This is a genomic window from Microbispora sp. CL1-1, from assembly GCF_012034195.1.
GTDB lineage: Bacteria > Actinomycetota > Actinomycetes > Streptosporangiales > Streptosporangiaceae > Microbispora.
The window spans coordinates 1-55,200 of sequence record NZ_JAATEK010000042.1 but is presented as its reverse complement, the minus strand read 5'-3'; the positions used below and the strand labels follow the sequence as shown (position 1 = coordinate 55,200).

General features: G+C 70.7%; 56 protein-coding genes, 2 tRNA genes and 1 pseudogene (1 of these 59 only partly in view). 37 read left to right on the top strand and 22 right to left on the bottom strand.

The genetic code is table 11. The annotated features are described in order from the left end of the window. A protein-coding gene (locus HCK04_RS33295; RefSeq protein ID WP_142651336.1) for a LysR family transcriptional regulator crosses the window boundary here: on the top strand, positions 1-197 show its final stretch. The gene continues 748 nt to the left of window position 1, outside the view; the window shows 197 of its 945 coding nt (coding positions 749-945); its start codon lies off the left edge, out of view; the stop codon is at positions 195-197. 30 nt (positions 198-227) lie between these two features. Continuing rightward, positions 228-1,415 carry an FAD-dependent monooxygenase gene (locus HCK04_RS33290; protein WP_142651335.1) on the top strand — a complete coding sequence of 396 codons (1,188 nt, stop codon included), beginning with the start codon at positions 228-230 and terminating at the stop codon, positions 1,413-1,415. Here HCK04_RS33290 and HCK04_RS33285 read toward each other — a convergent pair. Genes HCK04_RS33285 through HCK04_RS33275 form a run of 3 tightly spaced genes read right to left on the bottom strand, consistent with a single transcriptional unit; the run spans position 1,408 to position 4,356 of the window. Then, on the bottom strand, positions 1,408-1,761 hold the full coding sequence (locus HCK04_RS33285) for a hypothetical protein (protein WP_142651334.1): 354 nt from the start codon (positions 1,759-1,761) through the stop codon (positions 1,408-1,410). The genes HCK04_RS33290 and HCK04_RS33285 overlap by 8 nt on opposite strands. Positions 1,762-1,796: 35 nt before the next feature. After that, positions 1,797-3,647 (bottom strand): HAMP domain-containing sensor histidine kinase, encoded by a 1,851-nt coding sequence (locus tag HCK04_RS33280; RefSeq protein WP_142651333.1) that lies wholly within the window; start codon positions 3,645-3,647, stop codon positions 1,797-1,799. Then, complete coding sequence (locus HCK04_RS33275; RefSeq protein WP_142651332.1) at positions 3,637-4,356, bottom strand: response regulator transcription factor; 720 nt, start codon at positions 4,354-4,356, stop codon at positions 3,637-3,639. The genes HCK04_RS33280 and HCK04_RS33275 overlap by 11 nt, the downstream gene beginning before the upstream one ends. Before the next feature lie 103 nt (positions 4,357-4,459). On the opposite strand from HCK04_RS33275, the gene HCK04_RS33270 reads away from it, so the two are divergent. Continuing rightward, complete coding sequence (locus HCK04_RS33270) at positions 4,460-5,074, top strand: hypothetical protein (protein WP_142651331.1); 615 nt, start codon at positions 4,460-4,462, stop codon at positions 5,072-5,074. Positions 5,075-5,119: 45 nt separating this feature from the next. On the opposite strand, the gene HCK04_RS33265 is transcribed toward HCK04_RS33270, so the two are convergent. Further along, on the bottom strand, positions 5,120-5,578 hold the full coding sequence (locus HCK04_RS33265) for a hypothetical protein (protein WP_205831017.1): 459 nt from the start codon (positions 5,576-5,578) through the stop codon (positions 5,120-5,122). Between the two features lie 121 nt (positions 5,579-5,699). Here HCK04_RS33265 and HCK04_RS44435 point away from each other — a divergent pair, with 121 nt between their 5' ends. Further along, positions 5,700-7,529 (top strand): PxKF domain-containing protein, encoded by a 1,830-nt coding sequence (locus tag HCK04_RS44435; RefSeq protein WP_142651330.1) that lies wholly within the window; start codon positions 5,700-5,702, stop codon positions 7,527-7,529. A gap of 72 nt (positions 7,530-7,601) precedes the next feature. On the opposite strand, the gene HCK04_RS33255 is transcribed toward HCK04_RS44435, so the two are convergent. The 5 genes from HCK04_RS33255 to HCK04_RS33235 form a co-directional block, all read right to left on the bottom strand. Then, positions 7,602-8,312 (bottom strand): HAD family hydrolase, encoded by a 711-nt coding sequence (locus HCK04_RS33255; protein ID WP_142651329.1) that lies wholly within the window; start codon positions 8,310-8,312, stop codon positions 7,602-7,604. Between the two features lie 113 nt (positions 8,313-8,425). Next, entirely contained in the window at positions 8,426-8,923 is a 498-nt protein-coding gene (locus HCK04_RS33250) for a helix-turn-helix domain-containing protein (RefSeq protein ID WP_142651328.1), read from the bottom strand. A gap of 15 nt (positions 8,924-8,938) precedes the next feature. Then, the gene (locus HCK04_RS33245; RefSeq protein WP_142651327.1) at positions 8,939-9,529 is read right to left on the bottom strand and encodes an NAD(P)-dependent oxidoreductase; all 591 of its coding nucleotides are present in this window, start codon (positions 9,527-9,529) and stop codon (positions 8,939-8,941) included. Between the two features lie 15 nt (positions 9,530-9,544). Next, a complete protein-coding gene (locus tag HCK04_RS33240; RefSeq protein WP_142651326.1) occupies positions 9,545-10,654 on the bottom strand; it encodes an alkene reductase in 1,110 nt (369 codons plus the stop codon). Between the two features lie 40 nt (positions 10,655-10,694). Continuing rightward, the gene (locus HCK04_RS33235; RefSeq protein WP_142651325.1) at positions 10,695-11,420 is read right to left on the bottom strand and encodes a DsbA family protein; all 726 of its coding nucleotides are present in this window, start codon (positions 11,418-11,420) and stop codon (positions 10,695-10,697) included. A gap of 125 nt (positions 11,421-11,545) precedes the next feature. Between HCK04_RS33235 and HCK04_RS33230 the strand changes: the two genes are divergently transcribed. Next, complete coding sequence (locus HCK04_RS33230) at positions 11,546-11,986, top strand: helix-turn-helix domain-containing protein (RefSeq protein WP_142622504.1); 441 nt, start codon at positions 11,546-11,548, stop codon at positions 11,984-11,986. Between the two features lie 45 nt (positions 11,987-12,031). Here the strand turns inward: HCK04_RS33230 and HCK04_RS33225 are convergent, their stop codons facing one another. Further along, the gene (locus HCK04_RS33225) at positions 12,032-13,471 is read right to left on the bottom strand and encodes a PLP-dependent aminotransferase family protein (RefSeq protein WP_142651324.1); all 1,440 of its coding nucleotides are present in this window, start codon (positions 13,469-13,471) and stop codon (positions 12,032-12,034) included. Positions 13,472-13,548: 77 nt separating this feature from the next. Here HCK04_RS33225 and HCK04_RS33220 point away from each other — a divergent pair, with 77 nt between their 5' ends. Beyond that, positions 13,549-14,298, top strand: coding sequence for an isocitrate lyase/phosphoenolpyruvate mutase family protein (locus HCK04_RS33220; protein ID WP_142651323.1), 750 nt, complete (start codon positions 13,549-13,551; stop codon positions 14,296-14,298). Here HCK04_RS33220 and HCK04_RS33215 read toward each other — a convergent pair. Genes HCK04_RS33215 through HCK04_RS33205 form a run of 3 tightly spaced genes read right to left on the bottom strand, consistent with a single transcriptional unit; the run spans position 14,295 to position 16,456 of the window. After that, on the bottom strand, positions 14,295-14,420 hold the full coding sequence (locus HCK04_RS33215) for a hypothetical protein (protein WP_205831016.1): 126 nt from the start codon (positions 14,418-14,420) through the stop codon (positions 14,295-14,297). The genes HCK04_RS33220 and HCK04_RS33215 overlap by 4 nt on opposite strands. A 3-nt stretch (positions 14,421-14,423) precedes the next feature. Further along, positions 14,424-15,269, bottom strand: a complete 846-nt coding sequence (locus HCK04_RS33210; RefSeq protein ID WP_142651322.1) for a class I SAM-dependent methyltransferase — start codon at positions 15,267-15,269, stop codon at positions 14,424-14,426. A gap of 35 nt (positions 15,270-15,304) precedes the next feature. After that, positions 15,305-16,456, bottom strand: coding sequence for an FAD-dependent monooxygenase (locus HCK04_RS33205; protein WP_142651321.1), 1,152 nt, complete (start codon positions 16,454-16,456; stop codon positions 15,305-15,307). Positions 16,457-16,637: 181 nt separating this feature from the next. Here HCK04_RS33205 and HCK04_RS33200 point away from each other — a divergent pair, with 181 nt between their 5' ends. Further along, the gene (locus tag HCK04_RS33200; protein WP_142651320.1) at positions 16,638-17,225 is read left to right on the top strand and encodes a TetR/AcrR family transcriptional regulator; all 588 of its coding nucleotides are present in this window, start codon (positions 16,638-16,640) and stop codon (positions 17,223-17,225) included. Between the two features lie 396 nt (positions 17,226-17,621). Then, entirely contained in the window at positions 17,622-18,875 is a 1,254-nt protein-coding gene (locus HCK04_RS33195) for a serine hydrolase domain-containing protein (protein WP_168066482.1), read from the top strand. Positions 18,876-19,209: 334 nt separating this feature from the next. Here HCK04_RS33195 and HCK04_RS33190 read toward each other — a convergent pair whose 3' ends face one another. Continuing rightward, positions 19,210-19,473: a hypothetical protein gene (locus tag HCK04_RS33190; protein WP_142651318.1), complete on the bottom strand. Its 264-nt coding sequence runs from the start codon at positions 19,471-19,473 to the stop codon at positions 19,210-19,212. Between the two features lie 53 nt (positions 19,474-19,526). On the opposite strand from HCK04_RS33190, the gene HCK04_RS33185 reads away from it, so the two are divergent. The 7 genes from HCK04_RS33185 (at position 19,527) to HCK04_RS33155 (ending at position 25,726) form a co-directional block, all read left to right on the top strand. After that, positions 19,527-19,694 carry a hypothetical protein gene (locus HCK04_RS33185; RefSeq protein ID WP_168066480.1) on the top strand — a complete coding sequence of 56 codons (168 nt, stop codon included), beginning with the start codon at positions 19,527-19,529 and terminating at the stop codon, positions 19,692-19,694. Positions 19,695-19,911: 217 nt separating this feature from the next. Further along, entirely contained in the window at positions 19,912-20,277 is a 366-nt protein-coding gene (locus HCK04_RS33180) for a DUF2809 domain-containing protein (protein ID WP_142651317.1), read from the top strand. Positions 20,278-20,319: 42 nt separating this feature from the next. Next, a complete protein-coding gene (locus tag HCK04_RS33175; RefSeq protein ID WP_185949079.1) occupies positions 20,320-20,637 on the top strand; it encodes a hypothetical protein in 318 nt (105 codons plus the stop codon). Positions 20,638-20,682: 45 nt separating this feature from the next. After that, entirely contained in the window at positions 20,683-21,333 is a 651-nt protein-coding gene (gene pnuC, locus HCK04_RS33170) for a nicotinamide riboside transporter PnuC (RefSeq protein ID WP_142651348.1), read from the top strand. Next, positions 21,330-22,442 (top strand): AAA family ATPase, encoded by a 1,113-nt coding sequence (locus HCK04_RS33165; protein WP_142651316.1) that lies wholly within the window; start codon positions 21,330-21,332, stop codon positions 22,440-22,442. The genes pnuC and HCK04_RS33165 overlap by 4 nt, the downstream gene beginning before the upstream one ends. A 121-nt stretch (positions 22,443-22,563) precedes the next feature. Further along, on the top strand, positions 22,564-23,499 hold the full coding sequence (gene bla / locus HCK04_RS33160; protein ID WP_142651315.1) for a class A beta-lactamase: 936 nt from the start codon (positions 22,564-22,566) through the stop codon (positions 23,497-23,499). A 73-nt stretch (positions 23,500-23,572) separates the two neighbouring features. Beyond that, positions 23,573-25,726 carry a transglycosylase domain-containing protein gene (locus HCK04_RS33155; RefSeq protein WP_260617502.1) on the top strand — a complete coding sequence of 718 codons (2,154 nt, stop codon included), beginning with the start codon at positions 23,573-23,575 and terminating at the stop codon, positions 25,724-25,726. 19 nt (positions 25,727-25,745) lie between these two features. On the opposite strand, the gene HCK04_RS33150 is transcribed toward HCK04_RS33155, so the two are convergent. Beyond that, positions 25,746-26,081 (bottom strand): STAS domain-containing protein, encoded by a 336-nt coding sequence (locus tag HCK04_RS33150; RefSeq protein ID WP_168066478.1) that lies wholly within the window; start codon positions 26,079-26,081, stop codon positions 25,746-25,748. A gap of 204 nt (positions 26,082-26,285) precedes the next feature. Here HCK04_RS33150 and HCK04_RS33145 point away from each other — a divergent pair, with 204 nt between their 5' ends. Further along, positions 26,286-26,813 (top strand): NlpC/P60 family protein, encoded by a 528-nt coding sequence (locus HCK04_RS33145; RefSeq protein WP_142651313.1) that lies wholly within the window; start codon positions 26,286-26,288, stop codon positions 26,811-26,813. A gap of 19 nt (positions 26,814-26,832) precedes the next feature. Continuing rightward, positions 26,833-30,234, top strand: a complete 3,402-nt coding sequence (locus tag HCK04_RS33140) for a BTAD domain-containing putative transcriptional regulator (protein ID WP_142651312.1) — start codon at positions 26,833-26,835, stop codon at positions 30,232-30,234. On the opposite strand, the gene HCK04_RS33135 is transcribed toward HCK04_RS33140, so the two are convergent. Then, positions 30,170-30,787, bottom strand: a complete 618-nt coding sequence (locus tag HCK04_RS33135) for a hemerythrin domain-containing protein (RefSeq protein WP_142651311.1) — start codon at positions 30,785-30,787, stop codon at positions 30,170-30,172. The two genes, HCK04_RS33140 and HCK04_RS33135, sit on opposite strands and share 65 nt — an antisense overlap. Positions 30,788-30,893: 106 nt before the next feature. Between HCK04_RS33135 and HCK04_RS33130 the strand changes: the two genes are divergently transcribed. From HCK04_RS33130 to HCK04_RS33085, 10 genes are all read left to right on the top strand, one after another. Then, entirely contained in the window at positions 30,894-31,103 is a 210-nt protein-coding gene (locus HCK04_RS33130; protein ID WP_142651310.1) for a transposase, read from the top strand. A 69-nt stretch (positions 31,104-31,172) separates the two neighbouring features. Beyond that, entirely contained in the window at positions 31,173-31,619 is a 447-nt protein-coding gene (locus HCK04_RS33125; RefSeq protein ID WP_142651309.1) for a hypothetical protein, read from the top strand. 94 nt (positions 31,620-31,713) lie between these two features. Next, positions 31,714-31,786: transfer RNA gene (locus tag HCK04_RS33120), tRNA-Thr, on the top strand. 178 nt (positions 31,787-31,964) lie between these two features. Further along, positions 31,965-32,038 (top strand) — tRNA-Met (locus HCK04_RS33115). 79 nt (positions 32,039-32,117) lie between these two features. Further along, complete coding sequence (gene rpmG, locus HCK04_RS33110) at positions 32,118-32,282, top strand: 50S ribosomal protein L33 (protein WP_030510782.1); 165 nt, start codon at positions 32,118-32,120, stop codon at positions 32,280-32,282. Positions 32,283-32,430: 148 nt separating this feature from the next. After that, the gene (locus HCK04_RS33105) at positions 32,431-32,880 is read left to right on the top strand and encodes a MaoC family dehydratase N-terminal domain-containing protein (RefSeq protein WP_142651308.1); all 450 of its coding nucleotides are present in this window, start codon (positions 32,431-32,433) and stop codon (positions 32,878-32,880) included. Positions 32,881-32,882: 2 nt separating this feature from the next. Beyond that, entirely contained in the window at positions 32,883-33,311 is a 429-nt protein-coding gene (locus tag HCK04_RS33100) for a MaoC family dehydratase (RefSeq protein WP_142651307.1), read from the top strand. Between the two features lie 57 nt (positions 33,312-33,368). After that, on the top strand, positions 33,369-33,722 hold the full coding sequence (locus tag HCK04_RS33095; protein WP_142651306.1) for a hypothetical protein: 354 nt from the start codon (positions 33,369-33,371) through the stop codon (positions 33,720-33,722). A gap of 40 nt (positions 33,723-33,762) precedes the next feature. Next, complete coding sequence (locus tag HCK04_RS33090; protein ID WP_142651305.1) at positions 33,763-34,812, top strand: UDP-N-acetylmuramate dehydrogenase; 1,050 nt, start codon at positions 33,763-33,765, stop codon at positions 34,810-34,812. Between the two features lie 212 nt (positions 34,813-35,024). Then, positions 35,025-35,594: a TMEM165/GDT1 family protein gene (locus tag HCK04_RS33085; protein WP_142651304.1), complete on the top strand. Its 570-nt coding sequence runs from the start codon at positions 35,025-35,027 to the stop codon at positions 35,592-35,594. A gap of 41 nt (positions 35,595-35,635) precedes the next feature. Here the strand turns inward: HCK04_RS33085 and HCK04_RS43895 are convergent, their stop codons facing one another. After that, positions 35,636-38,500, bottom strand: coding sequence for a helix-turn-helix transcriptional regulator (locus HCK04_RS43895; RefSeq protein ID WP_277351594.1), 2,865 nt, complete (start codon positions 38,498-38,500; stop codon positions 35,636-35,638). A 193-nt stretch (positions 38,501-38,693) separates the two neighbouring features. Continuing rightward, positions 38,694-38,861 (bottom strand): hypothetical protein, encoded by a 168-nt coding sequence (locus tag HCK04_RS33075; RefSeq protein ID WP_168066475.1) that lies wholly within the window; start codon positions 38,859-38,861, stop codon positions 38,694-38,696. 207 nt (positions 38,862-39,068) lie between these two features. Here HCK04_RS33075 and deoC point away from each other — a divergent pair, with 207 nt between their 5' ends. From deoC to HCK04_RS33060, 3 genes are all read left to right on the top strand, one after another. After that, positions 39,069-40,007: a deoxyribose-phosphate aldolase gene (gene deoC / locus HCK04_RS33070; RefSeq protein ID WP_142651302.1), complete on the top strand. Its 939-nt coding sequence runs from the start codon at positions 39,069-39,071 to the stop codon at positions 40,005-40,007. Between the two features lie 15 nt (positions 40,008-40,022). Beyond that, entirely contained in the window at positions 40,023-41,450 is a 1,428-nt protein-coding gene (locus HCK04_RS33065; RefSeq protein ID WP_142651301.1) for an aldehyde dehydrogenase family protein, read from the top strand. A gap of 221 nt (positions 41,451-41,671) precedes the next feature. Beyond that, positions 41,672-42,547 carry an aldehyde dehydrogenase family protein gene (locus tag HCK04_RS33060; RefSeq protein ID WP_142651300.1) on the top strand — a complete coding sequence of 292 codons (876 nt, stop codon included), beginning with the start codon at positions 41,672-41,674 and terminating at the stop codon, positions 42,545-42,547. A 109-nt stretch (positions 42,548-42,656) separates the two neighbouring features. Here HCK04_RS33060 and rho read toward each other — a convergent pair. Continuing rightward, positions 42,657-43,736, bottom strand: a pseudogene (rho, locus tag HCK04_RS33055) (transcription termination factor Rho); the annotation flags it as partial. A gap of 332 nt (positions 43,737-44,068) precedes the next feature. Beyond that, positions 44,069-44,647 carry a hypothetical protein gene (locus HCK04_RS33050; RefSeq protein WP_142651298.1) on the bottom strand — a complete coding sequence of 193 codons (579 nt, stop codon included), beginning with the start codon at positions 44,645-44,647 and terminating at the stop codon, positions 44,069-44,071. Between the two features lie 204 nt (positions 44,648-44,851). Between HCK04_RS33050 and HCK04_RS33045 the strand changes: the two genes are divergently transcribed. The 6 genes from HCK04_RS33045 to lipB all read left to right on the top strand — a co-directional run bounded on the left by HCK04_RS33045 (position 44,852) and on the right by lipB (position 49,852). Then, positions 44,852-45,904, top strand: coding sequence for an iron-siderophore ABC transporter substrate-binding protein (locus tag HCK04_RS33045; protein WP_142651297.1), 1,053 nt, complete (start codon positions 44,852-44,854; stop codon positions 45,902-45,904). A 31-nt stretch (positions 45,905-45,935) separates the two neighbouring features. Next, positions 45,936-46,985: an iron ABC transporter permease gene (locus HCK04_RS33040; protein ID WP_142651296.1), complete on the top strand. Its 1,050-nt coding sequence runs from the start codon at positions 45,936-45,938 to the stop codon at positions 46,983-46,985. After that, the gene (locus tag HCK04_RS33035; protein ID WP_142651295.1) at positions 46,982-48,028 is read left to right on the top strand and encodes an iron chelate uptake ABC transporter family permease subunit; all 1,047 of its coding nucleotides are present in this window, start codon (positions 46,982-46,984) and stop codon (positions 48,026-48,028) included. The genes HCK04_RS33040 and HCK04_RS33035 overlap by 4 nt, the downstream gene beginning before the upstream one ends. 10 nt (positions 48,029-48,038) lie before the next feature. Next, entirely contained in the window at positions 48,039-48,848 is an 810-nt protein-coding gene (locus HCK04_RS33030) for an ABC transporter ATP-binding protein (RefSeq protein ID WP_142651294.1), read from the top strand. 103 nt (positions 48,849-48,951) lie between these two features. After that, on the top strand, positions 48,952-49,161 hold the full coding sequence (locus HCK04_RS33025; protein WP_142651293.1) for a PspC domain-containing protein: 210 nt from the start codon (positions 48,952-48,954) through the stop codon (positions 49,159-49,161). A 52-nt stretch (positions 49,162-49,213) separates the two neighbouring features. Next, positions 49,214-49,852 carry a lipoyl(octanoyl) transferase LipB gene (gene lipB / locus HCK04_RS33020; protein ID WP_142651292.1) on the top strand — a complete coding sequence of 213 codons (639 nt, stop codon included), beginning with the start codon at positions 49,214-49,216 and terminating at the stop codon, positions 49,850-49,852. Between the two features lie 4 nt (positions 49,853-49,856). On the opposite strand, the gene HCK04_RS33015 is transcribed toward lipB, so the two are convergent. Both HCK04_RS33015 and HCK04_RS33010 read right to left on the bottom strand, forming a co-directional pair. Continuing rightward, on the bottom strand, positions 49,857-51,404 hold the full coding sequence (locus HCK04_RS33015) for an amino acid permease (protein ID WP_142651291.1): 1,548 nt from the start codon (positions 51,402-51,404) through the stop codon (positions 49,857-49,859). Positions 51,405-51,416: 12 nt separating this feature from the next. Further along, positions 51,417-52,337: a choline/ethanolamine kinase family protein gene (locus HCK04_RS33010; protein WP_142651290.1), complete on the bottom strand. Its 921-nt coding sequence runs from the start codon at positions 52,335-52,337 to the stop codon at positions 51,417-51,419. Positions 52,338-52,409: 72 nt separating this feature from the next. Here HCK04_RS33010 and HCK04_RS33005 point away from each other — a divergent pair, with 72 nt between their 5' ends. Continuing rightward, complete coding sequence (locus HCK04_RS33005; RefSeq protein ID WP_142651289.1) at positions 52,410-54,923, top strand: FAD-dependent oxidoreductase; 2,514 nt, start codon at positions 52,410-52,412, stop codon at positions 54,921-54,923. The last annotated feature ends 277 nt before the right edge of the window (positions 54,924-55,200 follow it).

Here is a 55,200-nt window from a genome sequence, read left to right as displayed (position 1 = left end):
CCGGCCTGCACCCCGGGCTGACCACCATCCCGCTGCGCGACGTCGAGCCGAGCCAGGTCGTCCTCGCCACCCGGGCCGGCGACCGCAATCGCCTGGTCACCGCCTTCCGCAAGCACGCCGAGGCCCGGCTGCGCACGCACCAGAGCCACCCCGCACGGACGTCGGGGGTCAGGCGGTCGTCAGCGGATGGTCGGTGAGTCGTCAGCGGGGTTTCCGAAGGTAGAGCCATGACGAAACAGCACACCTCGGTCCTCATCTCCGGCGCCAGCATCGCGGGCCCCGCCCTCGCCTACTGGCTGGCCCGCTCCGGCGCCCAGGTCACCGTTGTGGAGAAGGCCCCAGCCCTCCGCAGCGGCGGCCAGGCCATCGACTTCAAGGGCGAGACCCACATGGAGCTCCTCCGCCGCATGGGCATCCTGGAGGAGATCCAGCGCCGCCAGACCGGGGGCACCGACCAGACGGTCATCGACTCGTACGGCAAGCGGATCACGGTCATGCCAGGCTGGTTCACCGGTGGCGACCTGGAGATTCTCCGCGGCGACCTGGCGGAGATCCTCTACGAGCGCACTCGTGACACCTGCCAGTACATCTTCGGCGACTCGATCACCTCGCTCACCGAGACCGCCTCGGGCGTCCAGGTGACGTTCGAAAAGGGCGCGCCCCGGACCTTCGACGTGGTCGTCGGCGCGGACGGCATCCACTCCAACGTGCGCCGCCTGGCGTTCGGCCCGGAGTCGAACTACGTGAAGCACATGGGTCACTACTACGCGCTGGTGGACATGGAGCGTGTCGTGGACGAGCCGGTGATGTACAACGAGCCGGGCAGGCTCGTCTCCATCGGCGGCCCCAAGGCGCCCGTCTTCTTCTGCTTCGCCTCGCCTCAGCTGACCTACGACCGCTACTCGGCGGCGGAGCAGAAGCAGATCCTGATCGACGCCTACCGCGATGGGGGCTGGCGGGTGCCCGAGATCCTGGCCAAGCTGGCCCGTTCGAAGGACGTGTACGTCGACGCCATCGCCCAGGTCGCGATCGAGCGCTTCTCGAAGGGCAGGATCGTGCTGCTCGGCGACGCCGCCGCGGCCAACACTCTCGGTGGCGTCGGCACCGGCCTGGCCCTGGTCGGCGCCTACGTGCTGGCGGGCGAGCTGAGCCAGGCCGACCACCGTACGGCCTTCGAGCGCTACGAGAAGACCATGCGCCCGTTCATCAAGGCCGCCGACGGCAACAACGCCGGGCCCTTCCTGGCACCGCGCACCCGCAAGGGTCTGTGGCTGCGCAACCAGTTGTTCAAGCGGAGCTTCCTGCTCAGGTCGATGGCCAAGATGGGGGAGAAGATGGCGGGCGGCCACTTCGAGCTGCCCGACTACGCCTCCCTGAGCCGGTCGGCGTCCACCGACGCGAGCCGCTCTAGGTGAGCCGGCAGAGTGTCCCGCACAGCGGACAGAAGGCGAGCTTGGCCGTAGACGTCGCCTCCAGGCCGCAGTCGGGGCAGCTGCCTTGCTCGAGATTCGCCGCATTCGGCCCGAAGTCACCGTCGTAGTAGTCCCGGTCCGGCCAGGCGACTGCCTCGATGAAGGGCTGAGCCGATGACGAGTCTCCGCCTGGTGACCGGGAGACTTCGGCAAGGACCAGCGTAGAGGGCATGGTGGTGCCTTGTTCCGCGTGAGCGGGCAGCACACGACGGAGTACGTCCACCAGTTCAGGAAGGCTCAGACGAAGCAGCTCCCGCGCCAGAGCGTCACGCTCATCATCGGTGGTCACAGGTGCCACGTTAGTCAAAGCCGGGCGGACTTCGGTCAAGCGGGGAGCCGGAGGGTGAAGGTGGAACCTTCGCCGACGACGCTGGTGGCGCTGAGCGACCCGCCGTGGGCCTCGGCGAGCTTGCGGGCGATGGGCAGGCCGAGCCCGCTGCCCCCGCTCCGCCTGCTGCGCGACTTCTCCACCCGCCAGAACCTCTCGAAGACCAGCGGGAGGTCGCCGGGGGCGATCCCGCTGCCGGTGTCGGCGACGTCGATCACCACGTCGCCGCCGTCATGGCGGGCGAGCAGGCTCACGGTGCCGCCGGGCGGGGTGTGCCGTACGGCGTTGGAGACGAGGTTGCCCACCATCTGGCGCAGTCGTACGGGATCGGCGACCAGATGGAGGCGGCCGTCGGCCTTCGTCAGCAGGGTGACGCCGGCGGCCTCCGCGCCGCCCCGGTGGGCGGTCGCGACCTGGGTGAGCAGGTCGGCCACGTCGACCGGCTCGGTGTGCATTCTCAGCTCGCCCGCGTCGGCCACCGCCAGGTCCTGGAGGTCGTCGATGACGCGCTGGAGCAGGAGGGCCTCCTCCAGCAGCGACGCCACGAGCTCCGGATCGGGGTCGGCGAGCCCGTCCTGGGCGGCCTCCAGCCAGCCGCGGATGTTGCTCAGCGGCGTCCGCAGCTCGTGGGCGACGTCGCCGACCATCGCCTTGCGCAGCTCCTCCAGTCGTTCGCGCCGCTCGGCCATGGCGTTGAAGGCCGCGGCGAGCCTGCCGATCTCGTCCTTCCCTTTGACCTCCACGCGGGCGGCGCGCCCTTCCTCCATCTGCCGTACGGCGTCGGTGAGCGCCCGCAGGGGGCGGCTCAGCCGGGTGCCGGCCATGACGCTGGCGGTGACGGTGATCAGCAGCACGAGGGCGGCGACGCCGGCGATGCGGGCCTGGTTCTCCGGCGACAGGTCGAAGACGGTGGACGTGTCGCCGCCTCGGCTGCTGAGGAAGAGCAGCGCGGGCGGGGCGACGTACGGCGTGAGCTGCTCGCGGCGGCTGCCGGCGACGCATTCCGGGACGACGCCGCCGCGCGGGCCGTCGTCCGCCGCCTGGGCGGGCACGGCTCCGGGCACCCGCGTCCAGCTGAAGTCGAGGTTGAGCCGCACGTTCGACTCGTGCCGCCGCTCCAGGCAACTGTCGACGAGCTTCTGCAGCGCCGTGAGGGCCTTGGCCTCGGTGGCGGTCGGCCGGTCGAGGACGGTGCTCGGGCACCGGGTATCGGAGTACGGCCGCGCGCCCCGGGTGTCGAGCACCGGTCGTCCGCTCGGGCTGTAGGCGATCGTGGCGACGGTGCCGAAGGCGTCGCGCAGGCAGGCGGCACGCCGTTCGGCGGCGACGCGCAGGGCGTCGCGTTCCTTGCGCGGCAGCAGGAAGGGGCCAACGGCGCGCGGGTCGATGTGGTCGGTCACGGCCGCCATGGCCTCGCCCTGCGATGCGTCCGAGTACCCGGTGGTCAGGGACGAACCGGACGCGGCCGCGAGGGCCGTGTCCATGTGCAGCGGGTCGATCGACGCGGTCGGCCGCGCGGGCAGGGTCGCGGGCGGCCCGGTGTCGGAGTCCACGAGCGGCACGCGCTGCTCGGTGGTGATCGTGACGCGGCGGCCGGTCTCGCGCGCCAACTGTTGCACGATCTTCCCCGCGCCGTCCCAGCCGGGGTGGGCGGCCGCGTAGCCGAGCAGGGTGTCGTACGTGCGGGCGTCGTCGGTGAGCGCCTGTCCCTGTTCCTGCCTGATCGCCACGGTGGTGCTCCGCGCGGTCAGCCAGGCCGTGGCCGCGATCGAGCAGACCGACACCAGCACGGAGACCGCGAGCACCCGCACCAGCAGGCTGCGGTGCAGCGGCACGTCAGTCCGCATCGCGCGCGTCCCGCCGGTCGTCGGCGAGCTTGTAGCCCACCCCATAGACGGTGAGGAGCCGTACGGGACGGCGCGGCGTGGGCTCGATCTTCCGGCGGAGGTTCATGATGTGGACGTCCACGGTGCGCGAGGTGATGTAGCGGTCGAACCCGTGCAGCCGGGTGAGGATCTGCTCGCGGGTGAACACCCGTCCCGGCTCGCTGACGAGCAGCTCCAGCACCGCGAACTCGCCGGGGGTGCACTCGACGGGCACGCCGTCCACGCTGACCTCGTGGCGGTCGGGGTCGACGACCAGGGCCCCGGCCCTCAGCACCGGCGCGGGCGGCCGGGCCGGGACGGCGACGGCACGGGCGCGCCTGAGCAGCGTGCGGACGCGCGCCATCAGCTCGCGCGGACTGTACGGCTTGGTCATGTAGTCGTCCGCGCCGAGGTCCAGGCCGAGCAGCAGGTCGTCCTCGGTGGAACGGGCGGTCAGCATCAGCACCGGGAGGTCCGACTCGGCGCGCAGGATGCGGCAGACGTCCAGTCCGTCGACCTTGGGCATCATCACGTCGAGCACCAGCAGGTCGGGGGCCCGCCGGCGTACCGCATCCAGGGCCGCGCGGCCGTCATGGACGGCGTCGACCTCGTGGCCCTCCCGCTCCAGATAGCGGCGGATGAGCTCGGCCTGCTTGACGTCGTCCTCTGCTATCAGGACATATGCACCCACAGTTGGCGATAGTAGGTGGGCCCGAGGACCGCCTCGCCCCTGCTCATCTGCCGGCCAAAGGTTCCTGACAGGTTCCTGACATTGCTCGGCCATTGTCTCCGGCATGAGCAACCGAACCGAGCGGCGCATGTCCGCACGACACGTCACCGCGATCTCCTTCGCCGCCCTGGCCTGCGGCGTCCTCACCGCCTGCGGTACCGCCGAGGCTGCGGGGGCCCCCGGCACCCCCGCTCCCGTCTCCGCCGGTCACGCGTCGGCCGCCCGGCCGGTCGCGGCGCAGACCGTGTCCAAGCCCAAGCCCGCCCACACCACGAAGTCCCGCGCGCAGCTGCGCCTGAACAGCTCCGCCGCCGAGGTGCGCAAGTTCCGCGAGGCGTACGCCCGGTGCCTGACCAAGCACGGGATGCCGAGCAAGGGCACCTGGTCCAAGGCGGCCGAGAAGTCCGCGCGGGCCGCCTGCGAGCGCCTGCGGCCGCTGCTGCCGCCGGAGCTCGACCCGGCCAAGAACCCGCACTACGCCAAGAGCGTCCGCATCGAGGCCAAGTGCCTGCAGGACCACGGCTTCGACGTCCACCTCGTCAAGGCGCCCGCCCCCGCCAAGATCGGCTGGCGGTACGCGAGCGTCCCCGGCGACGACGTCGACATCGCCAAGATCCAGGACACCTGCCGCGTGAAGGCGTTCGGCGGCGGCCGCGCGCTCCAGCCCGCCCCGCAGTAATCCCCTCGGGGCGGCGGGCGCCGCACAGCGTCCGCCGCCCCACGTTCACGGATGGACGTACCGCAGCCTGAGGGTGTCGACGTGGCCCGACCAGCGCAACGTCAGGTGCCAGCAGCCCGCTTTCGGCAGGTCGACGCCCGACGGGCCGGGCCCGCCGGGCACCTCGCGTACGACGGGAGCACCCGAGCCGTCCAGGCGCGCCTCGATCCGCAGGGGATCCCCGTCCTGGGACACCCGCGACACCCAGAGGATCTTGTTGCCGCGGTTCTCCTCCGGCGGCGACAGCAACCGATCGCCGAACACCACGGCCACGATGTCGCCCCGGTCCCCCAGGACGTACGGCATCGCCTGGTCGGGCGGGTGGAATCCCGTGCGGGCCCAGGTGGGCAGCGGAGCCGGTGACAACCGGTCGGGACACCCGCCGGACGGCTGCCCGGCACACCCCGCGAGCAGGGAACAGGCCAGGGCCAAGGTCAGCATCGGCGTCAGCGTGGTGCGAAGCATGGACGACTCCTCAGGGGGCGTACGTGGTCGTTACCTCTACACCGCTAACCCCTCCGCAGGTTCCGGCCCACAGGCGTCCCGTTCGTGAAGATTCATCTTCCTTCAGCCGATCTTCGGCGTCGTGCCCGATTCCGTCGCTCCGCCTTCCACGAGCGACCCCGCGTTCAACGACTTCGAGCAGGGGACGATCGCCTCGGCGACCGGGGAGAAGCGCGACGGCGCGAGCGACGTCGCGACGCGGATCCGCCTGAAGGCGCCGGTCGCCGTCGATCGCTCCTGGCAGGCGCTGAAGTTCGACGGCGGCCCCAAGGGCGCCGACGTCTCGGTGACGATCTTCGCCTACGACGCCGACGGCACCTTCCTGCCGCCGTCGTCCGGCTGGAAGAGCCTGGCCTCGCCGTATGTCTACATGATCCCCTCAGGCACCGCGAAGATCTCGTACGTCCTCAGCCACGACGCCGCCGGCTCGGTGCGGCCGATCGACATGAGCGAGCGAAGCGTCTGGGTCACGCTCAGCACGGTCGTGCTGGACCCCCGGGACGACTACAAGGTGAACGCCTCGACCATCACGCCGCAGTTCACCATCCCCGGGATGCACGACGAGCAGGGCGGCAACGTCGTCGACGGCAAGCTGTGGATCGGCGCCGCCGGCGACGACAGCCACACGGTCGCGAACGGCCACGTGTACGTCTACGACATCGACTACGCCGCGAAGACGGCCACCCTCGTCCACACGTTCACGCACAACTTCGGCCACCTCAACTCGTTCTCCTACGACGAGGCGAGCGGCGACCTGATCTTCGGCAACGGATCCAGCAGCTACACCCAGGCGCCGGCGTTCTACGTCGTCAAGGCGTCGAACATCGACCTCGACGGCACGAACACGCTCGACGGCGTGCACGCCACCGCCTTCGACGTCCCCGATGACTTCGGCGCCAAGTGCAACGTGATCTGGACCGACCAGCCCGGCGTCGCGGTGATGCTGACCGACGACGGCACCACCGTACGCACGATCAAGCCGGCCACCGGCACCGAGCACGGCACGTACGGCGTCTACGCCCCGGCCGCCGGCGGGGAGTACAACGGCACCTGGGACCTCCTGGCGACCTATCACATCAACAGCGCGTACGACGTCGTCCAGAGCGCGGCCTGGGTGCGTGGTCACCTCGTGATCGGCCTGGGCCACGGACCCATGTCGATCGCGGTCATCGACCTGCAGGACGACGGCCACATGGACTACGAGGTCTACCGCAACTCCGCGCAGTCCCAGTATTTCGAAGCGGTCTTCTACGACCCGGACAACCGCTACTTCGGGGGCGTCAACGCCAACACCGGAGTGGGCTACTTCTGGGACGACACCAACTTCTCGTTCACGGCGACGCCTCCGGCGCCGGTCGTGACCGGGGTGTCGGTCACTCCCTCGGTCGTCACCGTCTCCAGGGGTGAGAAGCGCTCCTTCACCGCCACGGTGACCGGCGACGGCCACCCGGCGCAGAGCGTGACGTGGAGCGTGAGCGGCAACGCGAGCACCGGCACGACCATCGACGGCGAGGGGCTGCTGACGGTCGCGTCCGACGAGAAGGCGCGGACTCTGACGGTCACCGCCACCTCGACCGCCGACGCCTCCCGGGCCGCCACCGCCACCGTCACCGTCCCGGCGCCCGGGACGTTCGGCGGGTTCAGGCCCCCGGTCAAGGCGGACGGCGTCACCGTCGTCAACGCCGGCCGGACCATCCCGATCAAGTGGACGATCGGCGGCGAGATGGACGGTGAGCCGGCGGTCGCGTCGGCCACGTTCGACGCGCCGGGTGCCGAGTATCACTGGATCAGCACGCTCGGTTCCTACCACCTCAACGTCGATACGCCGCGGTCGTGGGCAGGGAGCCGGCGCACCTTCACGGTGACGTTGGCCGACGGCAGCGTCCATCGTGCCGAGTTCGAGATGAAGTGATCGTGGCGGACTGAGCGTTCTCCGCTCACGTTCTCCGCTCACTGGGGCCGGCGGTGCCCGTCACCGCCGGCGCTACCCGGCGCTCCATGAGGATCGTCCCGGCGTCAGCAACCGGGAAAGCTGGCCGAGATCGGTGATCCGCACCAGCTCGGAGCGCCCGCCGACGCCGTCCCGGTCAAGCCAGACCGCGGCGAGCCCGGCGGCCATCGCACCGCCCGCGTCGATGTCGGGCTCGTTGCCGACGTACAGCACCTCGCCCGGGGGCAGCTCCAGCGCGTCGCACGCCGCGTGAAAGGCGGCGGCCTGGGGTTTGGACACGCCGAGTTCGGCGGCGCACAGGACGGTCTCGAAATGGTCCCGCACGCCGAGGATGCGCAACTTGCGTTCCTGGTAGTCCAGCCTGGAGTTCGACAGCACGGCTTGACGGAATTCGGTGGCGAGCTCGTGCAAGGTCGCGAGGCTGTCGGGGAAGAGCGCCCAGCAGGCTTCGAAGTGGGCCACGTAGCGATCGAACCAGGCGTCCGCTTCGGAGTCGTCCATGTCCACGCCGAGAAAGCCCCGGACACGCGCGCGGCGCTGTCCCTGGAAGTCGGTCTCCTGCGCGATGAATCTCGCCCAGTGCAGCTCTGTCTGGGCCTTCCAGTGACGAAGGGCGTCGTCGACGGAGGGGAACAGCGCGGCGAGCCCTTCGGCGGCCAGATGGTCGCGGAGGCCGGCGCGGTCGGCGCCGGCGTAGTCGAACAGAGTGTCGTCGATGTCCCAGAGCACGGCACGGATCGGCATGCGGAGACGCTAACGCGTCCGGCGGATGCCGGGCATGGGCCATTTCCGCAGGGGATTTCCGGGCCACTCCGCCGGCGTTCCGCCTGGAGTGCCGAACAGCGCCTGACGCACGATCAGCCTCTCTGCGGGTCGGCCCAGTCACCGTGGGCCACGATGGCGAGGTCCTCGGGGCCGACATCCCTGCCGGAGACGGTGCGCGGGCCGATCACGACCGGCTCGCCGGTGCCCCGTTCGACGAGACGCAGCGGGCCGCCGTCCTCACCCTGCAGGTACTTGTTGCCCCACTGCATGAGCGCGAAGACGGCAGGGAACAGGTCCCTGCCCTTCTCCGTCAGCAGGTATTCGTAGCGGGTCCGCTTGCCCGGCTCCCGGTAGGGCTGCTTGGTGAACACCCCGATGTCGGTCAGGTCCTTGAGCCGTGCCGCGACGATCGCGTCGCCGATCTTCGTCCGCCGTACGAAGTCGTCGAACCGGGTCGTGCCGTAGAAGGCCTCGCGCAGGATCAGCATCGCCGACCGCGTGCCGATGGTCTCCATCGACCTGCCGATCGAGCAGTTGTCCAGCCGCCACGTGGTCCGATCGGCCAGAACACCCTCGAATGAGAGCGGCATGATGTCCCCTGATTTCTACGCGGGCCGGTCGGTGATGACGACGACACCTGACGGCGCGTCGAGCAGTTCCACCGTACGGTCGGCGGCGTGGTCGATCTGGACGCGTGGCTCGGCGGGGATCTGCTGTTCGTTGTAGGTGCCGGGTCCGTAGAACTGTCCGTAGCTGAGCACGACCCCGCCCTCGGCGAGTACGGAGCGTTCGAGCTCGGCGACGGCGTCGGCATCGGGGCCGGCCTGGAGCCGCCAGGCGACGGTCTGGGCGAGGATCTTCGGCGATCCGCTCTGCCGTGCCGCTTCGATCAGGTTCTGGTTGCCCTCGGTCCGGATGCGCGCGTTCAGCTCCACGTGCTCATCGAGCTTCTCCGCTTCGTCGGGCAGATCGGTCAGTTCGTTCAGGATGACGTCCGGGGCGAAGTCGCGGACCGCCTTGACGAGGGCGTCGCGGTCGAAGACGTCGCACAGGATCGGCTCGGCGCCGAGCCGGGCCAGTAGCTCGGTCTTGCCGGGTGAGCGGGTCATGCCGCCGACCACGTGCCCTGCCTTGACCAGGCGGGGAATCAGCCGCTGCCCGATCACGCCGGACGCGCCGGCCAGAAAGATCCTCATGCCCCTCACCTAACTTCACAATTTATTAGTCAGCGTAGACGGCCCACTTTCCTGGAGACAAGTCAGGGCCGGGTAGTCGGTGTAGCCCTTGTGGTCTCCGCCGTAGGCCCGGCTGAAGTCGGGGGCGTTGAAGGGCCCGCCGGTCCGCAACCGGCGAGGCAGGTCCGGGTTGGCCATGAAGAGCGAGGCGTAGGAGATCAGGTCGGCGGCGCTGTCGTCGATGAGCTTCAGCGACTCAGGCCCGGTGAATGCGCCGGGGGTGTACGGGTTGAGAATCAGCGTGCCGGTCCACCGTTCCCGCAGCCGGTGGGTGAGCTCCGTGTCGGGTCCTTCGGCGATGTGCAGGTAGGCCAGGCCGAGCGGGTTGAGCGCGTCGAGCAGCGCGAGGTAGGTGTCGTGGTGGCCGTCTTCGACGATGTCGTTGTAGACGTGGGACGGCCAGATCCGCAGTCCGACGCGGTCGGCGCCGACGGCGTCCGCCACGGCCCTGGCCACCTCGACGGTGAACCGGCCGCGTCGCCGGGCGCTGCCGCCCCACTCGTCGTCACGCTGGTTGGCGTTCGTCGATAGGAACTGGTGCAGCAGAAAGCCGCTGCCCGCGTGCAACTCCACCCCGTCGAAGCCGGCCTCGATCGCGTTGCGCGCCGCCGACGCGAAGTCCTCGATGGTCTCCTTGATGCCGGCCCGGTCCAGCGCCCGCGGGGTGACGAACTCCTGCGGGCCGTCCATGGTGAACACCGTTCCGGCGGCCTTCACCGGCGACGGCCCGACCGGTGTCAGCGTTCCCCCGTGCAGGCTGGGATGGCCGACCCGCCCCGCGTGCATGAGCTGAGCGAAGATCAAGCCGTTCCGCTCGTGCACCCCGGCGGTCACCCTCCGCCAGGCCTCGACCTGTCCGGCGCTGTGCAGCCCCGGCGTGTTCGGGAAGCCCTGCCCGATCGGCGAAGGCTGGGTGCTTTCGGTGATGATCAGACCGGCGTCGGCGCGCTGGGCGTAGTAGGTCGCCATCAGCGGGGTCGGGCTCGCTCCCGGCCCGTACGCGCGGTTCCGCGTCATCGGGGCCATGACCACCCTGTTGCGGGCGGTGTACCGGCCGATGGTGATCGGTTCGAACGCTGTGGACATGAGACTCTCCCTTTGATCGGATTCGGCGAGACGGGACGGATCATTCGCCGCTGGGGGCGGGGGCCACGCAGCCGTCCGGGGTGCACACCCCGTCGCCGCCGGTTATCGGAGGCAGAGGGGAGACGGCGGCCGGATGGCCCTCCTCCCAGACGGAACCAATGGCCGAGAGCAGTTCGCCGGGGCCGATCGCGCCGGACATGGCGTACTTTCCGTCCAGGACGATGAACGGCGTGCCGCGGGCGCCGAGGCGCTGGGCCGTGTGCTGGTCGTCGGCCACCCGCGCCCGGTATCTGCCGTCGTGCAGCGCGGCAGCCGCGCCGTCGCGGTCCAGTCCCACCTCCGAGGCGAAGTCGAGCACCTGCTCAACGGTCCACAGGTCGCGGCCCTGCCCGAAGTGGGCGCGGAACATCGCCGACCAGATCTCGCCCGAACGGCCCTGGCCGGCGGCGTACGCGAGAAGCTCGTGGGCGAAGTCGGTCGGCCCCAGCCGGCGTTCGAGCGCGTTGTACGGCGTGAGTCCCTCGGCCTCGGCGGCCGCCTCGATCCGGCGCAGGACCTGCTCGCCGGTCGCCTCGGGCATTCCGGCCATGCGGAACAGCTCCCGCTGGGTCACTCCCTCACGAGGGAGGTCGGGATGCAGCTGAAAAGAGCGATGCACCACGTGGACGTCCGAGGCGTGCGCGAAGCGGTCCAGTGCCTGGCGCAGCCTGTGGTCCATCAGCCCGCAGTACGGGCACACGATGTCCGACCAGAACTCGATCTTCACGGGAATCGCCCTCGCTTCCTGGCTACATACCTTCTGTTCGTAGCGACATCGTGCATTAGAATCAAAACCCGTACAAAAGGCACATTCATGTGTGTAGAAGCGGTTACGCCAGAGGGGCGGCGTGCATGGCGGCGGAGAAGACACGGAAGGTCAGGACCGGAGTGCGGGCCGACGTGCGCGCCGCGCCGGGACCCTGCGCCCATTGGGACGACCAGGACGCGGACTTCATTCGCGAGGTTCTCGACCTCGTCGGCGACAAGTGGAGCGTGCTCGTCATCGGCACCCTCGCCGACGGCGCGACACGCTACTCCGACCTGGCCGCCGCGATCCCCGGCATCTCGCAGCGCATGCTGACGCTGACGTTGAAGCAACTGCGACGCAACGGGATCGTCAGCCGAACCGCCTACCCCGAGGTCCCGCCCAGGGTCGAGTACGAGCTGACCGGCCTGGGCACGTCGTTGCTTTCGACCGTGCTGGCGCTGGCCGCGTGGTCGGCCGACAACCAGGCCGAAATCCGACGCCACCAACAGACCTTCGACGCTGATACGCAGCCCGCGGGGAGCTGACCACGGTGGATCATCGGCCCGGCAGCGGGCGGGCCTGTCGGCCGGCTACGGCAGCACCTGGCAGAGTGCGTCCAGCGCGCCCGCCCACGCGCTGTCCGAGGGGGCCGCGTAGTTGACCACCAGCGCGTCCCGCTCGGGCAACCGCCGGCCGGAGCCCGCCGCGTCGTGGCGGAACGGCGCCATCCCGCTGACCGCCAGACCCTTCCGGGCCGCCGCCTGGACGACCGAGCGCTCGGTTCCATGCGGGAGTTCCAGGACCACCTGCAACCCGGCGGCCAAGCCGGTCACGCGGACGCCGGGGGCGCGCTGCGCCAGGGCCGCGACCAGTTGGTCGCGGCGACGCCGGTAGCGCAGCCGCATCGAGCGCACATGGCGGTCGTACGCGCCCGACGTGATGAACTCCGCGAGCGTCAGCTGTTCCAACGCGCTGGACATGTAGTCGATGTGCCCCTTGGCCGCCACGATCTCCGGGACCAGTTCCTCGGGCAGCACCATCCAGGCGAGCCGCAGTCCCGGAGCCAGTGACTTGCTCGCCGTGCCGAAGTACACCACCCGTTCTGGATCGAGGCCCTGCAGAGCACCCACCGGCTGACGGTCGTACCTGAACTCTCCGTCGTAGTCGTCCTCCAAAATCAGCCCGCCGGTGGCACGCGCCCAGTCGACGGCCGCCGTGCGCCGGGCCGGGCTCAGCGCGACCCCTGTCGGGTACTGATGCGCCGGTGTCAGCAGTGCTGCGCCGGCCCCGTTCAACCGCGCCAGATCGTCGGTGCGGGCGCCGTGTTCGTCGACGTAGAGGGGCGGGATGCGCAGGCCGGCGTCGCTCAGCAGGTCGCGATAGATGTGAAGTCCGTACGACTCGACGGCTACGGCCCGAACCCGCCGGGCCCGGAGCACCTGCGCCATCAGCGTCAGGCCATGGTGGAAACCGGAACAGACGACGATCCGCTCCGGCGCGGCGTACACCCCGCGGGCCCGCGCCAGATAGTCCGCCAGGGCGGCGCGCAGTTCCGCCCGGCCACGTGCGTCGCCGTAGCCGAAGGCGTCGTGTGGAGCCGCGGTCAGAGCGCGGCGGGCAGCGGCGAGCCACTGCGTGCGAGGAAACGTCGCGAGGTCCGGCGCGCCCGGCAGCAGGCCGAAGGTGGGACGGGGACGGGCCCGTCGCGTCCGGGGGGCGGAGGGTGCCGTCCTGTGCGGCTCGGCCCGTTCGGCCACCCGGGTTCCGGAGCCCTGCCGGGCGGTGAGCCAGCCCTCGGCGACCAGTTCGGCATAGGAGTCGGCCACCGTGTTACGGGCGATGCCGAGATCGGCGGCAAGCGAACGGGACGACGGCAGCCGAGTGCCGGGCGCCAGGCGTCCCGTGCGTACGGCCTCGCGCAGAGCGTCTGTGAGCCCGGCCCGCAGCCCAGGCCCGGACAGTTCCAGATGCAGGTCGGCGCCGAAGGTGGAAGGCGCGGCAGCCGCCGAATTGGCCCGGGAATCTGTCATAACAATGGACCATACCCCAGGGCCATTTGATGCCTAGTGTTGCGGGCATGCATGTGCCATCCCGGACATCGATGAAGATGACCGCTCACACCTTCCGCGCCCTGCACCACGGGCGCGCCCCCGGCGACCCGCTCGTCCTGCCCGGACCCTGGGACGTGGCCAGTGCCCGCGTCTTCGCCAACGCCGGCTTTCCCGCGCTCGCCATACCGAGCGCCGGGATCGCCGCCTCCCTCGGTTACGCGGACGGCTCGACCCCGCCGGAGGAAATGTTCGACGCGATAGCGCGTATAGCCCGGGGGGTCACCGTCCCCGTATCCGCCGACGTCGAGGACGGCTACGGACTCGCCCCCGGAGAACTGGTCGGGCGCCTCCTGGAGGCCGGCGTCGTCGGCTGCAACCTGGAGGACTCCGAGAACGCCACGCTCAAAGACCCACACCGGCACGCGGACTGGCTGGCCGATGTCCGCGCACACGCAGGTGACGCGCTTTTCATCAACGCGCGCGTCGACACTTTCCTGTTCGGTTCCGGCGATCCGGCCGACGCCCTGACACGGGCCCGCCTGTATCTGGCGGCCGGCGCCGACTGCATCTATCCCCTTCTGGCGCCGCCCGAGGTGCTGCCCGTACTGCGGGAGGGCATCGAGGGCCCCATCAACATGGCAGCCCAGCCGGGGATCGATTCCATCACCGACCTGGCCCGGCTGGGCGCGACACGCATCACCTTCGGCCCCGGCATGCACCAGCACGCGACCCGCGCCACCGGCGAACTCGCGACGCGGCTACGCGCGCCCGCCCGGGAGACGGAACCTGGGGTGGTGCGCCTCTAGATGGGGAAGCGGCCGCGGCGCCAGTGCCAGTGGCGGCCGGCATTCAGGTGGTCGGCGACCACGCGCTGGAGCACGGTGCGGCGCGGCAGCCGGTCGAGCGGCGTGGTCAGGGTGCGGAACACGAGTCATCGCACTCCATGCGGCTTGTGCCAGACCATGATCTCGGTCGCCGGAAGGCGCTCCGCGAAGTGGCCGTCGGGTGACGTCCGCCGCAGCACCGCGCGCAGGTCCCGCTCGAAGTCCGTCAGCCTGTCTCCGAACAGGTGAGGGGCCGAGCCTGACTGGGAGAACACCCACGCCACGACGTCGTCCGCGGTGCGGTCGGCCACCGCTCCGGCCGGCACGACATGGCGTTCGAAGCCCTCGAACCCGGCCCGTGCCAGCACGAGGTCCTCGCGATCCGGGGTGCCGTTGACGAGCGTCCCCTGCCCCGCACGGCGCACCGGCCCCAGATATCGGCGCACCAGCTCGCCGATCTCCGCGTACGGGGGAGCGGGCAGCGGCACCGGCGCCGGGTCGGCGGGGGCGTTCTTGAAATCGCTGATGTGGACGAACGCGCCTCCCGGCTCCAGCATGTCCCGCACGGTCGCGGCGACGCGGTCGCGATCGGTCCAGTGGAATGACTGGGCGAACACCACGACCCGGAACGTGCCCAGACCCGCCGGGAGGTCCTCGGCGCGGGCGGCCACCCAGCGCGCGTTGGTCACCCCGCGACGCCCGGCCTGCCGCGCGGCCTCGGCCAGCATGTCCTCGTCCGGGTCGACGCCGATCACCTCGGCGAAGAACCGCGCCAGAGCGAGGATCACCGTGCCCGGCCCGCAGCCGACGTCGAGGAGCCGGCCCCGCCCGTCCAGGCCCAGCGCCGCGGCCAGCGTTTCGGCGAGCCCCGGAGCGTACGGCAGCCGGCCGCGCTCGTAGTAGGACGCGCATCCCTGAAACAGGGTGCTGTCCCACTCCCATCCGTCAGGCATGCTGCCGATCCTTCCGCGCCAGGCCACGCTCCTTCTCACATGGAGCCGGGACCACCCAGCCTGACATGCTCGCCGGGGTCGGGCACGGCCAGCAGGAACTCGGCGCCGGGTTCGAGCAGCCTGGCCGTCTCGGCCGAGCGCGGCAGCATCGTCTTCTCGTAGCCGCGTACGGCGTCGCCGACGGTGGCGGAGCCGACCAGCGCGAGCGCGAGTTCGGCGGCGTCGAGCATGGCGAGGTTGACGCCGACGCCCAACGGCGGCATGAGGTGCGCGGCGTCGCCGAGGAGCGTCACGCTGGGCGAGTGCTCCCAGGTGTGCGGCACCGGCAGGGCGAAGATCGGACGGTCGACGTACGGGCCGTCGTTGTCGGTGATCATCCGGAGCAGCCGCGGCGACCAGGCGGCGAACTCGCGAAGCAGCAGCGCGCGGATTCCCTCGGTGTCCTCGGGGCGGAGCCCGTTCGCCGCGATCCAGTCCAGGGGGACGCGCCGCATGATGTAGACCCGCATGTGGCCGCCGCTGTTGCGCTGTGCGAAGAGGCCGCGGTCCCCGTCGGCGGCGTGGGCGCTGCCCCTCCCGACGAGTTCGGCGAGCTCGGGGCGTGCGCTGTCCATGTCGTCGAACCACGCCTCCAGGAAACCGACCCCGGTGTAGCGCGGGGTCGCGGGCGACACCGCGGCGCGGACGCGGGAGAAGGCGCCGTCCGCGCCGATGACGAGATCCGCCTCGACCGCCGTCCCGTCGGTGAACGTCAGGGTTCGCGGCCCGCCGATCGGCCTGCTCACCGATTCGAGGGTGCGTCCCCACCGGACCGTCCCCGGGGCGAGTGAGCGGAGCAGGAGATCGCGAAGCTGCCCGCGGTCGATCTCGGGGCTGATCATCTCGCCCTCGGCCGGCAGATGGTGGGCGAGGACGCGTCCCGCCGGATCGAGGCGGCGCATCTCCTGCCCCTCGAACCTGGCGAGCGCGAAGAACTCCTCGAGCAGGCCCGCTTCACGCAGGGCGAGCTGGCCGTCCTCCTCGTGCAGGTCGAGCGAGCCGCCCTGGTCGCGGGCGTCCGCGTCCGGATCGCGGTCCCAGACGGTCACCGCGATGCCGTGCCGCTGCAGGATGCGGGCGCAGGTGAGGCCCCCGGGGCCGGCGCCGATGATGCTGATCCGCGCGTTCGCGGGTGCCGGAGATTTCATGGTCGATCCCTTTCGTCGTCGGCGGGGTGCCCGGTGACACCGCCGTACGGCGACCTACGGCGACGACCGGTGCCTCGGGGGCGAGGCGGGACCCCTGCGGGGACCACCAAAGCAGAAACGAGTCCAAAAGTGCAACCGTTACAGTTTCTGTCTCAGTCCAGTTGTGGAGTAGGGTGACGCCATGCCCGACTCTCCGGCCAGTGGCCGTCGCGAGCGCAAGAAGGCCGCGACGAGGCAGGCCATCGCCGACGCCGCCCTGGAGCTCTTCCTGGAGCACGGTTTCGAACGCGTGAGCGTCCGCGACGTCGCAGAAAGGGCCGACGTGTCGACGACGACCCTGTTCGCGCACTTCCCGGGCAAGGAGGCGCTGGTCTTCGACCGTGAGGAGGAGGTCGAGGCGGCGCTGACCGCCGCCGTCCGCGAACGGCCCGAGGGACAGAGTGTGATCGAGGCGCTCCGCGCCCACGCGCTGGAGTCCTGGGTGCGGGTCGTGTCGGATCCTCGTCTGCACGAGCTCCACGCGCTGGTGGACCGGACGCCCGCGCTCCGGGAGTACGCGGAACGCATGTGGATGCGGCACGCGGCCGCCCTCGGCACCGTGATCGCGGAGGAGCTCGGGCGCGAGGCGGATGACCTCGAATGTGCGGCTCTCGCGCGGTTCGTCGTGGAAATCCCGACCCTGGTGCGAGGCCGGGACGACCCGCGTGCGGCCGTGGAGACCGTTTTCGACCTGCTGGTTCACGGCTGGCGTGCGGAGCCCGCGCATTGAGGTTCTAACGGAAAAGGAAAACCGCGCCATTCGGCGTTTGCGGCGCCGATGAACGGAAAACAGCCCCCTCGAAAATAATGGTCCGCCGGACATTCTCGGATTCCATCAATTCGGGAAATGTCTGAATTGAGGACAGTGGTACATTTCGCGGGGGAGAAAATGCCCAAGTGTCCTAATGCTGTCGGCTTTTTGATGCTCGGGACCGCGCTGGTCGGTGGGGCCATGCCTGTGGGCGCTCCCGCCGTCGCCGCGTCCGGCGGCGAAACCGTCGTGACCGGCGTCGATTCCGATCATCCGTCCGATCGCGATCGTGGCCGGGCGCACGGGCGCGGGCACAATGCCCAACGGAACAAGCAGCGGCAGTCGGGGAACGAAAGCGAGCGCCAGAAGCAGAACATGCTCCGCGATCTCACGCTCGCCCTCACGCCGATGCAGAAGGGCGCCACGGATTCCCGGGCTCTGCCGTACAACTGGCAGAAAACGGACGCGACGGCGAACTCCGTCAGCGACCAGAACAGCCTGTCGGACATCACGAACCGGCCCGTCCAGAATTCGGACCAATCCGGAAGCACGCCCGAGGGCGGGCCGTCGGGGCCGGAGGACGATCCCACCAGGGACGGGACCGGTGCCGCCGCCAGTGCGGCGATGCTGGCGTATCTGAAGGATCTGGCCGAAAAAGACCAGTTCACCGGCTCGGCGCTGGTCGTACGGCGTGGGCAGGTGCTGGCACGCTTCGCCGCGGGCGAGGCGGACGAGGAAAGGCACATCCCCAACCGGCCCGACACGGTCTATCGGGTCATGTCGATCACCAAGCAGTTCACCTCGATGCTCGTGCTGAAGCTGCAGGACCGCGGGCTGCTCAAGCTGGACGACCCGATCTGCCCCTATCTCGTGCCGCGTTACATCAAGGCCTGCCCGGCGGCGTGGCGTCCGATCACGGTCCGTATGACGGTCACGCACACCTCGGGCATCCCCAACATCGAGAACCTGCCCGGCTACCTCGCCAATGTCTCGCGACCGACCACGCCCCGGAAACTCATCCAGCAGTTCGTGAACCTGCCGTTGGACTTCAAGCCCGGCACCAGCTGGAAGTACACCAACTCCGGCTACGTCCTGGCCGGCGCGATCATCCAGGCGGTGACGCACCAGCCGTACGGGGTCGTGCTGCGCAAGCTGATCACCGAGCCGCTGAACCTCCGGCACACCGGTTACAGCCCGACATATCCGCCGCGCGGGTTCGCGAAGGGCTACTTGTTGCACGGGAAGCCGGCCGCGCCCCTCAACGGCTCGGAACTGTTCTCCGCGACCGGTCTCTACACCACCGTCGACGACATCGCCCGCTGGGACCGGGCGTTCGGCTCGTTCACGGTCGCGCCGCCCGCCACGGTCAAGCTGGCGTTCACGCCGCAGGCGAAGTGCCCCTCCACCGGCTGCCTCAACCTGCCGTCGACCGCGTACGCCTTCGGATGGCTCGTCGACCGGCTGCAGGGGCACCCGCTCCGGTATCACCCGGGTCTGTTCATGGGCTACACGGCGAGCAACATGTATCTGCCCGCCGACGACATCCAGGTGGTCGTGCTCAGCAACGTGATGAACACCGACACCGCCGGGATCGCCCGCCACCTCGCCACGCTCGCGCTCGATCTCTGAGAAAGCACCGAGGACTCACAACATTCCCAGGGGGATTCACCCAGCGAGGTGGAGGCGGTGACCCCGGGCACGAGGGCGATGCCGTCGGAGTGCTCGCCGAGCACCGTGGGCATGTGGCCGAGCTTGCAGGTCAGCCGCCTCGCCACCGCGCCATGACCACGCATGTGCAGGGGCTCGCCGAGCCACGGCCCACGGCCTCCGGCCGTGGGCCGTTTCCGCAGGTCGATCACATGACGGTCCGCTCCTCACGGTCGTCCGCGGTGGCGGCTGATCGGGCCGTCGAACCGGGCCGGCCGCCACATCAACAGCACCACCGCCACGAAGGCGAGGACGATCACCACGATGAAGAGGATCCACAGCACGGAGGATCCGCTTTTCGGCTCCGCTGCGGCTTGACGCCGTCCCTGACGAGCAGGACGTCGCTGCTCTCCACCCCGAGGTCCGCCAGCTCGCTGAGGCCCTGTTGCCGCAGGTCCTCCCGTACGTCCTTGCCGGAGTACCGGCCGCCGCTGACCGACTCGAGGACGTCGAGGTCGTACGCGATGGTCACGGCCGGCTTGCCCACGGGCGGCGTGACGGTCGTGGGGTCGATCGGCACGACGGCGGGGGCATAGCCGTCGCGGCGCGTCCGGCGCCTGGACGACCACGGCCATGGGCGGAGGGGAGAAGCTCTCCTGCGGGGTCTCCAGGCAGGTGCTGGAGTATGTGCCGCCGCCGGTCACCGCGGGCCTGCTCCGGGCGACCACGGACGGCCGTGCCGCCCGTCTGCTGGCCGGGCTCAGCCCCGCCGTACGCGCCCAGATCGCCCTCGCCGACTGAGGCCGGCGTCGGCCGTTTCGACTGGAAAGACTATGCGCTCGGCATGATCCTTCCGATCGGCCTCCTCATAATCCAGGAGGCGAGGCAACGACGTAAGAGCTGATCTCCGCAGCTCACGAGCATTATTACCTTCACGCTCAAGGCTGGGGGCGTATCGGCGGCGACACCTGGATGCCCTGATGATCGTGGAATGTCGGGTTCTCGATAGGGTGCCGGGATGCCGAAGCGCAGAATCGCCGCTCTGGCCGCCGCCGTGGTCGTCGTGGCCGCCGGTCTGGCGATCCGGGCGCTGCTGCCCGGCGCGGTCGCCAAGTACGCGGGCGATCTCCTCTACACCCTCCTCGTGTACGCGCTGGTCGTCGTGGCCGTGCCGCGCGCCCGGCCGCTCGTGGTGGCGGCCGTGGCGCTCGGGGTGAGCTGGCTGGTGGAGTTCGCCCAGCTCACCGGAGTGCCGGCCGAGCTGTCGGCGCACAGCACGCTGGCGCGGTTGGTGCTCGGCACGACGTTCAACGCGCCCGACCTGTTCTGGTACGCGGTGGGCGCGGCCGTCGGTTACGCAATTGATTCGATCCGCGCGAAATAGCCATTGACCACTTCTGCGGGCAAAGTTCACATCCCTTTACTCGTGCGCACCGACTCCTGCATCGTCTTCACACCGGGCGCCGGCCGGTTTCCTCTCGTGGCCCAGGGCAGGGCGGCTCCGATCGTCGTCAGCGCGAGCGACTTCCCCGGTGTCACGCGGGTCGGGGGCGACCTGCGGGCCGACGTGGAGCGGGTCACCGGGGTGAGGCCCGCGGTTTTCACCGACACCGTGCCGGAGACCGGTGAGGTGGTGCTGGTCGGCACGATCGGGAAGAGCCCGCTCATCGCTGGAGCAGGTCGTGGAGCACCCGCTGCCGGGCGTCCGCCGCGCGCGCCGGATGATCCACCGCTCTATCCCTGATCACGATCCCTTGTTATCGTCACAGTGACGATTAAGGAGGTCGCGGTGGCGCTGACCGATCTGCTTGGGCCCCTCCTGGAGCCCGCGATCACCCTTGGCGGCGTTTCGACGAGCTGGGCCGAGCTGCTCGGCTTCGCGACGGGAGCGCTCACCGTCTGGCTGGTGGTCCGCCAGCACGTGTGGAACTGGCCGATCGGCGTCGCGAACGTCGTCCTGCTCGGTCTCGTCTTCCTGGCCGTGGGCCTGTACGCCGACGCGGCCCTGCAGATCGTCTACGTGCTCCTCGGCCTGTACGGCTGGTGGCAGTGGCTGTACGGCGGGGCCGGGCGGACCACGCTCACCGTCACCAGGACAGGCCGCGCGGAGTGGGGATGGCTCGTGCTCGCGGGCGCGGCGGCGACGGCGCTGCTCACCGCCGCACTCACGACCTGGACCAACTCGGCCGTGCCGTTCTGGGACGCCCTGACGACCGCGCTGTCGCTGATGGCGACCTACGGCCAGTGCCGCAAGCGGGTGGAGTCGTGGTGGCTGTGGATCACGGTCGACCTGGTCTACATCCCGCTTTACGCCTACAAGCAGCTCTACCTCACCAGCGTGCTCTACGTGCTGTTCCTCGCGCTGTGCGTGGCCGGGCTGCTCGCGTGGCGGCGCGACGAGGCCGCCCGGCCCGCCGCCGCTCCGGTGGTGACGCGATGAGCGCGCGATACGCGCACGGGCTGGTGATCGGCAAGTTCTACCCGCCCCACGCCGGTCACCACCACCTGGTCGACACCGCCGCCGAGCGGTGCGCGCTGGTCACGGTGGTCGTCGCCGCCAGCAGCGTGGAGAGCATCCCGCTCGCCTTGCGTACGGCGTGGCTGCGCGAGGCCCACCCGCAGCCCCACGTGGTGGTGGCGCCGGTCGTGGACGACATAGAGATCGACTACGACGACCCGGAGATCTGGGCCGCGCACGTCGAGGTCTTCCGGCACGCGCTGGAGTCGGCCCACGGCGGCCTCGCGCCCGATGTCGACGCCGTCTTCTCCTCCGAGACGTACGGGCCCGAGCTGGCCCGCAGGTTCGGCGGCGCGCACGTGGCGGTCGATCCGGGCCGGGTCCGCTATCCGGTCAGCGGGACGATGGTCCGCGACGACCCGGTGTCCGCGTGGCCCTGGCTGAGCCCCGCCGTACGCGCCTATCTCGCCCGGCGGGTGGTCGTCACCGGGGCCGAGTCGACCGGCACCACCACGCTCGCCCGCGCGCTGGCCGCCCACTACGCGGCACGCGGCGGCGTCTGGGCCGCGACCCGGTGGGTGCCCGAATACGGCAGGACCTACTGCGAGGAGAAGCTCGCCCTGGCCCGCCGTACGGCCAAGGCGGCGGGAGCGCCGGAGCCGTGGCTCGACGACCTGGAGTGGCGGCCGGAGGAGTTCACGCTGATCGCCCACCGGCAGCTCGACTGGGAGGACGCGGCGGCGCGGACCGGGTCTCCTGTGCTGTTCTGCGACACCGACGCGCTCGCCACCGCGCTGTGGCACGAGCGCTATCTCGGCACGGTGAGCTCGGAGGTCCTGCGCGTCCACGAACGGGCCCGGCACGGCCTGTGGATCCACACGTCCGTGGACGGCGTGCCGTTCGAGCAGGACGGCTGGCGCGACGGCGAGCACGTGCGGCACGGCATGGACCGCCGGCTGCGCGCGGAGCTGGCCGGGCGCGGGCTGCCGCACGTGGTCGTCTCCGGGCCGCCCGAGGAGCGGCTGGCCGCCGCCGTACGGGCCGTCGACGATCTCGTCGCTACCGGCCGCGCGTTCGCCCCGCCGTTATGAGCTGCTTTTATACGAGAACGCATATCAGTCGGCGGTCCATATGAATATTGGACATGTTCCGAACACTTTGCTTGGCTCCTGCGTCTAACGCCCCTGTGACGCATGAGAGCAAGGACATGTCATGATTTGGAGACTGCCGGTCGCACTGAAGACCACCACGATCACGGTCGCCCTCCTGGCCGGCGCCGTGCCCGCGGCGGGCCCCGCTGCCGCAGCCGCTGTACCCGCCGCATCCCAGGCCGCCGCCGCGCCCCGGACGGACGTGACCGCCGCGCTGCGCGCGCTTGAGGCGTCGTTCAAGGGCCGCATCGGCGCGTACGCGATCGACACGGCGACCGGGAAGACGATCGGTTATAGGGCGGGCGAGCGGTTCCCGCTGCTGTCCACCTTCAAGGCGGTTGCCGCGGGAGCGGTGCTGGCCCGGACGACCGACCGGGAGCTGACGCGGAAGGTCGTCCACTGGACGGCCGACGAGGTGAAGTCGAACTCGCCGGAGACCGGCAAGCACGTGAAGGACGGGATGACGCTCGCCGAGCTGTGCCGGGCGGCGATCATCTACAGCGACAACACCGCCGGGAACATGCTGCTGAAGCGGATCGGCGGGCCGCGGGGCCTCACCCGTTATTTCCGCACGCTCAAGGACCCGGTGTCCCGGCTCGACCGGTGGGAGACCGACCTCAACATCTGGTCGCCCAAGGAGCGGCGCGACACCACCACGCCCGCGTCCGTCGCCCGCGATCTGCGGGTGCTCACGACCGGCGGCGTGCTGGGCGCGAAGGACCGGTCCCGGCTGATCGGGTGGCTGCGCGACAACACGACAGGCGACGCGCGCATCCGCGCCGGGCTGCCGAAGACGTGGATCGTCGGCGACAAGACCGGCACCGGCGGGACGTACGGCACCGCCAACGACATCGCCGTCATCTGGCCGGCCAGGAACGCCGCCCCGATCATCATGGCGATCTACACCAACCGCCGGGCGGCCGACGGCGCCACCGCGGACTCGGTCGTCGCACGGACGGCGACCCTGCTGGCGCGCGGCCTCGGCAGGCTCTCGTGAACCACCGCGTTATGGGGCCGACCTTGTTTTGCGGCCCCATAACCTTGTCTATAGCCATTTGGGGGAGGTTCGTGTGAACGCCACGGGGAAGGTGTTGCGCCTGATCGCCATGGGAGCAGCGGCGGGCGTGTTGGTCGCGGGGATCGCGTTGCCGGCGGTGGGAGGCGCGGGCGTCGGGGTGGTGTCGGCCGTCGAGGACGTGGACCTGAAACCCCGCGACCTCACCGAGCCTCCGCTGGCGCAGGTCTCGGTCGTGCAGGACGTGAAGGGCCACGAGATCGCGCGGTTCTACGAGCAGTATCGCGAGGTCGTCCCCCTCGACCAGATCGCCGACATCATGAAGACGGCCATCATCTCGATCGAGGACTACCGGTTCTACCAGCACGGCCCGATCGACATCGAGGGCACCATCCGCGCCCTGGCCAAGAACCTGCAGTCGGGCGGGGTCGCCCAGGGCGGCTCCTCCATCACCCAGCAGTACGTCAAGCAGGTGCTGCTCAACGCCGCCACGACCGAGCAGGAGAAGAACGAGGCGCTGGCGCCCAGCTACGCCCGCAAGCTCAACGAGCTGCGCTACGCGATGGGCGTGGAGGAGAAGTACTCCAAGGACCAGATCCTGGAGAAGTACCTCAACATCGCCTACTTCGGCGCGGGCGCGTACGGCGTCGAGGCGGCGGCCAAGCGGTTCTTCGGGGTCAGCGCGAAGGACCTGACGCTGCCGCAGGCGGCGACGCTCGCGGGAGCCGTGCAGGACCCCAACGCCACCGACCCCAACCTGGGCAAGACCAGCCGCGACCGGCTGCTGAAGCGGCGCAACGTCGTGCTCGACCGGATGGCCGAGCTGAACAAGATCACCAAGGATCAGGCGGCCCAGGCGAAGAAGACCCGGCTCGGCTACAAGGGAACCCCGCTGCCCGGTGGCTGTGAGTCGAGCAAGTATCCGTACTTCTGCGTCTACGTGCGCAACGAGATCCTCAGCAACCCCGACTTCGGCAAGACGGCCAAGCAGCGCCTGGCGTTCCTCAACCGCGGCGGCCTGACCATCAAGACCACGATCGACCCCTCGATGCAGGCCGCCGCCGACAAGGCGATCAGGAAGTGGGTCCACCCGACCGACAACCCCGTGGCCGCCGAGGCGCTGGTGCAGCCCGGCACCGGGGCGATCAAGGCGATGGCCGCGAGCCGTCCGTACGGGACGCACAAGACCAGGAACGAGGTGTCCTACAACCTCGTGGCCGACGTCGCGCACGGCGGCGGCATCGGCTTCCAGGCCGGCTCGACCTTCAAGACCTTCACCCTGCTCACCGCGCTGAAGCAGGGCATGAAGATCAACGACGGGTTCAGCGCGGGCGCCGGCTACACCGCGCCGGGCTATTCGACGTTCAAGAACTGCGCGGGCCAGCCCATCGGCGACCCGAGCCACACCGTCACCAACGACGAGGGATCACCGGGCTGGCTGACCCTGCAGACCGGCACCTGGCACTCGGTCAACACGTTCTTCATGATGCTGGAGCAGCGGGTCGGGCTCTGCGACGTGGTCAAGACGGCCAAGTCGCTGGGCATCCACCGGGCCGACGGCAATCCGCTCAAGGAGTTCGAGACGTTCACGCTCGGCATCAACGAGATGGACCCGGTGACCGTCGCCACCGCGTACGCCGCGATCGGCGCGCGCGGCAAGTACTGCGCGCCGATGGCGATCACCCAGATCACCGACAGCACCGGCAAGACCACCAACTACAGCCCCAAGTGCCGTCAGGCCATCGACCCCGAGGTGGCGGACGCGGCGGCGCACATCCTGTCGGGCGTCCTGACCAAGGGCACGATGGCGGCGGTCGGCGGCATCGGGCGTGACGCGGCGGGCAAGACCGGGACCAACGACGACTCCTCCTCCGCCTGGTTCGCCGGGTTCACCCCCGACCTCGCCGGCGCGGTCAGCCTCGGCGACCCCCGTGGCACGTCGAAGTACAAGCTGAACAACGTGACGATCGGCGGCCGTTACTACGGCTCGGTGTTCGGCGCCAGCATCCCCGGCCCGATCTGGAAGGACACCATGCTGCGGGCGCTGCGCAACGTGCCGCCGACCGACTTCACGCCGGTCGACAGCGCGCGGTTCGGCGGCTGCGGCGACAGTTGCCGGAGCCTGGTGTCCGTGACGCCCCCGACAGGGGACGACGGCGGTCCGATGCCGGGGGACAACGTGCCGGTGGAGGTCCTGCCCAACGACTAGTCCACAGCTAGTCCGTCAGCTAGTCCGTCAGCGCGTCGGCCGTGTCCAGGACGCGGAACAGCCGGGTCAGGTTCGTCCAGCGGAGGATCCGCAGCACCTGGCCGGCCGGCGCGATGAGGGCGAGATCGCCGTCCCTGTCACGCAGGTTGTGCACCAGGCGCACGAGCAGCCCCACGCCCGTGGTGTCGATGAACCGCACCTCGCTGAGGTCCACGGCCAGCCACGGGCCGTGGGCCTCGATCTGGGTGAGCAGCGGCTCGCGCAGGCGCCGCACCGCGTGGAGATCCAGCTCTCCGCGCAGCCCGAGCACCCACCAGCGAGTGGGGGAAGGGGGTTGTGCCGTCCACGTCTCCACGGTGGTTCCCTTCGCTCTTCTTGGCGCCGGGGACCACCGGGTGAGCGGGACGGGGAGGTCCGGGGCGACCGACGAAGCGTTTCGACCGACGCGCCGATGACCGTACGAGCCGCACCCAGGGTAACAATCCCCCTCCGTTGCGTCGATCGGCTCACGTAAAGCTTCCGTGGCACCGGCGGAATCGAGTGGCTATCGTCACGGTTTATGGGGGTTGAGCGCACGTTGCGGCGCCGGCTGGTCCTGATCGGGGGAATCGTCGCACTGGCCGCCGCGGGATCCGCGCCGCTCAACGAGGAGCTGACCAGGGCCGTCGCCGTCGCGTACGCGGCCCAGGGCACGCTGCCGTACTCGTGGGGCGGGGGACACGCGACCCGGCCGGGGCCCTCGAAGGGGACCTGCCGGGGATACAGCGGCTCGGTCAGGCCCTGCCCGGCCGACCGGACGCGCGGCTTCGACTGCTCGGGGTTCACCCGCTGGGTGTACGACCAGGCGTTCGGCGATGACGTGCTCGGCCCCGGCAACACCGACGCCCACGTCGCCCGGCTGCGCAGGGTCGCGGTGCCGCAACCCGGCGACCTGGTCTTCTACGGCAGGCCCGGCAGGACGCACCACGTCGGGGTGTACGTCGGCGGCGGAAAAATGATCAACGCCTTCGCCACCGGGACGCGCATCCGCATGGACGACGTGTCCGCGCTGGACGACCTGCTCGGCTATTACCACTACCGACACTGATCCCTATGCTTGCCCCGTAATGGTGAGATTGCGGGTTCTGGGGCGAATCACGGCAGAGGTCGACGGGCGTCCGGCGGACCTCGGGACGTCGCTCCAGCGCGCCGTGCTGGCCCGGCTGGTCTGCGCCCGCGGACACGTGGTGTCGACCGACCGGTTCGTGGACGACCTGTGGAGGGGCCAGCCGCCGCCGCGCGCGCTGGGCGCGCTCCAGGTCTACGTCTCCAACCTCCGGCGGGCACTGGAACCGGGCCGCGCCCCCCGCGCCGCCGCCCGCGTGCTGGTCACCACTCCCCCCGGTTATCGGCTGGCGCTGGAGCCCGGCGACGTGGACGCCTGGCGCTTCCCCCGGCTGGTCGAGTCCGCCGCCGGCCTGCTCACCGAGGGGCGGCACGCGCGGGCGCTGGAGGTCGTGGACGAGGCGCTGGCCCTGTGGACCGGCCAGGCGTACGCGGAGTTCGGCGAGGAGGAGTGGGCCGTCCCCGAGGTGGTCCACCTGGACGAGCTGCGGGCGGTCGCGGTGGAATACCGCGCCGAGGCCGGGCTCGCGCTCGCCCGCCACGGCGAGGTCGTTCCCGAGCTGGAGCGCCACCTCACCGCCCACCCCCTGCGCGAGAACGCCGTGCGGTTGCTCGCGCTCGCCTACTACCGGGCCGGGCGGCAAGGGGAGGCGCTGGCGGTCCTGCGCAGGACTCGCGACCAGCTCGCCGACCAGCTCGGCATCGATCCCGGGCCCGCCCTGCGCGCGCTGGAAGCGGACATCCTCGCGCAGCCCGAGTCGCTCGACGCGACCCCCGTACGCGCGATACCCGTCCCGTCGGCGGCGCAGCACCCCGTGCCCGCCCCGGTGCCCGCCCCGGCACCCGCCCCGGCACCCGCCGGGGATTTCGAGCCCGTCCGCATGGTGGGCCGTACGGCCGAGCTGTCCCGGCTGGCCGCCGCGGCGGAGCGGGCCAGGGCCGGTTTCCGCATCGCCTGGCTCGGTGGCGAGGCGGGCTCGGGCAAGAGCACGCTGGCCGACGCGCTCGTGCGGCGCCTGTCGGCGGACGGCTGGCAGACCGTGATCGGCCGCTGCCCCGAGACGACCGGCGGCGTGCCGCCCGCATGGGCGTGGAGCGAGGTGCTGCGGGAGCTGTCCGCGGCCTGCCCGCCCGAGCCCGGGACCGCTGCCAGGCTGGCGCCACTGCTGACCGACGACGCCGCGCCCGTGGGGCAGTTCTGGCTGGCGCGGGCGACCGGCGACTATCTGGACGGTGTGCCGGGACCGCTGCTGATCGTCCTGGAGGACGTGCACCGGGCCGACGAGGAGACGCTCCAGCTCCTGCGTCACCTGGCCGGCCGCCTGACGCGGACGCCGGTCCTCGTCCTGCTCACGCACCGGCCGGCCGAGGCGGGCGATGACCTCACGGCCACCAGGGCGGCGCTCGCCGTGCAGGCCGTGGAGAACATCACCCTCGGCGGCCTGGGCGAACGCGAGGTGGCCCGGCTGCTCGCGGAGCGTTCCGGTACGGAGGTCGACGAGGCCACGGTGCGCACGGTCACCGAGCGGACCGGCGGCAACCCGCTGTTCGTGACGGAGACGGCCCGGCTGCTCGCGGTGGACGGCCCGTCGGCGGCCCACGCGCTGCCGCCCGGCGTGCGCGATCTCATCCGGCGGCGTCTCGCCCGGTTGCCCGCGACGGCCCGGACGACGCTGCGCAACGCCGCCGTTCTCGGCCGGGAGGCCGATGCGGACGTGCTGATCGCCATGCCGGGGGCCGACGAGGAGTCCGTGCTCGACGGCCTTGAGGCGGGTGTGCTGTCCGGCCTGCTGGAGGAGCCGCGCCCCGGCCGCGTCCGGTTCGCCCATGTGCTCGTGCGCGAGACGCTGTACGAGGACATCCCGCGACTGCGCCGTACGCGGATGCACGGCAAGGCCCTGGCGGCGCTCGAACGGGTGCGCCCCGGCGATGTGGGGGCGCTCGGGCACCACGCGCTCGCCGCCGCGACGACCGCGACCGCCCTCACTGCGGCCGAGTACGCGGCGCGGGCCGCCGGGCAGGCGACCGCCCTCTACGCGCACAAGGAGGCGGCGGCCCTGCTGGAGGGCGCGCTGGGCGCGCTCGACCTGGTGAGCGAGGGGGCGGACGGCGCCGGTCGGGACCTTCGCCTCGACCTCCTGTGCCGCCTGGTGTCCGCGCAGTCGCACGCGGGCGACGTGATCACGGCGGTGCGCAACCGGACGAAGGCGCTCGCGGTGGCCCGCCAGACGGAGGATCGCGGCGCGGTCGCGCGGGCGGTGTCCTCGCTCGACGCGCCGGTCATCTGGACCATCCAGCCCGACCGCGTGCTCGACGCCGACCTCGTCGAGGCGATCGAGGAGGCGCTGCCCGCGGAGGCAGGCGAGCTGCGCTGCCGGATGCTCGTCGCCCTCTGCCACGCGCTCGAAGGACACGACGCGGCGCGCATCGAGGCCGCCAGTGCGGAGGCGCTGGCGATCGCGGACGCCCTCGGCGACCCACGCCTGCGGTGCATGGCGCTCAACGGGCGCTACTGGGTCTGCCTGACCCCGGAACGGCGGGACGACCTGGAGCGGCTCGGGCACGACCTGCTGGCCGCCTCGGCCGCCGCCGGGCTCCTCGGCTACCAGACGCTCGGTCACTTCTCGCTGCTCATGGCCGCGCTGGGCCGCAACGACTGGGCCACGGCGCGCCGACACGCCGACAAGGCGATGGAGCTGTCGACGAGCGGCCAGCTCGGCCTGGCCCTCGGCATCCTCGCGTTCCTCGACGCCGTGCACCTGCTGGTCAGGGGCGAGTTCGAGCGGGCCGAGAGCGCCTACACGCAGCTCGGCGAGCGGCTGGCGAGCACCGGTGACGCCAACGGCGCGATGGTGGGGACGGTCGGCCGTTTCGTGGTCACGCTGGCCGCGGGGCGGGTCCACGAGTCGGTGGAGGAGCTCGCCGCCCTGTGGGAACGCCTGCCACAGGACGTCGGCGAGCTGTACACGCGGGCGCTCGTCGGGGCCGGCCGGCTGGAGGAGGCCCGCGTGGTGTGGGCCTCCGCACGCGTCCCCCGCCGGGACTACTACTGGCTCGTGTTCCTGTCCCTGCGTGCGGACAACGCGATCGCGCTCGGTCACCGGGCGGAGGCCGAGGAGTGCTATCGCCTGCTGCTGCCGTCCGACGGCGAGCTGGCCGGGTTGCACTCGGGCTCGGTGACGCTCGGGCCGGTCGCCCACACGCTCGGCGACCTGGCGGCGTTCCTGGGCCGGTCCGGCGACGCCGGGGCCCACTATCTGCGGGCCGCCGAGGTCGCCCGGCAGGCCGGCTCCCCGCATTGGGAGGAGGCCGCCCGCCGCGAAGCCGACAACGCAGCGCTCATGCGGAGCCGAAGATCAGCCGCTCGCGGCGACGGTGGGCGCGGCGCATCAGCGCCAGCATGACGACCAGGACGGGCCCGGCCAGCCTGCGCAGCTCCGCCAGCTCCTCCGGCAGCGCGTGCTGCTCGATCCTGGGCAGCTCGAAGCGAACGTCGCCACCCTTGCGGACGTGCTGCTCCAACTCCTCCCAGTCCTTGCCGGAGACGTGCCGCATGATGATCGGAAAGATCGTGCGCTCCTCCTCCTGGATGTGCTCGTCGAGCAGGTCGGCCAGCCGGCGCAGCGGCTTGGCCAGCTCGGCCGGGTCGCCCGCGACGGCCTGGATCTCCTCCAACAGCGGGTCGAGCTCGGAGTGGTCCTCGCTCAGCTCGCTCAGGTCGATCTCGGCGCCCGCCGAGCGGACGAGCAGCGGCCACAGGCGGTCGTCCTCGGTCTTGTGGTGGTGGATGCCGCGGCACAGCTTGGTCGCGTAGTCGCGGATGGCAGCGGCGCGCTCCGGGCCGCACGGCTGCCGGCCGGCGGCGATCTCGGCGGTGACGTCGGCGAGGCGCCGGGAGTCGGTGCGCATCGCCCGGTGCGCGATGCGGAAGCCCAGCAGGTTGGGAGTATCAGACATGGGCTCATCGTGCGGCTCCCCACTTGGAGTCGATTGAGACTCCGCTTAAACCGATTCCCCTGGGACGGGAGGTAGCCATGGGGAAAACCCGATAGCTTGTTCCCCTATGGACAGCCGATGGGTGGGACCGGACGGTTATGAGATCGTCCCCGCGTACCGCCGTGACCGGCAGGTGCTGCGGGTGCGGCGCAACGGCCAGGTGATCGCCGACTGTCTCTCGGTCGAGGAGGTCGCCCGATATGTCGATCTCGCCGACCTCTGCGAAGTGATCCCGCTGCCCGTCAGGACCCGCGACGCCCGTACGGCAGTCAAATAGCCTGGTCACACGGAGGTCGCAGGCGTAACAGGGGTGGCCCCTGGGCACTCAGATGCCGAGGGGGAATCGATGCGCCTGCCTGTCCGTCTGCCTGTCTGCCTGTCTTTCGTCGCACTGTCTTTCACCGCCATCGCGCTCTGCGCCGCCGTGGGCGGCTGCGGGTCGGCGACCACGGGCTCCGTGGCCGAGACGCCGGTGTACGTGCTCAACCTCCGAGACTCCGAGCGGGGCAGGGCGGAGCAGCGGCCGGCGAACCTCGTGCTCTCGGAGTTCAGCACGATGAGCGGGGTCACCTGGCGGACGTGGGGGCCGACGAGGGCGACCGGCGCCGGGAAGATCAGCGGCACCTGGTGCCTGCCCGAGTGCGCGGACGCGCCGTACGCCGCTACGGTGACGCTGAGCAGCGTGATCCCGGTCAAGGGCAAGGGCTACTTCAGCCGCTACGCCGTGACGGCCGACGTGCCCGTACGGCAGCGTCCCGAGGCCGACCTGTCCGGGGTGCTGCCGACGCCCTGAGCCCCTGCGCGGGAGGGGCGATTCGAGTTCGCGTACACCGCCGTGGCCGTGTATGGTTACACCTGTCCGCAGCGCGAGAGCGGCAGGCGGACCCGCCCCTATAGCTCAGTCGGCAGAGCGTCTCCATGGTAAGGAGAAGGTCAACGGTTCGATTCCGTTTGGGGGCTCTAGCCAGAAAGTCCTATCCAAGCAGCGTTTCTGACTGAGCGCTGCGGGGTGGGGCTTTCGGCTTGGTGGGGATGCCTCATCCCCGCCGAAGCACCGATCTCGATCATGGCTGATCCCGATGCGCGAATAGCCGTACAGGTCGGGTATCCTTGCGTGGCCGGATCCATTTCCGGCCTAGGCGGAGTAGCTCAGTCAGGCAGAGCAAGCGGCTCATAATCGCTGTGTCGCCGGTTCAAGTCCGGCCTCCGCTACTACCCTGCCGGGCCACCTGAACAAGGGGGCCCCGGTGCGGGTTGTCCAGTAGTCCCGAACGCAGAAAGGCACTCCCACGTGGCTGCCGCAGACGTTAGGCCGAAGATCACGCTGGCCTGCCAGGAGTGCAAGCACCGCAACTACATCACGCGGAAGAACCGGCGCAACGACCCGGATCGGCTTGAGCTGAAGAAGTACTGCCCCAACTGCAAGACGCACCGGGCGCACCGCGAGACCCGCTAGGTCACGGCACGGACCGCACGCACTTCCGACGCCGGCGTTCCCTGACTGGGGCGCCGGTTTGTCGTGTCCGGGGCGGTGCGGGCCGGTGCCCGCCGGCGTAGGTCTGTTACGGTACGGCCTACCCAGCCCATCCGAAGGAGCCGGCCCGATGCCTTTGAACCGCGATTTCGTCGGGCGGACGTACGAGTCGTCCGCGCCCTACGAGGTCAGCCGCGTGAAGATCAGCGAGTTCGCCACCGCGATCGGCGACTCCAACCCGATCTACCACGACCGGCAGGCCGCGGTGGCGGCCGGGCACCCGGACGTCGTCGCGCCGCCCACGTTCCCCATCGTGTTCAGCCTTCTCGGGACCGGTGACGCGCTCGGCGACCCCGGCCTCGGGCTCAACTTCGCGATGGTCGTGCACGGTGAGCAGAGGTTCGAGTATGAGCGCCCCATCCACGCGGGCGACGAGCTGGTGTGCAAATCGACCATCGCGGAGATCCGCAGCGTCGGCCGCAACGAGTTCCTGACGCTGCGCAGCGACGTCTCGACCACCTCGGGTGAGCTGGTCTGCCGGACGTACAACGTCATCGTGGAGCGCGGAGGGGCGGCCTGATCATGGCGGCGACGGTCAAGTACGACGAGGTGGAGGCCGGCCAGGAGATCCCGGCCGTCGAATACCAGGTCCGCCGGGTGGACCTGGTGAGGTACGCCGGGGCCTCGGGCGACTTCAACCCCATCCACTGGAACGAGCGCTACGCGAAGGCGGTCGGCCTGCCCGACGTCATCGCGCACGGCATGTACACGATGGCGCAGGGCGGCCGGTTCGTGACCGACTGGGCGGGCGACCCCGGCGCGGTCGTGGAGTATGGCGTCCGGTTCTCCTCCATGGTCGTGGTGCCCGACGACGACAACGGCGCGACGATCAGGATCAGCGGGGTCGTCGAGGAGAAGCGCGAGGACAAGCGGGTCGTCGTGGCGCTGACCGCGAAGTCCGGCGACTCCCGGGTGCTGTCCAAGGCCCGCGCGGTGGTCCAGCTCTCCTGAGCTCCCTCGCCTGGCCGGGTCCGGTTGACCGTCGCGATGCCGGGTAGCGGTCGGATCGTGAGCGAGCGAGACAACGAAGCGAAGAACGAGCCGGTCACGACCCAGCGGGAGCACGGCGACGTCGCCGGGGCCGCCGCGGAGACCCAGGACCCGGGCAAGGCGGGCGACGCCCACGGCGGTGCCCTGCCCCGCCCGCGAGCGCGCAACGCCAAGGAGGCCGCCGCGGCCGCGGGCCCGGAGGAGATCTCCGAGGCCAAGCGGGACATCGCGCCCGGCGGGACGATCGAGACCGCGCTGACCCCCTCGGGTGAGCCGTCGGTGGTCGCCTCCCAGCTCCTGTGGGACGGCAGCTCGGCCACGTCCAGGGTCGACGAGGTGATCGCCGAGGCGGAACGCGAGGATCGCGGGTAGATATCCTGTTCGTCGGGATGTTCCGGGTGCGAGGAGACCGATGGCTGACCGGCTGGCAGGGGTGCCGCTCGCCCCGTACACCACGTTGCGGACGGGCGGACCGGCCCGGGCGTTCACGCAGGCGCGGACGCAGGACGAGCTGATCGCGACCGTGGCCGAGGCCGACCGCGCGGGCGAGCCGGTGCTGGTGCTCGGCGGCGGCAGCAACCTCGTGGTGTCCGACGACGGGTTCGACGGGCTCGTGGTGCGCGTCGCCACGCTGGGCGTGGAGGCGACATCCCAGGACGGGCGCGTGCTGGTCACCGTGCAGGCGGGGGAGGACTGGGACGCCCTGGTCGCCCGCTGCGTGGCCGAGGGCTGGTCGGGGGTCGAGTGCCTGTCGGGCGTTCCCGGGCTGGTGGGCTCCACCCCGATCCAGAACGTCGGCGCGTACGGGCAGGACGTCTCGCAGACCGTCGCCGCCGTCCGCGTGTACGACCGGAGGGCCGGCGAGGTGCGGGACCTCACGGCCGCCGAGTGCGGCTTCGCCTACCGGCACAGCGCGTTCAAGCACGACCCCGGCCGCCACGTCGTGCTGGCCGTCACCTACGCCCTGGAGCGCTCGCCGCTGTCGGGGCCCGTGGCGTACAAGGAGCTGGCCGCGCGGCTCGGCGTGGAGATCGGCGCACGGGTGCCGCTGGCCGAGGCGCGGGAGGCCGTGCTGGAGCTGCGCCGTGGCAAGGGCATGGTGCTCGACCCCGGCGACCCGGACACGCGCAGCGCCGGATCGTTCTTCACCAATCCCGTGCTCGGCCCGGAGGAGGCGGCGGCCCTGGAGCTGCGGGCCCCCGGCCACCCGCGCTGGGACATGCCCGACGGCACGGTCAAGGTGCCGGCGGCGTGGCTGATCGAGAACGCCGGGTTCCCCAAGGGCTACGAGAAGGGCCGGGTGCGCATCTCGACCAAGCACACGCTGGCCCTCACCAATCCCACCGGAGAGGCGGGCGCGGCCGAGCTGCTGGCGCTCGCCCGCGAGGTGCGCGAGGGCGTGCACGAGAAGTTCGGGGTGTGGCTCGTCAACGAGCCCGTGCTGGTGGGAGTGCGTCTCTAGCTCGGTTAAACTGGGACGACCCGAAGGGGAGTAGTCCACAATCCACTGATCGACACACTGGCGGTTCGCCCGCCCGGTCGTGGAGCCCTCGTGGCGGACGAGACCTTCGGCCCGACAGTCATGATCACATGCTGCCGGGCCGAAGTCGTGCCCGAACTCCCCGGGTGTCGTACGGCGGCCCGGTCGCAACTCCCCTGTAGGAAGGCGACCCCGTGCAAGCCCTCTGGATCTCTCTCGTCGTCATCTTCGTGGCCGAGCTGGGCGACAAGAGCCAGCTCATGGCCCTGACCTTCGCGACCCGGTTCAAGACGGGGCCGGTGCTGGCCGGCATCACCGCGGCGACCGCGCTCGTCCACCTCGTCAGCGTCGGGCTCGGCAGGATCGTCGGCGACGCCCTCCCCACCACCGCCATCTCGATCATCGCGGGCCTGGCGTTCCTCGCCTTCGCGGCGTGGACGCTGCGCGGCGACGAGCTCACCGAGGAGGAGAAGGGCAAGGCGGCCAAGACCACCCGCAACGCCTTCATCGCCGTCGCCGTGGCGTTCTTCCTCAGCGAGCTGGGCGACAAGACCATGCTCGCCACCATCACGCTGGCCACCCAGCACGGCTGGTTCGGCACGTGGGTCGGCTCGACCGTGGGCATGGTCGCCGCCGACGCGCTGGCCATCCTGGTCGGCCGGTTCCTCGGCACCCGCCTGCCGGACAAGTGGATCAAGTATGGCGCCGCCGCGGCGTTCGCCGTCTTCGGCGTGCTGCTGCTGGCCGAGCCCCTGTTCGCCTGACTCTCGTCCGCCTGATCGAGCCCCGCCTGATCGAGCCCCGCCTAATCGAGCAGGGACAGGCGGTGGGCCGCGGCGGCGGCCTCGCCCCGGCTCGACACCCCCAGCTTGGGCAGGATGTTCGACACGTGCACGCTGACGGTCTTGGCCGAGATGAACAGCTCGGCCGCGATGTCCCGGTTGCTGCGCCCGGCCGCCACCAGGCGCAGCACCTCCAGCTCGCGCGGGGTCAGGTCGGCCTGCCGTACGGGCTCGGACGGGGTGGGGTCGGAGAGCGGGGTGCCGACGCGGCGGGCCAGCGTCTCGATCTGGGTGACCATCGGGGTGGCGCGCAACGCGACCGCGAGCGGGCAGGCCTCGCGCAGCCGCGCGATGGCACCCTCACGGTCGCCGCTCGCGGCGGCGGCCGCGGCGCCGTGCAGCAGCGCCTTGGCCCGGACGTACGGACGGCCCAGCCGCCGCCACGCCTCGGCCGCGGCGTCGAACTCGCCCCGGTAGACCAGTCCGAACGCCTCGTTCACCGGACCGTCGCCCAGGTTGACGGCCAGCCGGTCGCCCAGCTCCCGCACCGGGGCCACCCGGTCGGGGGCGACCGGCGCCGCCGCGTCGCAGACGTATCGGACCAGGGCGAGCAGCCGTCCGGCGAGCATGGCCTTGCGGGCCAGCGGCGGGTTGTCGAGAGCCTTCTCCAGCACGTCGAGTGCCTTCAGGGGCTCGCCGCGCAGCAGGTGCCACGCGAGACGCAGCCGGACGTTGTTCGTCCACTCCTGGGTCTGCTCGTCCCGATGCGGGGAGAAGACGCCGACCTCGGTGAGGATGTCCTCCGCCAGGTCCTCCTCGCCGCGCGCGATCGCGATGTCCGCGCGGACCCGCAGCATGTGCCACCGGTTGCGCAGGGTCGGCCCCATCGTCAGGGACCGCTCGATGATCTCGACGGCCTCGTCCCACCGGCCGAGCGACTCCAGCGCCTCCGCCCGGTTGTTGGCGATGAACGTGCCCTGGTGGCGGAACCTGCCGTATCGCCGGGCGAGCTTCTCGCCCTCCAGCGCGAGCGCCACGGCCTCTTCCGAACGGCCGAGGTTGTCGAGGGCGTCGACGTTGTTGGCCAGGGCGCGCAGGATGATGCGGGGCGAGTTCAGGCGCCTGCCCATCGCCAGCGCCTGCTCGTTGAGCGCGATCGTGGTCTCGAGGTCGCCGTTGATGGAGTGGCCGAGCGCCATGTTGATCAGGAGGTCGGCCTCCTGCACCTCGTCGCCCATGTCGCGGGCGATGCGCAGCGCCTCCTCGGTGAGCGCGGTGCCCTCGGCGACCCCGTCGGCGCACATCAGGGTCTGGCCCAGCCGGGTCAGCACCAGCGCGCGTACGTCGCCCGGCTGCGGCACCAGCCGCTCGGCGCGCCACAGATACTCCAGGATGCCCGGCTTGCCCTTGTGCGCCTTGACGTTGGCCATGCGGACCATCAGCTCGGCCACCCGCTCGGGTGAGGTCTCCTCGTCGAGCTCGGCCAGGGCGCCGCGCACGTACTTCTGGCTCTGCTCCATCTCGCCGCTGAGGAACGCCGCCTCGGAGGCCCGTTCCAGCACCGTGCAGTGGTCGTGGCCGATGCGCTCGGCGGCGTCGGGCACCTTGTCCCACAGCGTCAGCACGCGTTCGAGGAGCTGGATCTGCTCGGTGTAGGCGAACGACTTGGCCGCCTTCTCGGACGCCTCCCAGGCGGAGATCAGCGCCCACAGATCGTCACGGGCGGAGTACCAGTGGTGGGCGATCTCGATGGCCGCCCGGCCCGGGGGCACCAGACCGCGGTCGCGGTCGATCTCCTCGGCGTACCTCGCGTGCATCCGCGCGTGCTCGCCGGGCAGCAGCTCGTCGTGGACCGCCTCGCGGATCAGGGCGTGCCGGAACGCGTACGCCCCGCCGTCGGCCACCTGCAGCACGTTGGCCGCGATGGCGGGCCGCAGCGCGTTCTCCAGATCGACGTCGGACAGGCCGCTGACCGCCGCGAGCAGGGCGTGACCGACGCGGATGCCCCCGGCGGCGGCGATCCTGAGCACCCGCTGGGTCTCCTCGGGCAGCCGCTCCACCGAGCCGATGATCAGGTCGTGCAGCGAGTCGGGGAACGAGCAGTCCTCGCCGCAGTCGAGCAGCGCCTCCACGAACAGCGGGATGCCGCCGCTGCGGTCGAAGACCCGGTCGACCTTGGCGAACTCGGGGGTCACTCCGAGGATCCCGGCCATCTGCTCGGCGACCTCGTCCTGGGTGAAACGGGGCAGGTCCACCCGGACCACGCCGTCGACCCGTCCCAGCTCGGCCAGCACCGGCCGCAGGGGATGGGTGCGGTGCAGCTCGTCCGAGCGGTACGTCATGACCATCAGGACGGGAGCCGTCTTGAGGTTGCGGCTGAGGAAGGCGATGAGGTCGCGGCTGGAACGGTCGGCCCAGTGGATGTCCTCGATGACGAGCACCACCGGCCGCCGCTCGGAGAGGCGTTCGAGCAGCGCCAGGATCAGCTCGAACAGCCGCGCGCGGGCCGACTCGGTCTCCCCGTCGCCGCTCGGCTCGCCGAACTCGGGCAGCAGCCTGGCCAGGTCGCGGGCGGCGCCGTCGGGCAGCAGGGCGGCGACCTCGGCCGCGCCGCACTCCCGGACGAGCTGCCGCAGCGCGGCGGTGAAGGGGGCGTAGGCCAGGCCCTCCGCGGACAGCTCCACGCAGCCCCCGACGAGCACGTGGGCGCCGTCCTGCGCTGCCTGCTCCGCGAACCGGCCGGCGAGGCGGGTCTTCCCCACGCCCGCCTCGCCGCCGATGAGCACCGCCGCGGTGGCCTGCTTGCGCGCCTGGTCGTAGGCCTCGCCCAGGGTCTCCAGCTCCGCGCCCCGCCCGACGAAGACGGGGCTCACCGCCCGGCGTGTCATGTGCTCCAGCATGTCATGACCCTTTGCGTGGCTTCGCCTGGTTTTTCGGTCAGACCTCTGTGCCCCCATGAGCCTCACGGTGTGCTCCACGGTGTGGTTCACGGTGTCGTTCACGGTGTCGTTCACGGTGTGCTTCACGGCGGCTGAAAGGCCCGGCCGGGAGGGAGGGTCCGGCCGGGCCTTCGTACGCGTCTCATGAGGTGCGGAGCTTGCCGAAGGCCGCACGCAGCCGGCGGTTGCCGGAGCGCTGCTGGGCCTTCAGGCCCGACTGCGCCTCGCGCGCGCGGCGGTGGGCGGCGGCCTCCTCCTGAAGCTCGGTCGCCCGGTTGATCATTACCTGGTAGTGCAGTTCCGGACCCATCAGAGTGTCTCCTTGTTTCGGGTCTCTTCTCGTACTCCTCAAGGTTCGGTCTAAGGCGTGGTGCGGCACATCGGGCGGATGCCCTATCTCTGGCAGGGGCTTACGGCATAGGACTTCTAAGGCGGGTAAGGAGATGCCTTAGGGACGCCCGGGTCTCCGGGTTTGGAATCATTCCGCGTGGTCGGGGATGCTGGTCTCGTGCCAACTATGACTACTCCGCTCGCGGAGGTCGCCTCCTCACCCTCGACGCTGCGTGCGTTCCTGCACGGCCTTCCCGGGGTCGACAGGGTCGGGGCGGACGCCCGGGCCGCGATGCTGGGCACGCGATCCATCAAGACGACCGCCAAGAAACAGGCCATCGACATGGCCATCGGGATGGTCGACCTCACCACCCTGGAAGGCGCGGACACCCCCGGCAAGGTCAGGGCGATGTGCGCCAAGGCGGTGCGGCCCGATCCCACCGACTCCTCCGTGCCGCCGGTCGCCGCCGTCTGCGTGTACCCCGACCTGGTCGCGACCGCCGTCGAGGCCCTCTCCGGATCCGGCGTGAAGGTGGCGTCCGTCGCCACGTCGTTCCCCAGCGGCCGGTCCTCCCTTGAGGTCAAGGTCGCCGACACGTCCCTCGCCGTGGCCGCCGGAGCCGCCGAGATCGACATGGTCATCGACCGCGGCGCGTTCCTCGCCGGCGACTACCTCAAGGTGTACGAGGAGATCGTCGCCATCAAGGAAGCCTGCGGCGACAGCCATCTGAAGGTGATCCTGGAGACCGGCGAGCTCGCGACGTACGACAACGTGCGACGAGCCTCCTGGCTCGCGATGATCGCCGGGGCCGACTTCATCAAGACCTCGACCGGCAAGGTGTCGCCGGCCGCGACGCTGCCGGTGACGCTCGTCATGCTGGAGGCCGTGCGCGACTTCCTGGCCGCGACCGGCCGCAAGGTGGGCGTGAAGCCCGCGGGCGGCATCCGCACCACCAAGGACGCGATCAAATACCTGGTGCTGGTCAACGAGACCGCCGGGCCCGACTGGCTGCACGCCGACTGGTTCCGCCTCGGCGCCTCCTCGCTGCTGAACGACCTGCTCATGCAGCGGCAGAAGATGGCCACCGGCCGGTACGCCGGTCCCGACTACTTCACGCTGGACTGAGGGCTGGACTGAGGCATGTTCGAATACGCACCCGCACCAGAGTCGCGGGACATCGTCGACATCCGGCCGTCGTACGGCCTGTTCATCAACGGCGAGTGGGTCGAGCCGCAGGGCGAGGAGCGCCACAAGACCGTCAACCCGGCCACCGAGGAGGTGCTCGCGGAGGTCGCGTGGGCGGGGGAGGCCGACGTCGACCGCGCGGTCCAGGCCGCGGCCAAGGCGTTCCCCGTCTGGTCGGCCATGCCGGGCGCGGAGCGGGCCAAGTACCTGTTCCGGATCGCCCGGATCATCCAGGAGCGTGCGCGTGAGCTCGCGGTCCTGGAGACGCTCGACAACGGCAAGCCGATCAGGGAGTCCCGCGACGTGGACCTCCCGCTGGTCGCCGCCCACTTCTTCTACTACGCCGGCTGGGCCGACAAGCTGGCGTACGCCGGGTTCGGCGAGAACCCCCGGCCGCTGGGCGTGGCCGGGCAGGTCATCCCGTGGAACTTCCCGCTGCTCATGCTGGCCTGGAAGATCGCTCCCGCGCTGGCCTGCGGCAACACGGTCGTGCTCAAGCCGGCCGAGACCACGCCGCTGACCGCGCTCGCGTTCGCCGACATCTGCCGCCAGGCCGACCTGCCGCCGGGCGTCGTGAACATCGTCACCGGCGCGGGCCAGACGGGCGCCGCGCTCGTGAACCACCCCGACGTGGACAAGGTCGCCTTCACCGGCTCCACCGAGGTCGGCCGCCTCATCGCGAGGAGCCTCGCGGGCACCCGCAAGAAGCTCACGCTGGAGCTCGGCGGCAAGGCCGCCAACATCGTGTTCGAGGACGCGCCGCTCGACCAGGCCGTCGAGGGCATCGTCAACGGCATCTTCTTCAACCAGGGCCACGTCTGCTGCGCGGGATCGCGGCTGCTGGTGCAGGAGTCGGTCGCCGACGACCTGCTGGAGGCGCTCAAGCGGCGTCTCGGCACGCTGCGGCTCGGCGACCCGCTGGACAAGAACACCGACATCGGCGCGATCAACTCGGCCGAGCAGCTCGCCAAGATCCGCGAGCTGTCGGCGGCCGGGGAGGCCGAGGGCGCCGAGCGGTGGTCGCCCGCCTGCCCGATCCCCGACCGCGGCTACTGGTTCCCGCCCACCGTCTTCACCGGCGTGGCCCAGTCGCACCGGATCGCCCGTGAGGAGATCTTCGGCCCGGTGCTGTCGGTGCTGACCTTCCGCACCCCCGCCGAGGCGGTGGAGAAGGCCAACAACACGCCGTACGGGCTGTCGGCGGGCGTGTGGACCGAGAAGGGCTCGCGCATGCTGTGGATGGCGTCCCGGCTGCGGGCCGGCGTCGTCTGGTCCAACACGTTCAACCGGTTCGACCCGACCTCGCCGTTCGGCGGCTACAAGGAGTCGGGCTACGGCCGCGAGGGCGGACGCCACGGTCTGGAGGCCTACCTTGCCGTATGACCGGTGTCATCACCCCTCCGGCCGTCCGTCGTGCAGGTGCGCCGACGGGCAGCGCCGCCGCCTGGCCCGCCGGGCGCGCGCGGGCGCCGGTGACGGCTTCTCCCGGGGCAGCCGCTCCCGCCGCTTCGCCGTACGGCACGGCTGGTTCGCCCACCGGGGCGGTGTGTGCCGCTGTGGCCAGACCTACCAGCCGGCCCGTCCTCTGGAGATTGGAACCTTCGATGAGTGAGCGCACCGGACGCCTGAGTGTGCGCAAGACGTACAAGCTGTTCATCGGCGGCGCGTTCCCGCGTTCGGAGAGCGGAAGGTCGTATGTCGTGACCTCCTCCAAGGGCGACTTCCTCGCCAACGCGGCCAGGGCCTCCCGCAAGGACGCCAGGGACGCGGTCGGGGCGGCGCGCAAGGCGTTCCCCGGCTGGTCGGGTGCCACGGCGTACAACAGGGGCCAGATCCTCTACCGCATCGCCGAGATGCTGGAAGGCCGCCGCGCGCAGTTCGTCGCGGAGATCACCGCGATGGGCGGCGTGGGGGCCAAGCAGGCCGGCGAGATGGTGGACGCGTCGGTCGACAGGCTGGTCTGGTACGCGGGCTGGTCCGACAAGATCGGCGCGGTCCTCGGGTCGGCCAACCCGGTGGCCGGGCCCTACTTCAACCTGTCGAGCCCCGAGCCGACCGGCGTGGTCGCGGTGGTGGCTCCGCAGGAGGGGCCGCTGCTCGGGCTGATCAGCGTGATCGCCCCGGTGATCGTGACCGGCAACACCTGTGTGGTGATCGCCTCCGAGCGTGCGCCGCTGCCGGCGATCACGCTGGCCGAGGTGCTGGCGACCTCCGACCTGCCGGGCGGGGTGGTGAACATCCTCACCGGCTCGGCCGCCGAGATCGCCCCCTGGCTGGCGGGCCACATGGACGTCAACGGCATCGACCTGACCGGCGCCGATCCCGAGCTGGCCGTCACGTGTGAGGAGCTGGCCGCGGAGAACCTCAAGCGGGTGCTCCGGCCGCCGGTGGATCGCGTGGACTGGCTCGCCGACCCCGGCATCGAGCGGATGACGGCGTTCCTGGAGACCAAGACCGTCTGGCATCCGATCGGCATCTGAACCCGTTCCCTCCCGGCCCGCGCGGGCCGGGAGGGCCGGTCACACGGCGCCGGCCAGGCAGGGGCTTGGTGCCGGTGCTCACATTCCGGGCTCACATTCCGGGCTCACATCATGCGCGGCGCAGGGCGAGAAGCAATTCGGCGTTGGATCCGGTGTTCTTCATCGAGGTGAGGAACGACTCGATGGACTCCTGCTCGTGCAGCGCCCGGCGGAGCCTGCGCGTCAGGGGAAGCTCGGCGGGGTCGAACAGGAGCTCCTCGCGGCGGGTGCCGGAGGCGACGACGTCGACGGCGGGGAAGATCCGGCGGTCGGCCAGGCTCCGGCTGAGCTTCAGCTCCATGTTGCCGGTGCTCTTGAACTCCTCGAAGAGGTTGTCGTCCATCTTCGAGCCGGTCTCGACCAGCGCGGTGGCGAGGATCGTGAGCGAGCCGCCGCCCTCGATGTTGCGGGCGGCGCCGAGCACCTTCTTGGGCTGGTGCAGGGCCCCGGCGTCCATGCCGCCCGTGAGCACGCGCCCGCCGCTCGGCGCGGCCATGTTGTACGCCCGGCCGAGGCGGGTGATCGAGTCGATGAGCACGACGACGTCACGGCCCGCCTCCACGAGCCGCTTGGCCCGCTCGACGGCGAGCTCGGCCGCGGTGATGTGGTCCTGCGGTGCGCGGTCGAAGGTCGAGGCGATCACCTCGGCCCGCACCGACGCGCGCATGTCGGTGACCTCCTCTGGCCGCTCGTCCACCAGGACGACCATGAGGTGGCATTCGGGGTGGTTGGTGGTGATCGCGTTCGCGACGGCCTTGAGGAGCATGGTCTTGCCGGCCTTCGGCGGGGCGACGATCAGGCCGCGCTGGCCCTTGCCGATCGGCGCGAACAGGTCGATGACCCGCGTGGTCAGGATGTTGCGCGTCGTCTCCAGGCGCAGGCGCTCGTCGGGATAGATCGGCACGAGGTCGGCGAAGTGCGGCCGCGCGGTCTCCACGGGCTCGCCGTTCACGATCGCGACGGAGGTGAGCAGGCCGTTCTGGGCGACGCCGCGGACGTGGTCGCCGCGGCGCAGGTCGAGCGCGTCCACGAGCGCGGCCGGGACGGTCACGTCCTTCGGGCCGGGCAGGTAGCCGTTCGTGCGGATCACCGTGTTCCTGCCCGCCTGGTCGAGCAGACCGGTGACCTCGACGGCCGGGGCGTCCTTCGTACGGGCCTGTCCGGTGCGGGAAGTGCTGCGCTGCTTGGGAACGCTGAGAGTGGTGGTGGTCATGGGACTCCTTGTGCCGGAGCTGTCTGGGGCAAAGCGTGGGTGGGTGTGGGAGTGCGCGTTCGTCCGCAGGCAGCGGGATTCGCGCGAGATTCGTGAAGCGGCCGGAGCTGGAGGACCGGCCTGCTGTGCTGGGCGCGTATGGGCTCAGAGACGGAGCCAGAACCATACGGCTTGTCGCTGACTATAACAGGCGCACGTGTCGCGGCAATTCCCCGTGATCTAGCGGGCCCTACCGGCCTCTATCATCCTCTATCGGGCTCTATCGGCCTTCATCGGGCTTGGAGGGCGTCGAGCGCGACGGCCATGGCGATGACCAGGCGGCGGTCGAGGCGCGGATCGCGGATCTCGATGGCGTAGCGGTCGCGCAGGCCCCACCTGCGGTCGACCGAGAACGCGATCGAGGCGCCGATGCTGAAGTCGAAGTGGTAGGGCAGCCACTGCAGCGAGTCGGAGAACCGGCGTAACAGGGCGACCGCCAGTTGCCGCTCCTGCCCGGTCAGCGTCGGCAGCCCCGGCTGCTGGAGATGCCAGGTCGAGCGGAGCAGCGACCGGCCGAAATCCTTGCGGAACGTGCCGATGGGGTGGCCCGTGTCGTCCACCACGTCGTACTCGCCCGCGAGGTCGAGGACCTTGCGCGCCTTGAACCCGGCCAGCTCCGTCTGCCGGGACTCGTCCGTGTAGAGCGTCACCTGCTCCTTCAGGGCCATCCGCTTCTGCTCGGCGAAGGCCACGACCTCGCCCTCCGAACCGTCGGGGTTCGCCGCATGGACGACATATCTGTTCACCATCATGGTGATCTTCTGGCGCAGGTACAGGCGGGTCTGCCCCTGCAAGGTGGCGATATCCATGCTTAGACTCCAGAGACGGTCGTTTGTCTCCCTATATGCCCTCTTCCCGAAGAAGATCACCAGCGGGAGGTGGTCGAATCGACGTCCTGGTGCGCCGGGCGGCTGTCGGTGACCATAACCACACTTTTCGGGCTTGTCGCCTCAAGGGGATCTACCTATAAGGTAAGGCTTACCTAAATTCAGCCCTCGGCAGGGAGCCCCCGTATGTCTCTCCGGCACCGCGGTATCGGTCTCGGTATCGGCGCCGTCGCAGTCGCCCTCTCACTGGTCGCCTGCGGCGCCTCCTCCGGCAGCGGCGCAGCGAGCGGCGGGGGCACGAGCACGTCCGCCGCCGACGCCGCCAAGGCCGTCGCCAAGGGCGGCTCCGACTTCGGCACCGCCGCGGAGAAGACCGCCGCGATGGGCACCACCGCCAAGCCGGGCGAGTGGCCGCGCACCATCACCCACGCCATGGGCACGACCGAGATCAAGGCCCAGCCCAAGCGGGTCGTCGTCCTGGACGTCGGAGAGCTCGACAACGTCGTCTCCCTGGGCGTCAAGCCGGTCGGCTTCGCGCCCAGCGAGGGCTCGCCCGACCTGCCGTCCTACCTGAAGCAGGACGCCGGCGACCCGAAGAACGTCGGCACGATCAACAACCTCAACCTGGAGGCGATCGCCGGGCTGCACCCGGACCTCATCCTCGGCAGCCGGCTGCGCGCCGCCGAGCAGTACGACGAGCTGTCGAAGATCGCCCCGACCGTGTTCTCCATCCGTCCCGGGTTCACCTGGAAGGAGAACTACCTCCTCAACGCCGCCGCCCTCGACAAGACCGAGGAGGCCAAGGCGAAACTCGCCGAGTATGACGCCAAGGTGAAGGCACTCGGCGCGAAGCTGGGCGACCACAAGCCCGTCGTCTCGATGGTGCGCTTCATGCCCAACGGCGTGATCCGGCTCTACGCCAACGCCTCCTTCATCGGCACCATCCTCAAGGACGCCGGCATCCCGCGCCCCGCCAACCAGAACATCCCCGACCTCGCCGCCGAGGTGAGCGCGGAGAACATCGACCAGGCCGACGCGGACGTCATCTTCACCGGCGTGTACGGCGACCCGAAGGCCACGAACAAGGCGGCGGTCCAGAGCAACCCGCTGTGGAAGGACCTCAAGGCGGTCAAGGCGGGGCACGCCTACGAGGTCCCGGACGAGACCTGGTATCTCGGTCTCGGCGTCACCGCCGCCATGCAGGTCGTCGGGGACCTGGAGCGGTACCTCGTCAAGTAGGCACGTGGTCCCGCTCCGAGAAAGCGAACGAATGTCCCGTGCCACTCGCCGCCGCGCCCGACGTCGTGCCACCTCACACCGTGTCGGCCCGACCGCCGGGGGCGCGATCCTGCTGGCCCTCGCCGCGCTGCTGGTCCTCGCCGTGCTGCTCAGCCTCGCGGTGGGCAGCCGCCAGATCGCGCCGAGCGTGGTGATCGACGCCCTGACGCACGGCGGCGGCAGCGGCGACGCCCAGGTCGTACGGTCGTTGCGGGTGCCCCGCACCCTCGTCGGGGTGATGGCCGGCGTCGCCCTCGCCGTGGCCGGCACGGTCATGCAGGGCATCACCCGCAACCCCATCGCCGAGCCCGGCATCCTGGGCGTCAGCCAGGGTGCCTCGGTGGGCGTGGTGTGCGCGATCGCGTTCCTCGGAGTGCACTCGCTGACCGGTTATGTGTGGTTCGCCTTCGCGGGCGCGGGGATCGCGGCGGTCGCCGTCTACGTCATCGCCAGCGGCGGGCGCGGCGGCGCCACCCCGGTCAAGCTCGCCCTGGCCGGCACCGCGATGAACGCCCTGCTCGCCTCCCTGGTCTCCGGCATCACCACGACCGACGCCCAAGCCCTCGACGAGTTCCGGTTCTGGCATGTCGGCTCGCTGAGCGGCCGGAGCGCCGAGATCGCCGGTCAGACCTGGCCGTTCCTCCTCGCGGGGCTGCTGCTGGTCCTCGCGATGGCCCGGGGGCTCGACGCGCTCGCGCTCGGCGAGGACGTCGCGAAGGGGCTCGGCCACAACGTCCCCCTGCTGCGGATCCTCGGGGGTCTCGGCGCCACCGTCTTGACCGGCGTCGCGGTCGCCGCCGCCGGCCCGATCGCCTTCACCGGCCTGGCCGTTCCGCACATCGCGCGGGCCATCGTGGGCACCGACCACCGCTGGGTGCTGCCCGCGGCGGCCCTGCTCGGTCCCGTGATGCTCCTGGTCGCCGACGTCATCGGCCGCATCGTCTTCCCGCCCTCGGAGGTGCCGGTGGCGGTCATGACCGCGCTGCTCGGCGTGCCGTTCCTGATCGCCCTCGTACGCAGGAAAGCGGTGGTGGCGGCATGACGCGCCCCGTGGGCTTCGCCGTCCTGCGGGTGGGGCGGGGGAGCTTCCTGCTGCATCGCAGGGCGGCCCTCGTCGCCGTCCTGCTCGGCGCGGCGCTCGCGCTGGCCGCCGTGGCCTACCTGTGCGTCGGCGAGTCGTTCGTCAGCCCCGCGGAGGTCCTCCGGGTGCTGTGGGGGCAGCCGAGCCCGGACGAGTTCGTGGTCGGCACGCTGCGGATGCCCCGCCTCGCGGTCGGCCTGCTCGCCGGCGCCGCCTTCGGCCTCGCCGGGTCCTTCGTCCAGACCGTGGCCCGCAACCCGCTCGCCAGCCCGGACGTGATCGGCGTGACCCAGGGCGCGGGCGCGGCGACCGTCGCCGCGATGACCTTCGGCGTCGCGGCGTACGACACCCTGCCGTACATCTCGATCGTCGGGGGCCTGGCCGCCGCCGCGCTGGTCTACGTCTTCGCCTGGCGCAGGGGCCTGCACGCCTCGCGCTTCGTGCTCATCGGCATCGGCATCTCGGTGGCCCTCGGCTCCCTGACGCAGTTGTTCCTCACCAAGGGCGACTTCCTGGTGGCCCAGCAGGCCAAGGTCTGGCTCACCGGGTCGCTCAACGGCCGCGGCTACGATCACGCCGCGCCGCTCGCCTCGATCCTGCTCGTGCTGACACCGGCGCTGCTCTGGGCGGCCCGGGCCCAGCGCTCGGTGTCGTTCGACGACGACACCGCGACCGCTCTCGGCGTACGGCTCGGCCGGGTCCGCCTGGGCCTGATCGTCCTCGGCGTCGTCCTGGCGTCGGTGGCGACGGCCGCGGCGGGACCGGTCGACTTCGTCGCACTGCTCGCCCCGCAGATCGCCCGCCGCCTGTCGCGCACCGCGCAGATCCCCCTGCTCGGCTCCGCGCTGACCGGCGCCCTGATCGTGACCATCGCGGATCTGCTGGCCCGCAAGCTGTTCTCCCCGATCGAGCTGCCGGTCGGCGTGTTCACCGCGGTGGTGGGCGCTCCCTATCTGATGTGGCTGATCGTCCGCACCCGCAGCCGTTCCGGAGGCACGACATGATAGGCACCGCATGACCGGCGACAGCATGACCGGCAACCGCCTGAGGGCCGAGGGGCTCGTGCTCACGTACGAGGACCGTACGGTCGTCGACGGCCTCGACCTGGAGATCCCGGACGGGCAGGTCACCGTCATCATCGGGCCCAACGCGTGCGGCAAGTCCACCCTCCTGCGCGCGCTGGGCCGGCTGCTCAAGCCGCGGCGCGGCTCGGTGCTGCTGGACGGCACCGAGCTGGCCCGCATCCCCACCAAACGCGTCGCCCGGGAGATCGGGCTGCTGCCGCAGACCCCCGTGCCGCCGGAGGGGATCACGGTCTCCGAACTCGTCACCCGCGGGCGGCAGCCCCACCACAAGTGGTGGCAGCAGTGGACGGAGGCGGACGAGAAGGCCGTCACCGAGGCGATGGACCGCACCGAGACCGGCGATCTCGCGGAGCGGCCGGTCGACGAGCTGTCCGGCGGCCAGCGGCAGCGGGCCTGGATCGCGATGGCCCTCGCCCAGGACACCGACCTCCTGCTGCTCGACGAGCCGACGACCTATCTCGACATCGCCCACCAGGTGGAGGTGCTCGACCTGGTGCGGCAGCTCAACCGGGAGCGTGGCCGGACCGTGGTCGTCGTCCTGCACGACCTCAACCAGGCCGCCCGATACGCCGACCACATCGTCGCCATGAAGGCGGGACGGATCGTCGCCCAGGGCGCGCCCGGCGACGTCATCACCGCCGACCTGGTCCAGGAGGTCTTCGGGCTCGCCTCCGTCGTCGTGCCGGATCCGGTCACGGGCGGCCCGCTGGTCGTGCCGGGCGCGCCCTGGCAGCACTGAATCTCTGTCGTCTCAGGGTCGGGATCGGGGTTTTCTCAGGGTTTCTCGTGGAACGGGTGCTTCTACGCCGTCCGTTGGACCGGATGACGAAAGGAGCCGATCGATGTACCGATCGAGACAGCACAGGATCATCGCCGGCGTCTGCGGGGGGATCGCGGACCGGTACGGCATGTCGCCGACGGTCGTGCGGGCGCTGTTCCTGCTGTCCTGCCTGCTGCCGGGCCCGCAGTTCGTGGCCTACCTCATCATGTGGGTGCTGTTCCCCAAGGCTCCCGCCTCCACGGACTACCACTACTCGTACGGGCACAGGTAGGAAGCACGGGGCCATCCGGCCGCGTTTATGCTCACATCGAAAGAGGTGAGCGATGATGCGGCAACGGCCCCTGACCCTGGTCCAGGACGAGCTGGTCGATTACGAGAAGGCCATGGAGCGCATGGACGCGCTGGTGGCGGAGCGGCAGGACGACGCGCGGCCCGACACACTGTGGCTGCTCAGCCATCCGCCGGTCTTCACGATCGGCAAGCGGACGCTGGAGACGCATCTGCCCGACCCGTCGGCCGGCATCCCCGTGGTGCCGACCGGCCGCGGCGGCCAGCTCACCTATCACGGGCCCGGGCAGCTCGTCGGCTATCTCATCGTGAAGCTGCGGACCGGTGAAGGTGTGGTCGACTACATCCGCGAGGTCGAGCTGCGGCTGGTCGAGGCGCTGGCGAAGCTCGGCGTCCCGGCCGAGCGGCGCGACACCCCGCCCGGATCGGAGCTGCTCACGGGCGTCTGGACCCGGGACACCGGCCGGAAGATCGTCTCGATCGGCATGCGGTCGAGCCGGTCGGTCACCAGCCACGGCTTCGCGCTCAACGTGGACGGCGACCTCACGCCGTGGGATCTCGCGGTCCCGTGCGGCATGCCCGACGTGGAGATGACCTCGATCGCCCGCGAGCTCGGACGGGCCTCCATGGAGGAGACCCGCCGAGTCGTCGCGGCGGCGTTCGAGGCCTCCTGAGGGGTTACCCGACCGTTTCGCGGTCGCCCGCGTCGTCGACCGTACGGCGGGGCCCGGCGAACCAGTGCTTGGCCGACAGGTGCCACCACAGGGCGATGCCGATGAGCACGGCCCCCACGGCGATGGGGGCGTAGTTCACCGACGTCCAGGTGAAGTCCTTGTTGCCCGGGACGCCCGACGGGGCGATCGGCAGCACGAAGTAGATCGAGATGATCGCGATCTCGATCACCGCGATCCAGGACAACGCCTTGTATTTGGGGCCGAGGGTCCATGGTCCGGGCTGGAAGGAGTCGCCCGCGCGCAGGCGCAGCCAGATCGGGATGAGGAACGCGAGGTAGAGCCCGATCACCGCGATGGACACCACGGCGAGGAACGCCACCGGGGTCGTCGTGCCTTCCGGCGCGTAGAGCGCGGGCAGCGTGATCAGCAGCGCGACCCCGCACCCGCCGATGATGGCGTTGACCGGTGTGCGGTTGCGGTCGACCTTCGACCACAGCCGCCAGCCCGGCACCGCGCCGTCCCGGGAGAACGCGTACGTCATCCGCGACATCGAGGTCACGCAGCTCATGCCGCAGAAGAACTGCCCGATGGTGGAGATGCCGAAGATGACGGTGGCGAGCGTGGACGACAGCGACGAGGTGAAGATGGCCCCGACGAAGCCGCCCTCGGCGTTGACGGCGTCCACGTTCGTGGCCGCGAACAGGAACGACAGCAGCAGGATCCAGCCGCCGATCGCCGAGTAGAAAATCGACTGCCACAGGCCCTTGGCCGCCGTGCGGGCCGCGCCGTGGGTCTCCTCCGACACGTGGGCGCAGGCGTCGAAGCCGGTGATCGTGTACTGCGTGAGCAGGAAGCCCAGCGGTAGCACGTACAGCCAGAACGTCGGGCCGCCGTCGCCGTTGCCGAAGCCGGAGTTGTTGAACGTCTCGAACAGGAAGCCCACGTCCTGGTGCTTCGACGGGCCGAAGATCAGGATCAGCACGACCGCCGCCGCGCCGAACACGTGCCACCACACCGAGACGTTCTGCAGCACGGAGATCAGGCGGTGGCTGAAAATGTTGATCAACGCGTGGAGCACCAGGACGATCGCGAACAACAGGAAGGTCTGGTGCAGCGCGTTGCCGTTCGCCCACGAGTCGCTGAACCGGCCGATCGTGATGTTCAGGAACGTCGCGCAGCCGTAGTCGACCGACGCGGTCACCGCGATCAGGCCGATCAGGTTGAGCCAGCCGGTGAACCAGCCGTGGACGGGCCCGCCCAGCTTGGCCGCCCACCAGTAGATGCCGCCCGCCGTGGGGTACGCGGAGACCAGCTCCGCCATGCAGAACCCGATGATGAGGATGAACGCCGAGATCAGCGGCCAGCCGATGGAGATCGCCAGAGGCCCGCCGTTGTTCCACGCCTGGCTGAAGGTGGTGAAACATCCCGCCAGGATCGAGATGATCGAGAAGGAGATCGCGAAGTTGGAGAACCCGCTCCAGGTGCGGGCCAGTTCCTGCTTGTAACCGAGTTCCGCTAGTCGTTTGGCGTCGTCGTCGAGGGCTTGCGCCACTGAGGCCTCCTCTTAACTACTGGTGCGGAGTTCTCGGACGCCGTCGAGCAGGCGTCCGAAGCTGGGATCCCCGAGGTCGCGTACGGCTTGTGCGAACTTGTCGGCGGCCTCGGCGGAGTAGTCGAACCCGGGCAGGGCCGTGTTGTGGACCAGCCCCTCGTGGATGACGAACCAGAGCGTCCAGGTGAGGTTGGACATGATGAGGTTCAGCCGCACCCGGGGGACATGCTCGTCGTCGCCGAAATAGGCCCGCGTGAGCCGTACGACCTGGTCGGGGTCGAAATCGGATTCGGCGGCGATGTCCCCGAGCTCGAAACAGGGGTCGTTGTTGCCGGAGAGCTGGTAGTCGACGATCCGGACGCCGTCGCCGGTGGCGATCAGGTTCTCGGCCAGCAGATCGTTGTGGCAGGGGACCGCGGGGAGCGGGCGCCGGGCCAGCGCCGCCTCGATGTCGGCCACGACCGGCAGCGCGTCCTCATACCCGGCGGGAAGGGCCAGGCCGTGGGCCCGGCAGCGCGTCACGAACTCCCGGAGCTTGTCGAAGATCGAGAAGTCGTTGCCGAAGCGCGGGCCGGCGTGCAGCCGGCGGCAGGCGACCGCCACCTCCTCGATCCGCGCGGCCACGGCCGGGGCGTCGAGGGTGACCCCATCGATCCACTCCAGGAGGAGGACGCCCGGCAGCACGTGGACGACCCGGGGGCCGACCCCGGACGCCGCGGCGGCGACCGTGTTGGCGATCTCCTGGTCGAGCGGGATGCCGAGGCCGGTCTCGGAGATGCGCGGGTCGAGCACCCGTAGCAGCCAGCGGTCGCCGTCCTCGCTGTCGACCCTGGCGATGTGGTGGCTGAGCCCGCCCTTGATCGTCGTGAAGGTCAGTGGCCGCCCGGCCCAGGCCGTGACGAGATCCATTGCGTCTGCGACGGGATCTGGCATGCCCGGCTCCTTTTGGTCTACCTTCAGACCATTGATCAGATTTTCTGGGCCGGGTGTTACAGGACGGTACCGATGTCGCAACTTCCAGTAGACGCCCGCGCCGTCGTCATCGGCGGCGGAGTGGCCGGATGCAGCGTCGCCTATCACCTCGCCAGGCTCGGCTGGACCGACGTGATCCTGGTCGAGCGGCACGACCTCACCGAGGGCACGACCTGGCACTCCGCCGGCTTCGTCGGCCAGCTCAGGTCCACCGTCACGCAGACCAGAATGATCATGTATTCGGCCGGTCTCTACCCCGAGCTGCGCGAGCTGACCGGGCTCGACCCCGGCTGGCACGGTGTGGGCGGCCTGCGCCTGGCCACCACCCCCGAGCGCATGGAGGAACTGCTGCGCCAGGCCGGGGCCGCCGAGACGTACGGGCTCGACCTGGAGCTGCTCGACCCCCGGGGCACGCTCGACCGGCTGCCACTGCTGGAGGTGGGCGACGTCCTCGGATCGCTGTGGCTGCCCGGCGACGGCTGGCTCGACCCGGCCCGGCTCGGTCACGCCCTGGCCGAGGGCGCCCGCAGGCTCGGCGTACGGATCTTTACCGGCGTCGAGGTCACCGGCGTCGACGTCCACGACGGCCGCGTCGTTGCCGTACGCCTTCGCGGTGAGGGTGGTGAGCACGTCGTGCGCACCGAGACCGTCGTGAACGCGGCGGGGGCGGCGGCCGGAGTGATCGGCCGGATGGCCGGGGCCGACATCCCGATCGTGCCGATCAAGCACCAATACGTCGTGACCCCGCCGTCCGGCGTCCCGGCGGACACGCCGACCGTCCGCGACCCGGACAACATCGTGTATTTCCGCGAGGAGGACGGCGGCATCCTCGTCGGCGGCTACATCAGGAGCCCGCAGATCTGGGACGCCGCCCGGCCCCTGTCCGAGCCGCGCACCCTCTTCGCGCCCGACATGCCGAAGTTCCGCGAGTCGTGGGAATCGGCGGTCCGGCGGGTGCCTTCACTGAAGGCGGTCGGGGACGGCGACGACCCGGCGGCGTTCCGCAAGGTCGTCCACGGGCCGGAGGCGTTCACGCCCGACGGGGAGTTCCTGCTGGGGGAGACCGAGGTCGCCGGGCTATGGGTGGCGGCCGGTTTCTGCGTCCACGGCCTGGCCGCCGCCGGAGGTGTCGGCAAGGTCATGGCCGAGTGGATCGTCGAGGGCGCTCCCGAATATGACGTCTTCGGCATGGACGTGCGTCGTTTCGGCTCCTACGCCCGTTCGGCCCGCTGGGCCCGCGCCAGGGCCCTGGACTCCTACAGCAAGTACTACGACATCGTCTATCCCGGCGAGGAACGCACCGCCGCCCGGCCGCTGCGCCGTTCGCCCGCCTGGGTGCGGCACGAGGCGCTGGGCGCGTCCTTCGGCGAGAAGGCCGGCTGGGAGCGGGTCAACTGGTATCCGTCCGACGCTGCTTCCGATTCGGGCGCTTCCGATTCGGGCGCTTCCGATTCGGGCGCTACGGGTGGGGGCGGGGCGCGGCCGAGGGGCTGGGCGGGCCGGGTCTGGTCTCCGGCGATCCGTGAGGAGTGCCTGGCGACGCGGGACGCCGCCGGGCTGTTCGACCAGTCGTCCTTCGTCAAGCTGGAAATATCCGGATCCGTCGCCGACCTGGAGCGGCTCGCGGGCAACACCCTGGACCGCGTGGACGGCTCGGTCGTCTACACCCAACTGCTCAACGCACGCGGCGGCATCGAGGCGGACGTGACCGTGACCCGGCTCTCGAAGGACCGGTTCCGCCTCGTCACCGGCACCGCGTTCGGGCCTCACGACGCCGCCCTGCTGCGCCGTCACGGGCTCGCGGTCACCGACGTCACCTCCGCCTACGCCTGCTACTGCCTATGGGGGCCCCGGGCGTACGACATCCTGGCGTCGCTCACGGACGACGATCTGACCTTCGGCTACCTGCGGGCCGCCGAGATCAGCGTGGGGCACGTCCCCGTGCTCGCCCAGCGGGTCACTTTCGTGGGCGAGTTCGGCTGGGAGCTCTACTGCCCGTCCGAATACGGGCTGACATTGTGGGACTCCCTCATGAAGGCGGGCCTGCCGCACGGCATGCGGCCCGCGGGCTACCGCGCGCTCGACTCACTGCGTCTTGAGAAGGGCTACCGGGTCTGGGGTCTCGACATCACACCCGAGACCACCCCTCTGGAGGCCGGGCTCGCCTTCGCCGTCCGCCCCGAGCGCCGGGCCGCCCTGCCCCGCCCCCGTACGGCGTTGCGCTGCCTCGTGCTCGACGACGATCGTGACGTCTGCCTGGGCGGCGAGCCCGTCCGGCTGGACGGCCGTCCCGTCTCCCGCGTCACCAGCGGCGGTTTCGGCCACCGAGTCGGCCGCTCGATCGCGTACGCGTACCTTCCCCTGGAAGTGGAACTCGGCAGCGTGGAGCCCGGCAGCGTGGAGCCCGGCGGCGTGCAGCCTGGCGGCGTGGAGATCGGCGGGCGAGTGGAGATCGGTGTCAACGGCCGCGGCGTGGGCGCCACCGTCGTCCGAGAGCCCCTCTATGACCCGGACGGCCTCCGTATCAAGGCCGAGCCCTGGCACTAAGCGGACGGAACGGACCTCGGGCCGGGGCCCATGGCGCTGGTTATGCGCGGGACGGACCTTGGCCGGGTATGGAAGGGGCAGACCGGGGGTTGGTCATGCGCAGGACAGACACGTGGCCCCGGTTAAGCGGACAAAGCTTGGCCCCGGTCACTGCGCCAGAAGGAACCTCCGGTCCTCGCGAAGCCCGCTCCGCTGGGCCTTCGCTGCGGTCCTCGCTCCCTTCCGCTCCGCTCCCTCGATCCCGCCGGAGCGCTGGGCGGTCATTCTCGTAGTCGTC

Coding starts and splice junctions, on each gene's coding strand:
- HCK04_RS33165 (WP_142651316.1), top strand. CDS start 21,330: ATGAGCGCGCGATACGCGCACGGGCTGGTGATCGGCAAGTTCTACCCG.
- lipB (WP_142651292.1), top strand. CDS start 49,214: ATGATGCGGCAACGGCCCCTGACCCTGGTCCAGGACGAGCTGGTCGAT.
- HCK04_RS33290 (WP_142651335.1), top strand. CDS start 228: ATGACGAAACAGCACACCTCGGTCCTCATCTCCGGCGCCAGCATCGCG.
- HCK04_RS33035 (WP_142651295.1), top strand. CDS start 46,982: ATGACGCGCCCCGTGGGCTTCGCCGTCCTGCGGGTGGGGCGGGGGAGC.
- HCK04_RS33100 (WP_142651307.1), top strand. CDS start 32,883: ATGGCGGCGACGGTCAAGTACGACGAGGTGGAGGCCGGCCAGGAGATC.
- HCK04_RS33145 (WP_142651313.1), top strand. CDS start 26,286: ATGGGGGTTGAGCGCACGTTGCGGCGCCGGCTGGTCCTGATCGGGGGA.
- HCK04_RS33220 (WP_142651323.1), top strand. CDS start 13,549: ATGACCGCTCACACCTTCCGCGCCCTGCACCACGGGCGCGCCCCCGGC.
- HCK04_RS33005 (WP_142651289.1), top strand. CDS start 52,410: ATGTCGCAACTTCCAGTAGACGCCCGCGCCGTCGTCATCGGCGGCGGA.
- HCK04_RS33270 (WP_142651331.1), top strand. CDS start 4,460: ATGAGCAACCGAACCGAGCGGCGCATGTCCGCACGACACGTCACCGCG.
- HCK04_RS33030 (WP_142651294.1), top strand. CDS start 48,039: ATGACCGGCGACAGCATGACCGGCAACCGCCTGAGGGCCGAGGGGCTC.
- HCK04_RS43895 (WP_277351594.1), bottom strand. CDS start 38,500: ATGACACGCCGGGCGGTGAGCCCCGTCTTCGTCGGGCGGGGCGCGGAG.
- HCK04_RS33230 (WP_142622504.1), top strand. CDS start 11,546: ATGGCGGCGGAGAAGACACGGAAGGTCAGGACCGGAGTGCGGGCCGAC.
- HCK04_RS33195 (WP_168066482.1), top strand. CDS start 17,622: ATGCTCCGCGATCTCACGCTCGCCCTCACGCCGATGCAGAAGGGCGCC.
- HCK04_RS33280 (WP_142651333.1), bottom strand. CDS start 3,647: ATGCGGACTGACGTGCCGCTGCACCGCAGCCTGCTGGTGCGGGTGCTC.
- HCK04_RS33245 (WP_142651327.1), bottom strand. CDS start 9,529: ATGAGGATCTTTCTGGCCGGCGCGTCCGGCGTGATCGGGCAGCGGCTG.
- deoC (WP_142651302.1), top strand. CDS start 39,069: ATGACTACTCCGCTCGCGGAGGTCGCCTCCTCACCCTCGACGCTGCGT.
- HCK04_RS33125 (WP_142651309.1), top strand. CDS start 31,173: ATGCGCCTGCCTGTCCGTCTGCCTGTCTGCCTGTCTTTCGTCGCACTG.
- bla (WP_142651315.1), top strand. CDS start 22,564: ATGATTTGGAGACTGCCGGTCGCACTGAAGACCACCACGATCACGGTC.
- HCK04_RS33250 (WP_142651328.1), bottom strand. CDS start 8,923: ATGCCGCTCTCATTCGAGGGTGTTCTGGCCGATCGGACCACGTGGCGG.
- HCK04_RS33180 (WP_142651317.1), top strand. CDS start 19,912: ATGCCGAAGCGCAGAATCGCCGCTCTGGCCGCCGCCGTGGTCGTCGTG.
- HCK04_RS33010 (WP_142651290.1), bottom strand. CDS start 52,337: ATGCCAGATCCCGTCGCAGACGCAATGGATCTCGTCACGGCCTGGGCC.
- HCK04_RS33090 (WP_142651305.1), top strand. CDS start 33,763: ATGGCTGACCGGCTGGCAGGGGTGCCGCTCGCCCCGTACACCACGTTG.
- HCK04_RS33225 (WP_142651324.1), bottom strand. CDS start 13,471: ATGACAGATTCCCGGGCCAATTCGGCGGCTGCCGCGCCTTCCACCTTC.
- HCK04_RS33205 (WP_142651321.1), bottom strand. CDS start 16,456: ATGAAATCTCCGGCACCCGCGAACGCGCGGATCAGCATCATCGGCGCC.
- HCK04_RS33185 (WP_168066480.1), top strand. CDS start 19,527: ATGGGCGGAGGGGAGAAGCTCTCCTGCGGGGTCTCCAGGCAGGTGCTG.
- HCK04_RS33130 (WP_142651310.1), top strand. CDS start 30,894: ATGGACAGCCGATGGGTGGGACCGGACGGTTATGAGATCGTCCCCGCG.
- HCK04_RS33065 (WP_142651301.1), top strand. CDS start 40,023: ATGTTCGAATACGCACCCGCACCAGAGTCGCGGGACATCGTCGACATC.
- HCK04_RS33075 (WP_168066475.1), bottom strand. CDS start 38,861: ATGGGTCCGGAACTGCACTACCAGGTAATGATCAACCGGGCGACCGAG.
- HCK04_RS33050 (WP_142651298.1), bottom strand. CDS start 44,647: ATGGATATCGCCACCTTGCAGGGGCAGACCCGCCTGTACCTGCGCCAG.
- HCK04_RS33045 (WP_142651297.1), top strand. CDS start 44,852: ATGTCTCTCCGGCACCGCGGTATCGGTCTCGGTATCGGCGCCGTCGCA.
- HCK04_RS33025 (WP_142651293.1), top strand. CDS start 48,952: ATGTACCGATCGAGACAGCACAGGATCATCGCCGGCGTCTGCGGGGGG.
- HCK04_RS33060 (WP_142651300.1), top strand. CDS start 41,672: ATGAGTGAGCGCACCGGACGCCTGAGTGTGCGCAAGACGTACAAGCTG.
- HCK04_RS33040 (WP_142651296.1), top strand. CDS start 45,936: ATGTCCCGTGCCACTCGCCGCCGCGCCCGACGTCGTGCCACCTCACAC.
- HCK04_RS33265 (WP_205831017.1), bottom strand. CDS start 5,578: ATGCTTCGCACCACGCTGACGCCGATGCTGACCTTGGCCCTGGCCTGT.
- HCK04_RS33105 (WP_142651308.1), top strand. CDS start 32,431: ATGCCTTTGAACCGCGATTTCGTCGGGCGGACGTACGAGTCGTCCGCG.
- HCK04_RS33240 (WP_142651326.1), bottom strand. CDS start 10,654: ATGTCCACAGCGTTCGAACCGATCACCATCGGCCGGTACACCGCCCGC.
- HCK04_RS33135 (WP_142651311.1), bottom strand. CDS start 30,787: ATGTCTGATACTCCCAACCTGCTGGGCTTCCGCATCGCGCACCGGGCG.
- HCK04_RS33255 (WP_142651329.1), bottom strand. CDS start 8,312: ATGCCGATCCGTGCCGTGCTCTGGGACATCGACGACACTCTGTTCGAC.
- HCK04_RS33200 (WP_142651320.1), top strand. CDS start 16,638: ATGCCCGACTCTCCGGCCAGTGGCCGTCGCGAGCGCAAGAAGGCCGCG.
- HCK04_RS33140 (WP_142651312.1), top strand. CDS start 26,833: ATGGTGAGATTGCGGGTTCTGGGGCGAATCACGGCAGAGGTCGACGGG.
- HCK04_RS33210 (WP_142651322.1), bottom strand. CDS start 15,269: ATGCCTGACGGATGGGAGTGGGACAGCACCCTGTTTCAGGGATGCGCG.